Annotated in this window: 38 protein-coding genes and 1 pseudogene (1 of these 39 cut by a window edge); 26 read left to right on the top strand and 13 right to left on the bottom strand. The window is 44.4% G+C overall.

Annotated elements, in window-relative coordinates; genetic code table 11:
- The 7 genes from BACCELL_RS10075 to BACCELL_RS10045 form a co-directional block, all read right to left on the bottom strand.
- Positions 1 to 562 carry the beginning of a hypothetical protein gene (locus BACCELL_RS10075; protein ID WP_007211649.1) on the bottom strand. It extends 923 nt beyond the left edge of the window, so 562 of the gene's 1,485 nt are visible here — the first part of the coding sequence; its start codon is at positions 560 to 562; the stop codon falls past the left edge of the window.
- Between the two features lie 24 nt (positions 563 to 586).
- Positions 587 to 2,044: a hypothetical protein gene (locus BACCELL_RS10070; RefSeq protein ID WP_007211648.1), complete on the bottom strand. Its 1,458-nt coding sequence runs from the start codon at positions 2,042 to 2,044 to the stop codon at positions 587 to 589.
- Positions 2,045 to 2,052: 8 nt separating this feature from the next.
- The gene (locus tag BACCELL_RS10065; RefSeq protein WP_007211647.1) at positions 2,053 to 3,015 is read right to left on the bottom strand and encodes a hypothetical protein; all 963 of its coding nucleotides are present in this window, start codon (positions 3,013 to 3,015) and stop codon (positions 2,053 to 2,055) included.
- A 14-nt stretch (positions 3,016 to 3,029) separates the two neighbouring features.
- Positions 3,030 to 4,538 (bottom strand): RagB/SusD family nutrient uptake outer membrane protein, encoded by a 1,509-nt coding sequence (locus BACCELL_RS10060; protein ID WP_007211646.1) that lies wholly within the window; start codon positions 4,536 to 4,538, stop codon positions 3,030 to 3,032.
- A 14-nt stretch (positions 4,539 to 4,552) separates the two neighbouring features.
- Positions 4,553 to 7,660, bottom strand: a complete 3,108-nt coding sequence (locus tag BACCELL_RS10055) for a SusC/RagA family TonB-linked outer membrane protein (RefSeq protein ID WP_007211645.1) — start codon at positions 7,658 to 7,660, stop codon at positions 4,553 to 4,555.
- A 247-nt stretch (positions 7,661 to 7,907) separates the two neighbouring features.
- The gene (locus tag BACCELL_RS10050) at positions 7,908 to 8,939 is read right to left on the bottom strand and encodes a glycoside hydrolase family 130 protein (protein ID WP_007211644.1); all 1,032 of its coding nucleotides are present in this window, start codon (positions 8,937 to 8,939) and stop codon (positions 7,908 to 7,910) included.
- A gap of 29 nt (positions 8,940 to 8,968) precedes the next feature.
- Entirely contained in the window at positions 8,969 to 10,546 is a 1,578-nt protein-coding gene (locus BACCELL_RS10045) for a sodium:solute symporter (protein ID WP_044153766.1), read from the bottom strand.
- 156 nt (positions 10,547 to 10,702) lie between these two features.
- Here BACCELL_RS10045 and BACCELL_RS10040 point away from each other — a divergent pair, with 156 nt between their 5' ends.
- Positions 10,703 to 11,569: an AraC family transcriptional regulator gene (locus BACCELL_RS10040; protein WP_007211642.1), complete on the top strand. Its 867-nt coding sequence runs from the start codon at positions 10,703 to 10,705 to the stop codon at positions 11,567 to 11,569.
- Positions 11,570 to 11,736: 167 nt separating this feature from the next.
- Here BACCELL_RS10040 and BACCELL_RS10035 read toward each other — a convergent pair whose 3' ends face one another.
- The gene (locus tag BACCELL_RS10035) at positions 11,737 to 13,203 is read right to left on the bottom strand and encodes a catalase (protein WP_007219164.1); all 1,467 of its coding nucleotides are present in this window, start codon (positions 13,201 to 13,203) and stop codon (positions 11,737 to 11,739) included.
- Positions 13,204 to 13,364: 161 nt separating this feature from the next.
- On the opposite strand from BACCELL_RS10035, the gene BACCELL_RS10030 reads away from it, so the two are divergent.
- From BACCELL_RS10030 to BACCELL_RS09960, 14 genes are all read left to right on the top strand, one after another.
- A complete protein-coding gene (locus BACCELL_RS10030) occupies positions 13,365 to 14,030 on the top strand; it encodes a M15 family metallopeptidase (RefSeq protein WP_007211640.1) in 666 nt (221 codons plus the stop codon).
- Between the two features lie 63 nt (positions 14,031 to 14,093).
- Positions 14,094 to 15,251: a zinc metalloprotease gene (locus tag BACCELL_RS10025; protein ID WP_007211639.1), complete on the top strand. Its 1,158-nt coding sequence runs from the start codon at positions 14,094 to 14,096 to the stop codon at positions 15,249 to 15,251.
- A gap of 78 nt (positions 15,252 to 15,329) precedes the next feature.
- On the top strand, positions 15,330 to 16,460 hold the full coding sequence (locus BACCELL_RS10020; protein WP_007211638.1) for an AAA family ATPase: 1,131 nt from the start codon (positions 15,330 to 15,332) through the stop codon (positions 16,458 to 16,460).
- A gap of 12 nt (positions 16,461 to 16,472) precedes the next feature.
- Positions 16,473 to 17,699 (top strand): THUMP-like domain-containing protein, encoded by a 1,227-nt coding sequence (locus BACCELL_RS10015; RefSeq protein ID WP_007211637.1) that lies wholly within the window; start codon positions 16,473 to 16,475, stop codon positions 17,697 to 17,699.
- Between the two features lie 293 nt (positions 17,700 to 17,992).
- Positions 17,993 to 20,584 carry a xylan 1,4-beta-xylosidase gene (xyl3A, locus tag BACCELL_RS10010; protein ID WP_007211635.1) on the top strand — a complete coding sequence of 864 codons (2,592 nt, stop codon included), beginning with the start codon at positions 17,993 to 17,995 and terminating at the stop codon, positions 20,582 to 20,584.
- 39 nt (positions 20,585 to 20,623) lie between these two features.
- The gene (locus BACCELL_RS10005) at positions 20,624 to 21,883 is read left to right on the top strand and encodes a family 8 glycosyl hydrolase (RefSeq protein WP_007211634.1); all 1,260 of its coding nucleotides are present in this window, start codon (positions 20,624 to 20,626) and stop codon (positions 21,881 to 21,883) included.
- A 271-nt stretch (positions 21,884 to 22,154) separates the two neighbouring features.
- Positions 22,155 to 23,285, top strand: coding sequence for an aldose epimerase family protein (locus tag BACCELL_RS10000; protein WP_007211633.1), 1,131 nt, complete (start codon positions 22,155 to 22,157; stop codon positions 23,283 to 23,285).
- A gap of 338 nt (positions 23,286 to 23,623) precedes the next feature.
- On the top strand, positions 23,624 to 25,264 hold the full coding sequence (locus tag BACCELL_RS09995; protein WP_007211632.1) for an alpha-L-fucosidase: 1,641 nt from the start codon (positions 23,624 to 23,626) through the stop codon (positions 25,262 to 25,264).
- An 81-nt stretch (positions 25,265 to 25,345) separates the two neighbouring features.
- Positions 25,346 to 27,706 carry a PDZ domain-containing protein gene (locus BACCELL_RS09990; protein ID WP_007211631.1) on the top strand — a complete coding sequence of 787 codons (2,361 nt, stop codon included), beginning with the start codon at positions 25,346 to 25,348 and terminating at the stop codon, positions 27,704 to 27,706.
- Between the two features lie 274 nt (positions 27,707 to 27,980).
- On the top strand, positions 27,981 to 28,364 hold the full coding sequence (locus tag BACCELL_RS09985) for an L-rhamnose mutarotase (RefSeq protein WP_007211630.1): 384 nt from the start codon (positions 27,981 to 27,983) through the stop codon (positions 28,362 to 28,364).
- An 86-nt stretch (positions 28,365 to 28,450) separates the two neighbouring features.
- Positions 28,451 to 29,995 (top strand): alpha-L-fucosidase, encoded by a 1,545-nt coding sequence (locus tag BACCELL_RS09980; protein ID WP_007211629.1) that lies wholly within the window; start codon positions 28,451 to 28,453, stop codon positions 29,993 to 29,995.
- A 360-nt stretch (positions 29,996 to 30,355) separates the two neighbouring features.
- Positions 30,356 to 33,172, top strand: coding sequence for a TonB-dependent receptor (locus BACCELL_RS09970; protein ID WP_007211627.1), 2,817 nt, complete (start codon positions 30,356 to 30,358; stop codon positions 33,170 to 33,172).
- Between the two features lie 30 nt (positions 33,173 to 33,202).
- Positions 33,203 to 34,132 carry a metallophosphoesterase gene (locus BACCELL_RS09965; RefSeq protein ID WP_007211626.1) on the top strand — a complete coding sequence of 310 codons (930 nt, stop codon included), beginning with the start codon at positions 33,203 to 33,205 and terminating at the stop codon, positions 34,130 to 34,132.
- A 139-nt stretch (positions 34,133 to 34,271) separates the two neighbouring features.
- Entirely contained in the window at positions 34,272 to 35,564 is a 1,293-nt protein-coding gene (locus tag BACCELL_RS09960) for a WD40-like domain containing protein (RefSeq protein WP_044153765.1), read from the top strand.
- Positions 35,565 to 35,800: 236 nt separating this feature from the next.
- Here BACCELL_RS09960 and BACCELL_RS09955 read toward each other — a convergent pair whose 3' ends face one another.
- Positions 35,801 to 37,603, bottom strand: coding sequence for a mechanosensitive ion channel family protein (locus BACCELL_RS09955; protein WP_029426456.1), 1,803 nt, complete (start codon positions 37,601 to 37,603; stop codon positions 35,801 to 35,803).
- A 120-nt stretch (positions 37,604 to 37,723) separates the two neighbouring features.
- Here BACCELL_RS09955 and BACCELL_RS09950 point away from each other — a divergent pair, with 120 nt between their 5' ends.
- The 6 genes from BACCELL_RS09950 to BACCELL_RS09925 all read left to right on the top strand — a co-directional run bounded on the left by BACCELL_RS09950 (position 37,724) and on the right by BACCELL_RS09925 (position 45,082).
- A complete protein-coding gene (locus tag BACCELL_RS09950) occupies positions 37,724 to 38,683 on the top strand; it encodes a calcium/sodium antiporter (RefSeq protein ID WP_026367036.1) in 960 nt (319 codons plus the stop codon).
- A gap of 26 nt (positions 38,684 to 38,709) precedes the next feature.
- Complete coding sequence (locus BACCELL_RS09945; RefSeq protein WP_229104627.1) at positions 38,710 to 39,759, top strand: helix-turn-helix domain-containing protein; 1,050 nt, start codon at positions 38,710 to 38,712, stop codon at positions 39,757 to 39,759.
- A gap of 74 nt (positions 39,760 to 39,833) precedes the next feature.
- Positions 39,834 to 40,970, top strand: coding sequence for a hypothetical protein (locus tag BACCELL_RS09940; protein WP_007211621.1), 1,137 nt, complete (start codon positions 39,834 to 39,836; stop codon positions 40,968 to 40,970).
- A 124-nt stretch (positions 40,971 to 41,094) separates the two neighbouring features.
- Entirely contained in the window at positions 41,095 to 42,966 is a 1,872-nt protein-coding gene (locus BACCELL_RS09935; RefSeq protein WP_007211620.1) for a DNA topoisomerase IV subunit B, read from the top strand.
- Entirely contained in the window at positions 42,963 to 43,415 is a 453-nt protein-coding gene (gene coaD / locus BACCELL_RS09930; RefSeq protein WP_007211619.1) for a pantetheine-phosphate adenylyltransferase, read from the top strand. Before BACCELL_RS09935 ends, coaD begins: the two co-directional genes overlap by 4 nt.
- A gap of 41 nt (positions 43,416 to 43,456) precedes the next feature.
- Positions 43,457 to 45,082: a S41 family peptidase gene (locus BACCELL_RS09925; protein WP_007219148.1), complete on the top strand. Its 1,626-nt coding sequence runs from the start codon at positions 43,457 to 43,459 to the stop codon at positions 45,080 to 45,082.
- Positions 45,083 to 45,212: 130 nt separating this feature from the next.
- Here BACCELL_RS09925 and BACCELL_RS09920 read toward each other — a convergent pair whose 3' ends face one another.
- Positions 45,213 to 45,815: a phosphatase PAP2 family protein gene (locus tag BACCELL_RS09920; protein WP_026367034.1), complete on the bottom strand. Its 603-nt coding sequence runs from the start codon at positions 45,813 to 45,815 to the stop codon at positions 45,213 to 45,215.
- A gap of 105 nt (positions 45,816 to 45,920) precedes the next feature.
- Here BACCELL_RS09920 and BACCELL_RS09915 point away from each other — a divergent pair, with 105 nt between their 5' ends.
- The 4 genes from BACCELL_RS09915 to BACCELL_RS09900 all read left to right on the top strand — a co-directional run bounded on the left by BACCELL_RS09915 (position 45,921) and on the right by BACCELL_RS09900 (position 50,619).
- Positions 45,921 to 46,832 (top strand): helix-turn-helix domain-containing protein, encoded by a 912-nt coding sequence (locus BACCELL_RS09915; RefSeq protein WP_026367033.1) that lies wholly within the window; start codon positions 45,921 to 45,923, stop codon positions 46,830 to 46,832.
- A 189-nt stretch (positions 46,833 to 47,021) separates the two neighbouring features.
- The gene (locus BACCELL_RS09910) at positions 47,022 to 47,720 is read left to right on the top strand and encodes a succinate dehydrogenase/fumarate reductase cytochrome b subunit (protein WP_007211615.1); all 699 of its coding nucleotides are present in this window, start codon (positions 47,022 to 47,024) and stop codon (positions 47,718 to 47,720) included.
- Between the two features lie 37 nt (positions 47,721 to 47,757).
- Positions 47,758 to 49,737 carry a fumarate reductase/succinate dehydrogenase flavoprotein subunit gene (locus tag BACCELL_RS09905; RefSeq protein ID WP_007211614.1) on the top strand — a complete coding sequence of 660 codons (1,980 nt, stop codon included), beginning with the start codon at positions 47,758 to 47,760 and terminating at the stop codon, positions 49,735 to 49,737.
- Between the two features lie 126 nt (positions 49,738 to 49,863).
- The gene (locus BACCELL_RS09900) at positions 49,864 to 50,619 is read left to right on the top strand and encodes a succinate dehydrogenase/fumarate reductase iron-sulfur subunit (protein WP_007211613.1); all 756 of its coding nucleotides are present in this window, start codon (positions 49,864 to 49,866) and stop codon (positions 50,617 to 50,619) included.
- Positions 50,620 to 50,729: 110 nt separating this feature from the next.
- Here the strand turns inward: BACCELL_RS09900 and BACCELL_RS09895 are convergent, their stop codons facing one another.
- Positions 50,730 to 53,081: a sensor histidine kinase gene (locus BACCELL_RS09895; protein ID WP_044153567.1), complete on the bottom strand. Its 2,352-nt coding sequence runs from the start codon at positions 53,079 to 53,081 to the stop codon at positions 50,730 to 50,732.
- A gap of 100 nt (positions 53,082 to 53,181) precedes the next feature.
- Here BACCELL_RS09895 and BACCELL_RS09890 point away from each other — a divergent pair.
- Positions 53,182 to 55,948, top strand: a pseudogene (locus BACCELL_RS09890) (outer membrane beta-barrel protein).
- Here BACCELL_RS09890 and BACCELL_RS09885 read toward each other — a convergent pair.
- Entirely contained in the window at positions 55,926 to 56,810 is an 885-nt protein-coding gene (locus tag BACCELL_RS09885; protein ID WP_007211610.1) for a helix-turn-helix domain-containing protein, read from the bottom strand. The pseudogene BACCELL_RS09890 and the gene BACCELL_RS09885 overlap by 23 nt on opposite strands.
- A 131-nt stretch (positions 56,811 to 56,941) precedes the next feature.
- Positions 56,942 to 57,671: fimbrillin family protein (locus BACCELL_RS09880; protein ID WP_007211608.1), on the bottom strand; the 730-nt coding region annotated here is incomplete at its 5' end.

The raw sequence follows: 57,671 nt of genomic DNA, 5'->3' as shown, positions 1-57,671 counted from the left end.
GAAAACGGAAAAGCATTTGTTTCCACATTTCATAATCACCATTGGTAGATGCCCAGTTTCCATCAGGCTCGTTGAAGATTACAAAATACTTGATACAGGAGAAACCAAGGTCATTCACCAGATAATTAAGATAGTCGACGGACATATCCACCCATTTCTGATCCTGCTTCATATCCCAGGTAGGCGGATTGTATTCACCGTACATGACGGTTATCCCCCGCTCGGTACAATACCTCAAGAGTCGGGAAATGGAAGCTATATTCCGCGTTTTATCATACGTGCCTGTTGCGGAATCATAATAGCGATAGGGGCTGTTTATCATGCAACGTATATACTGCGGCTTCATAAAGTCGAGTCGTTTGCAGAGTGTTTCCCAGTCTTTATCAGAGATAGAAGCACCCCAAGCTTCAGCCTCATCATAGGGATCCCACTCGGCACCATTGCCGATATATCCGGCATTCGTCACTTCCGGTGAGACCGTAATTTCCACCACTTCTTGCGAGGTGCAAGCTGATACGAGCCATAACAGCATGCAACTTAAAATCATATTTATCTTCATCATAATCTTATTATGAACGGTTATCAATTAATAATCGAAATTCGTATATACCACCAGAGACTCTCCGGGCATTTGGAATGCCTCGCCTTTGGCCGGGCACAATGTCACCCCCTGGCGATGGGGTAATAATCGGCAATCACCTTCTTTCTGTAACTGGCCCTCGGCATACAAGTACTGTTTCACACCTTTCAATACGGGGAGAGAAGTACTTTTAAGCAATACAGATTTCTCTTCCCTGGAAACATTGACCACGGCAATCATATATTTACCGTCTTTTTCCACAGCAATCGCCTTAAGAGACTTGTCTCCTTCCACCTCAACCTTATAAGCACGCGAACCGGCAGGCATATAGCGCGTCAGCAACGACCAGGCATAAAACCAGGGACGCACTTCCTCTTCTTCCGTACCGAAATACTCTTCGCCAAAGATATTCCAAAATCCCCATACCTTCAGTTTATCAGGTGCTTCTTTCGCATGCATGGCATCATCGAGCATCCACACCACCGAACCGGAATATCCGGCGTTTACTGTCTGGAAAAGAGCATCTGCCATGTCGGTACCATACATGAAATCATAAACAAACATTTGAGAATCATCCATCGAAGCATAAAGCTTTGCCGCTGCCCTACGAAGGTTTTCACGCTGATAAACAGAATCGGCAGGTTCCACAAACTTAAATCCGATCTCACCCATCACGATTTTCCGACCTGCCGGAACAGCTTGTTTGTAGGCACGGATAATGTCAGTATACTCCCCGCTGTTCACCGTTATTTTGGAAGGATAGGTATGGATATCATAAAGGCCAATCTCATCTTTCAGATGCGTAGCACAACTATCCACCCACCAGGCCTCATCAGCCGTCCAGATTGCAGCATCAGGCCCCACAACCGAAAGTTTACCTGCAAGTTTGTTCTTCTGCAATTCTCCATAGAAGAAGCGGATGGCACGTGCCCAAAGGGAGTATTTTCCGTCCGTTGAAGACCAGTAGCCATTCGGCTCATTCACCAGATTGTAATATTTAATACAGGAATACCCTTTTTCCTCTATCAGAAAACGAACATATTCGGCAGCAGCGGAAAGATTCTTTTCATGGATCACCTCTTTCCGGGCATCTACCATTCCCCCACCCCAGTCACCGAACATTACTGTCACATCACGCGATTGGCAGTAATCCAATATATGAGACAAATGCTCCAAGCCACGTTCGGGATAAAGAACTCCATCCTGCATTACCGATGTAGTGTTGGTCATGACACGTATAAACTGAGGGCGCATAAAGTCCAGACGGTCATACATCTTCTTCCAGTCGGCTTCGGAAATGTCCAAACGTCCTTTTCCGTAATCCAATTGATAAGGGTCCCACTGAGCACCGTTACCGATGTAACCTTCATTGATAATCTGTTTCGCATCTACAGAAACAACAGTCTGTGAAGCGGCATAGCCGCCCCACAGAAAGAAAACAGAGAGTATAGCAAACCGTTTCATAGGATATATCAACGTTTGGAGACAGAGATCCAGTAACGGCGCACTTTCTTGACAAACTTGTCATAGTCACTGTAAATATTCGTCCAGTCATCCGTACCACTCAGGTTGAAGGCAAAGGCATTCCGCTCGATAGTCATGCTTAGTCCGTTACCCAGGTCTTCTGTTCCGGCAGCCACTAAAGAACCCGTAGTCTTCCGGCCCTCTTTATCTGTAAAAGTAATCGTATTCGCTGCATAATCGCGTACCCATGTACTTTCACCTTCAGGAATCTGGCGATAGAACTTCTTCAAGTCAATATCTACACCGGGATTCTCTTTGTTACCATCACCCAGGAAAATGAAATCAGCATATTTTCCATCAGCTCCCGCATCATTGATACAGATACCGCTTGTATTGCCCTCATCCGTCACTCCGGTCATTGTAAAAGTAAGCACATTGTCGCACTCAGCCTGCGGACCATACGTTTCCGACCAGCACCAGGGCTTGTCCGTCAATTGCATCACGGCACCTCCACCATATTCCGGCCCGGTACCACCATAAATAGTCAATTTCTTTACATCCCAGGTACCTACAAGAGTTTCCGTAAATTCGGATACGGTAATCGTATAATTACGTGTTTCTCCGGTAGCGGAAGTAACAGTGATTGACGCACTCCTCGAACCATTCTCAAAATTCAAGGCATCTCCTACCTCTAAGGAAGCTTCCGCCTGATAGGAGAGTTGTAGCTTTTTCAGCCTGATGTTCGACAAATCGGGTACGGCATCAACATTGATAGCCAGGTTTATATCTCCCGTAGCAGCATCCACAGTCTCAATAAGGGCAGTTCCCATCTGATTTTCAAATTGTATATCCAGTATGGTACGTTCATGATTCCAGCCACCATCATTGATGTCATCCTGCAAATCTTTCACACATGCCTGCTGGGTCAACACAATGCAGGCAAGCAAAATGTATTTCGTTAGTTTTACCATAATCTTACTTCTTTTTAAGGTCTGAGACTTCCATTCAAATTTATTTCAGCCTGCGGTATCGGATAGAAAGTCACCTGATCTTCCGAAAGCCCGGCTGCCTCGGGAACATCTGTCGTAATCCGGTTCCATCGGCGCAAATCATAGACATGATCGCCTTCAAAGGCAAGTTCAAAAGTTCTCTCTTTCAGTATTTCCCTGCGGAATTCATCTTTCCCCAGATTCGGCTTCATATCTCCCAAACCGGCACGGCTACGAATGAAGTTTACCAGTTCATAGGCCTTAGCCGTAGGACCTGCCGCCTCTGCATAAATAAGCGCCACATCAGAGAAACGGAGCAAGAAAGGCCGGGTACTGGTCTTGTCACCTTCAAACTTCGGGTCTATATATTTGCGACAGAACGGATAAGGAATCTTTCCGGGATATTCTCCCAGCAGCGTACCATCTGCCTTGTAGACTTTATCAACAATAAGTTCTGTTTTGCGCTTATCACTTGCATCAAAAGTATTGTAAAAAGCAACCGTGGTCTGATATTCGCCCCAACCGTCATGAGTGGGGATATACTCATCCTTGTCCCCCTGTTTCAGATACAGAGTGGCTCCGTCTATATAAGGAATAAACATCTTGGATATTTTAGAGTATTGCCCTTCGGAAGAACCGCTCCGGTCCATCGCCATGATAAAGATATGCTCTTTGCCGCGTGCTTTCTCAACGTCATAAATATCAAGCAGCGAGCTCTCGAAGCCATATACTGACTGCTTTTCAATCACTTCACCTGCAAAATATGCAGCACTGTCGTACATGACTGTTGCATCGCGGTGCATATCACGATAGAGTTTCACCCCATGTTCTTTAGCCGACGCCACATACAAGTATGCCTTTGCAGCCAGGGCCTGCGCAGCCACCCGGTCGGCACGCCCTATCTTAGGAGTTTCATAAACAGGCAGTAACTCTGCAGCCCGGCGACAATCCGAAAGAATCAGGTCGTACATGGCATCCATATCAGGCGCAAGCGCGGTTGAAGTTTGATCCACCGTTTCCACTACTGATTTGTGCAAAGGAACAAGGCCGAAGTTACGCACCAGGTTAAAGTAATTCCAGGCGCGGAGGAAATAAGCCTCACCCAGAAAAAGGTCTTTTTGCTCTTGGCTGAAGCCTGCATCCGGCACTTTTTTAATGACGGCATTGGCACGGTTCACACCGATGAAGGCATACTTGAAGAAATTCTCCAACGAACCGTTTGTTTTAAAGTTACCCACTTTCCAGTTATTCAGGTCCTGATTGTCGGCACTTGCATCCGACTTGGTCGTCATGGTTTCACTTGCCATATCACCCAAAAAGAAAATGGTTCTGGAATATTCCAGGTAGTTCAGCGTGCCGTACGCATACATAACTGCGGCCTCTGCATCGGCTGCCGTCTTGAAGAAATTATCTTCAGAATAGAACCCGTAAGGAGTCTCATCCAGATTGCATGCTCCCAATGCCAGGGTTCCGGCAAGCAGTGATATTACAATTCTATTTTTCATATTGTATCAGTTATTTAGAAGGTTAAGTCAAGTCCGAAAGTCCATTTACGCAAACGGGGATATCCGCCGCTATAAACTCCATCCAACCCTACTTCGGGGTCGTATCCCTTGAACTTGGTGAAAGTGTATAAATTAGAAGCATTCATATAGATACGCGCTTTAGAAAGGAATGACTTTTTCGGTAAGTCAAACGTATAGCCTATATTCAGATTCTGAACACGCAGGAACGATCCGTCCTCTATCCACCAATCAGAAATCTTCACCTGACGACCGTCGCGTAAGCTCGGATATTTATTTGTCGGATTATCGGGTGTCCAGCGTAATGGAGAGTTACTGGGCTCACCGAATGCCTTCGTATTCAACACGTCCTGACCAAATACCCCGTTAAAGAATACGCTCACATCAAACTTCTTCCAAGACAGGTTCAACGCCAAACTGGCTGTAAAGTCCGGATTAGGATCACCTATAATGGTCTTATCCGCTTCCGATATTTCGCTGTCTCCATTCAGATTCATGTATTTGAACTCTCCGGGGTTAGCATAATCGCCGGACAAACCGGCATCGATTCCTTCATTCAGGGTCTGGACAATACCATCCACTTTATATCCATAGAACACATTTACCGGTTGACCGATAGCCAGTATATTGGTATAGTCGCGATATTGCTCAAGACTATTGCCCGAATACTCAAAGAGCATCCCCGTCATCGGGTCGGTAACCAAACCGGATTCCAAAGTGTTACCCAAGTCTTTCACTTTATTGCGGTTGCGCGAGTAAATCAGGGTTCCGCTCAACTGCCAGTCTTTCGTTTGCAGGATATCGGCATCTACCGTTACTTCAAAACCACGGTTCTGGATTTTACCATCATTCACCCACATCTTGTCATATCCCGAAGACAGAGCCAGATTACGTTCACGAAGTAAGTCGCTGGTCTGTTTATCATAATAGTCAAAAGAAACTCTCAGACGACGGTTGAGAAATGCCATGTCGATACCAAAATCTGCTTGTGCAGTTGTTTCCCACTTCAAATCAGGGTTCGGAATACCACTCCATACCCGGTAAATCCATCCCGGACCTGTCCAGCCGGAAACATATCCCGGACCGATGGTAGTAGCCCAACTGCCATCATTATAATACTTATCCGTACCGTAACGGCTTAAAGTCTGATAAGGACTGATTCCCTGATTACCGGAAATACCATAGCTGAAACGGAATTTCAACTCATCAAATACATTCAGATTCTTAATGAACGATTCTTCATGCGCTTTCCAGCTAACAGCTCCTGAAGGGAACATAGCCCACTTGTTATTCTTACCGAATTTAGAGGAACCATCGGCACGAGCCGTCAAGGTCAGCAGATACTTATTATCGTATACATAGTTCAGACGAAACATTCCTGAAACGAGTTTATTATCCGAATATCCATTCCATATTTCATTCTTCTCCGGATTTCCGGCACCCATATTCTCATTGCCCAATGCTTCGTTCACAAAATCCTTACCTGTCAGACCGGAACTTCTGGACATATAGTATTCATAAGAATAACCCACCATGGCACCAATGTCATGCTTGTCGAATTTCTTCTGGAAGTTGGCGAAAGTTTCAGAAACCAGATTGTGTCCCTCCCAGTTCTCTATCTCTGCCTGACCGTTGCTGAATTCTCCGGCTTCGGTATATTTCTTCGGATAGTATCTGTCGGATACGGACTTGCCAAACTTATAGTTCAATTGGGAAGTCAGTTTCAGGAAAGGGAAGAGTTGCCATTCCAACGCTACGGAAGAAATGACATCCAAAGACTTGGTTTCATTCTTCTGCAAGTCTGTAATCGCCATCGGATGGCTGAAGTCACTTGCATTGGTCAGATAATAGTCCCCGTTTTCGTCATAAACCGGATAAATAGGGTTTCTCCAGTACGACAAGCCACCATTGGCATTGCGCACACCGCGGGAAAGGATATTGGAAAAGCGTACTTTGAAGTTATCATATATATTATGATCTACACTCAAATTGTATCCACCTTTTGTGTAGTCATCTTTTATATACATACCATTATCTGTATAGAAATTAGCGCTAAGATTGAAAACAGTCCGGTCATTGGAACTGGAAATCGTAGCAGTGGTATTATTGGAAACCGGAGTGTCACGGAATACCAGATCATCCCAACGGGTATTGGTAGTCCAGGTAGTTTGCAGTTCTTCTACCGATGGATAGTAAACACCGGTGGAACTTACTTTTCCCACATAAAGCGGATCAAGCCCTCCATTGATGCGCGACTCGTTGTTTAAGGAAGCCATCAATACGGGGTCGCGCCACAAATCAAGTTTCGTATCAAACTGCGAAAGGGTAATCTGCTGGCGAACCGTTATGTTGGTAGTTCCTGTCTTTGCACGCTTTGTTGTAATCATAATAACACCGTTCGCACCGCGGGAGCCATAAATAGCAGAGGCTGAAGCATCTTTCAGGATTTCCATATTCACGATATCCGACGGATTGATCTGCTTCAGATCTCCGGCATCTCCCAACGGAAAGCCATCTACTACCACCAGTGGAGCATTGGAACCACGCAACGAACTACCACCACGGATACGCACCGTAGCGCCGGCTCCCGGGTCCTGTGAAGAATTGATGACCTGCAGACCGGCTGCACGTCCCTGTAACAATCCTTCCACCGAATTGGCGGGGATTTCTTTCAAGGCTTCCGTCTTGACGGACGTAACCGAACCTGTAACGTCGCTCTTCTTCACACTACCGTAGCCTATCACCACTACCTGCTCCAGTTGAAGTGCATCGTCAAGCAGAGTTACATTGATCGTACTCTTTCCATTGACGGGCACTTCCTTATTTTGCATACCTACATAAGAAAACACCAATGTTGCCGTACGCGGCACATCTTTCAATATATAATTACCATCGATATCGGTAATCGTTCCGCCGGATATTCCTTTGACTTGCACAGTAGCGCCAATCAGGAAGTCTCCTGCTGCATCCTTTACACAACCGGCAACTGTCATTTTATCCGGTGACTGTGCATAAGAAACGGGAATGTTACTAAAGAACATGCATAATGCCATTATCTGCCAAGACAAAAATACATGCCACCAACTTTTTGATTCATTTTTCATACTTATCAAGAATTAAAGAACACACACATTTTACATTCATAGAATTCTATTTTTCATTAGCTATATCATGATAGGACAAAAGTAGGAGGATTATGAATGACAGCATTTATATTACTTGTTCAATGATTGTACTTTTTTGAACGTTTTTCCGGCTATAATCCACACCCTGCTACCGTTTTATTTGCAAGAGGTATCAATTATCGCATTTACATGGGATAACTATAAGAGATCAATAACAAAAGGGGATTTAGTGCAATCTACAGCTATCAGAAAGTAGATAATCAAGTAATTCATCAACGGCGCAAGTAGCTACACAGACATATTTATCGGCACTGCCATAGTATACGAAGAGTTCGCCGTCCACAATTACATTTCCTGTAGGAAATACACAACCATTATACAGACCGGACGTTTCAAAATCCAGTTCCGGTTCAAGTATAGGTTGAGGAGTTTTAGCCAGGATGCGCAGCGGATTTTCCAGGTCAAGCAGCAGAGCGCCAACACGATAGTATCCCCGTCCGCCATGCTCCACACCATGATACAGCACCAGCCAACCCTTTTCCGTTTTAAGCGGAGGAGTACTTCCGCCCAACTTTTCCTCCCATGAGTTCTCGGTTCCGGTAATCAGCAAATGGCTTTCCTTGTCCTCCCAATTCAACAGATCATCCGAGAACTTCATCCAGATGGATGGATAATCCACGCCATACTCACCGCCTATGTATTCTTTAGGACGATGCAGCATCACATACTTTCCCTGAACTTTTTCCGGGAAAAGAATAACATCCCTGTCGTCCAATACCGGAGAGGTCAGACGTCCCAGTCTCTTAAACTCACGGAAATCAGTAGTAACAGCCAACCCCGTATTACCCAGATTTTTACGGAGAGCCATAGGAGCATCACTACCGCAATCCGGCAACAACACTTCATCATGGCTGAAGTTCCAATATTGCCCCGGTGCATACGGACGATAGGCATAAGTGATGTAATACTCCGTATCATACTTCACAATGCGGGGATCTTCCACACAACCCGAATCAGGACCATCCTCACTGGGACCGAACACCGGAACATCGGATACACGCTCAAAGTGGAATCCGTCTTTACTGGTGGCCAATCCTAAACGGATCACATGTTCGGCATCATTTCCCGCAGCTCTGTACAGCATATAGAACGTACCATTGTCATAAACCACTCCGGGATTGCAGGTTACCAACGATTCCCAATCATTCGAATCCAACGGGGAAAGTATCGGATTTCCCTCAAACTTCTTTAATTTCATCTTCTTATTTCTTTATAATTATATAACAATCAACTGAATATAATCCATATCAATACACTCAACACCAACAGGACAATCGCCCATGAATGATAATTCTTGTACCACACCAGAGCACGGTTCGCCCGGAACTCCGCCTTCAGTTCACGCATGGAGAAGGTGGTATCCACAAGCTTCTCGGCAACCGGTTTCGAATAGCACATACTGACCAGATAAATAACGATCCCGCTCACCGCCAACAAGAAAGGAACAATCAACAGGAAGTGCATATCGCCAAATATTTCATTCTTATAGAAAAGCATCACAACCGCTATAGCCAAACCACTGAGCAGTCCGGCAAAAGCACCATTTCCATTCACACGCTTATTAAACACACCTAGCAGAAATGCCGCAACAACAGGCGGAGCAATGTAAGAAAGCATCTCCTGATAATACTTCAGCAACGAACCGAACTTCCCGATCTGAGGTGCCCATAAGGCGGCCGCAACAATAATGACGCAAGAGGTTATCTTTCCGATAATCACGAGTTTCTGGGAACTGGCATTCTTATTATATTGCGCATAGAAGTCCATTGTGAACAGTGTAGACGTAGAGTTAAGAATAGCGCTCAAAGTAGAAGTCAAAGCAGACAAAAGCGCTGCCAGCATGATACCCAACAATCCCACCGGTATCAGTTGAAGCACCATATTGGGATATACCATATCCGGCTTTTCAAGCCCCGGAAACAAATGACGGGCAATCACACCCGGTATGGCAATGATAAAAAGAGTCAGCATAGTAAGGAAACCCGTAAACAATACACCCTTACGTCCCTCATCCACTGACTTTGAGCTCAATACACGCTGCACCAACGTCTGGTTATTTGCCCAGAAATAGATGCCCAGAACCGGCATACCCACTATCAGCCCCAGCCAGGGAGTGGCCGTATCCGTCAACGGACGAATCAGCTTCACCGATATATCGCCACTGGCAAACAACTGATAGAAATAATCCCCGCCTTGCTGGAAACAGTAGAAAGTCAGCAAGATAGATCCTAATATAAGAATGACAGCCTGTATCAATTCCGCATTAATGGCAGAAGACAAACCACCCGGGATAGTATAAGATGCAGCAATAATCGCAAACACAATAATGATCAGTTGCAAATCAGCATCGGGAAGTATCAGCTTAATAATCAGCGCAGCAGCATACAAAGCCCCGGCTGCGTCCAGGAAAATGTTTCCTATGATGCAAATGGCAGAGAAGTAATAGCGCGAACGGCGGTCAAAACGCTTCTCCAGAAATTCCGGTATCGTGAATATACCCGACTTAATATAAAGAGGTAGCAGGAAAACTGCAAAGAACACCATTACCACAATACCCGTCAGGTTATAATTAAACACAGCGATACCCGTGTGATAAGCATCACCGGACTGACCTATCAAAGTGGTACTTGAAATACTGGCAGCAAACAGCGACAACCCCACTACCCACCAAGGCATTGAGCGTCCCGCCAAAAAATAGGATTGGGAGTCTGAGCTCTTACCATTCTTCAGCCCCCACCAGATGATAAAGGCCAAATAAACAAGGACTATTACAAGATCTAAATTGCTTATTGAAAATGTCTCCATAGCATAGAAATTAATTGTTTTGAATTCATGCTGCAAAAATAGAGGGGATTCTGATAATTCGCTTATAATATTCTGTCTATTGATTATACTTTTTTGAATACCTGACTGTATTTTCATTAGAATTCGTAGCTTTGCAAGAGAGAAACAACTACGACCATGAAAGACATACAAAAAGAAATCACTCCCATTGCCGCGGATGACCTGTTCATTGTACTCAATCATCCGAACGCCAAGTTCGACTATCCGGTACACTATCATCCGGACTATGAAATCAATTTGGTTATGGACACCTACGGAAGCCGCATCGTTGGAGATTCGGTAGAGGCTTTCGAAGCCCTGGACCTCATCATGATAGGTCCCAACCTTCCACACGCCTGGAAAGGAGAAGTAGTAGAAGGAAACCATGTGATTACCATCCAGTTCTCGGACAAGCTACTGAACTTTCCGATATTGGAAAAACGCTTATTCAACCCCATCAAGCAACTGCTGCTTGAATCACAACGGGGCATTGGCTTTTCCAGACAAACCCAACTGGTGATAAAAGATAAGATTATCAAGCTGACCCGGATGCAGGGATTTCATACGGTATTGGAATTTTTCTCTATCCTGCATGAGCTTTCTATTGCCGACCGCCATATCTTAGTCAGCAACCAATATGATACCAAAGACACCGTACGCACTTCCAAAAGCCGACGGATAGCCAAAGTCTGCGACTATATCGAGAAAAACTTTGAAGAGCCGATTAAGCTGGGCGACGTGGCGCAACTGGTAAACATGTCCGAATCTGCATTCAGCCATTTCTTCAAAAAAAAGACGAATTGCACATTCATTGATTATATCACGAACCTGCGGATAGCCCGCGCTTGCCAGCTATTGGCAGAAACAACCCACACGGTAGCCGAGATCTGCTACACTTGCGGCTTCAATAACTTATCTAATTTTATAAGGATATTCAAGAAGAAGAAAGGGAGTACACCGCAAGAATACCGTATGTTCTTGCAACAGATGCTTATTAAGTATTAACCTCAAGGTTATACCATACCATATCCATCTCTTATCCCGGATATGCAAAAGATGCCATCTTTCGTTGCAAAAGGTGGCATCTTTCACTGTAAAAGATGGCATCTTTTGATGTAATAGATGCCATCTTTTGCATATAAGGTCTTAGTGTTGTTCAGGACATCCCTTAACTATCGGGTTGCTTTCAATGCTTCATCCAGATCAATACCTAAAGCTTTGGCTACGCCTGTACCGTAGGCCGGATCAGCTTTGTAGCAGTTGCGCACATGGCGTTGCTTAATGAAGAGTTCGGCATCACCCATGGCACGGGCTGTATTTTCGCACGTCAGTTGCTGATCTTCAGCAGACATCAGTCGGAAAAGATCACCCGGCTGGCTGTAGTAATCATCATCGTACTCACGCTCATTGTAGTTATAAACGTCGCCATGAACTTTCAAAGGCGGTTCTTTCTTCTCGGGAGAGTCCTGCCATTCACCGTAGCTGTTGGGCTCGTAGCTCTTGGCACTGCCGTAATTACCGTCTACACGCATGGCGCCGTCACGATGGTAAGCATGGAACGGGCAACGGGGCTTGTTTACCGGAATCTGTTCCGCATTCACTCCCAAGCGGTAACGTTGTGCATCACCATAAGAGAAAAGGCGTCCCTGCAACATTTTGTCGGGAGAGAAACCGATACCTTCCACTATATTCTGCGGATTGAAAGCAGCTTGCTCTACTTCGGCAAAGTAGTTTTCCGGGTTACGGTTCAGTTCCAGGATACCTACATCCTGAAGCGGGAAATCTTTGTGCGGCCATACCTTTGTAAGGTCGAACGGATTGATGCGGTATTCGTCCGCCTGCTCTTCCGTCATCAGCTGTATCTGGAATTGCCACTTCGGGAAGTCACCCTTTTCGATGCTCTCGTACAAGTCGCGTTGGTGCGATTCACGATCCTTGGCAATGATAGCCTCGGCCTCCTGGTCGGTCAGATTCTTGATGCCTTGCAGGGTGCGCAGATGGAACTTCACCCAAATACGTTCGTTGGCGGCATTGAAAAAGCTATAAGTATGACTACCGAAACCATGCATATGGCGATAGGAATAAGGAATACCACGGGGACTCATCGTGATGGTCACCTGATGCAAAGCTTCGGGCAGCAGGGTCCAGAAATCCCAGTTATTGTTCGGACTGCGCATATTGGTGCGCGGGTCACGTTTTACGGCATGGTTCAAATCGGGAAATTTCAACGGATCGCGCAGGAAGAATACAGGAGTATTATTTCCCACTAAATCCCAGTTGCCTTCTTCTGTATAGAACTTCATGGCAAAACCACGGATATCACGTTCAGCATCAGCAGCTCCCCGTTCACCGGCTACGGTGGAGAAACGCACGAAGCACTCCGTCTTCTTACCAACTTCGCTGAAGATGGCAGCACGGGTGTACTTTGTGATGTCATGTGTTACGGTAAACGTACCGTATGCGCCGGAACCTTTGGCATGCATACGTCTTTCGGGAATCACTTCACGGTCGAAGTGTGCAAGTTTTTCCAAAAACCAGGGGTCTTGCATCATGATAGGACCACGTTGTCCTGCGGTCTGAGTGTTTTGATTGTCGGCGATCAGGCGCCCGTTGGCAGAAGTGAGTTTTTTCTTTTCCATGGTATTTTTGTTTAGATAATTAATATATGGAACAAATGTAAGGATTCGTAAGTTCATTACAAACTGATAAATTCTATGAGGAAATAGACAAAATCTATGTATTCGCACGGAATGGCTAATCCGGTGGGAATTCGTACCTTTGCAGGCAAAGAAAAAAAGGCATGAAGTATATATATTATTTTCTACTTGTTCTCTGGTTTATCCCCGCATCCGCACAAAAAAGTGAAACGGCAAGATATCTGGAAAGCATCGGACTGGTGAATATTGCCGAAGCAGACAGTAGCATCATCGTAGACCTGATGTATACCCGGGCGGATAATTTCACGGGAAAGGTGCTATACGAAGACCTGCATGAGGCGTACCTGCATCCCGATGCCATGAAAGGACTGCTACTGGCGCAACAGGAACTGAAAAAGCGATACCCCGGCCGTCGCCTCATCGTGTATGATGCCGCCCGCCCGATGAGTGTGCAGCAGAAAATGTGGAATGTAGTGAAAGGCACCTCCAAGTATATCTATGTTTCCAATCCTGCACGTGGTGGCGGACTGCACAACTACGGTCTGGCAGTAGACATCAGCATACTGGATGAAGCGGGAAATCCCCTGCCGATGGGTACGGAAGTAGACCACCTCGGTCCCGAAGCTCACATCACGAATGAAGCCGCACTGGTGCAAAGCGGAAAAATGACAAAGCAGGAACAGGCGAACCGGCAACTGCTGCGGAGCGTCATGCGTACCGCAGGTTTTCGCGCATTGCCCAGCGAGTGGTGGCATTTTAACTGGTGCAGCCGACAGGAAGCTAAACAAAAATACAAGGTTATACCATAAAGTTCCTTATATTCCTTTATATTTGTGCAGACAAACCGGGTAAGAACTTCATACCATGCAACTATGAAACAAGCTCTCAAACTTATACTTTCCACCCTGTTCGGTGCATGCATCGGCTTCGGTGCAGTGGTGCTTTGCATTACATTCTTTACGGAAACCACATTAAGTGAATTCTTCGGGAATATGGGAAACATACAGTTGAGCAGACTCTTGCTTTCCTGTATCTTATCATTGACTTGTCTCATCCTTGCCGTTTTTGTACAAATCATTCTCCACGAAGGCGGGCATCTGATCTTCGGACTTGCCACCGGTTACCGGTTCGTTTCTTTTCGGGTAGGTAGCCTTACACTGATAAAAGAAAAAGGAAAGTTCCGTTTCAAACGCTTCTCCATCTCCGGCACGGGCGGACAATGCCTGCTCTCTCCACCGGATAAGCCTTACGAACAGTTGCCTTATTTCTGGTATAATGCAGGCGGAGTATTGATGAATCTGCTGACGGCAATCCTTGCACTTGTTCTTTGGGTTGCCTATCCCGAGATACCGCTACCTTTACATTTATTCCTTCTATTCTCCTTTATCTGCGGCTTCTTCCTGGCACTGATGAACGGTATTCCATTGAAGATGTCGGGCATCACGAATGATGCCTACAACCTGATATTGATGCACCGGGACCTGAATACCCGGAAGTATCTGGCATTACAGTTAGCCGTCAACGCTGAAGTTCAGAAAGGCGTAAGACTGAAAGACATGCCGGACGAATGGTTTCCGAACGATGAAGTGACAGATTACAGGAATATCATGCAGGTTGCCGTTAAACTGCTCTATATTTCGCGTTATGTAGACCGGAAAGAATTTGAAACCGCACACGTCCTGTTTAGCGAAATTGAGCGGCATAAAGAGGAAATTGTCGGACTATACGTAAAAGAAATCGAGTGTGAACTCCTGTTCCTCGAACTGATAGGTGAACGGAGAAAAGAAGAAATAGAGCGGCTTTATACAGATAAGATAAAGAGATACATCCAACGGTATAAGATTATGATGTCTTCCAAACAACGCTTGCTGTGTGCTCTTGCCTTGTATTGGGAGAATCAGCCGGAACGGGCGAAAGAGATTTATGAAAAAGTAGCGCGCAAGCGGGATAAGTATTTGCTGCAAGGCGAGGTTAACTCTGATCTGGATATTATGGAGACGATGCTCCGGGAGGCACAAGTACAGGTCTAAGTGAAGCCACCATTATTTTCTTTGCATTATTACTTTATAATAATTATCTTTGCATAATCATCATAAAGTAAAGAAGCCATGCTAATCATCCGAAACCCTTTCATTATAAACGGATACATATCCCCTGCCTATTTCTGTGACAGGAAAGCGGAGAGTGAGATGCTTATCCGGCAAATTACCAATGGTAATAATACCGCGTTAATCTCAACGCGAAGAATGGGTAAGACAGGATTGATACGTCATTGCTTCCAGAGTAAAGAAATTCAAAAGACATATTACACATTCTTTATTGATATATATGCGACCAAATCTCTGCGTGAATTTGTGTTTGCTCTCAGCAAAGAAATTATCGAGTCATTGAAGTCCTCGGGCAAGAAAACGATACAGACTTTCTGGGAAACGATGAAGTCACTGCAAACCAGTCTAACATTCGACTTCAATGGTACCCCTTCATTCAATTTAGGCTTGGGAGACATCCAATCTCCGGACGCTACGCTGGATGAAATATTCCATTATCTGGAACAGGCGAACAAGCCCTGCATCGTAGCCATCGACGAATTCCAGCAAATCACAAATTATGCGGAAGACAATGTGGAAGCTATCCTGCGCACTTACGTGCAACATTGCAACAATGCCCATTTCATCTTTGCCGGAAGCCAGAGGCACATTATGGGCAATATATTTCTGACAGCCTCACGCCCTTTCTATCAGAGTGTATCGATGATGCATCTGGAAAGTATTCCTTTAGAGGAATACATCAAATTTGCTCAGAAACACTTCAAAGAAGCAGAGAAGAACATATCCAAAGAAGCTATCGAACAGATATATCAATATTTCGAAGGCATCACCTGGTATATGCAGAAAGTATTGCATACCCTGTATGACATGACGCCTGTTCATGAGGTCGCAGATGTTTCGATGGTTGAGGAAGCCATCTGTCAAATCATAGGCTCATTCCAATATACCTACTCCGAAACCCTTTTCCGGATGCCCGAGAAACAAAAAGAACTGCTCATTGCCATTACCAAAGAAGGGAAAGCAAGTGCCATCACTTCCGGTGCATTTATCAAGAAATATAGATTGCCATCTTCCAGCTCTGTACAATCGGCATTAAAAGGACTGTTGGAGAAGGATTTTGTCACACAAGAGGCGGGAGCTTATCAGATTTACGACCGTTTCTTCGGATTATGGCTTCAAAGAAACTACTAAACGACAAGGTTTATGGAATTGAATGGCGAAACCCTTCGTTTTATACGTGAACATCGCAAGGATGATGTACGCAGCCTGGCACTGCAAGCACCGAAATATCCCGATGTGGATATGCCTGTTGCACTGACGCAGATAGCGGGCAGACAGGCGGCAGCTGAGAAAATACCGTCCTGGCATGAGGAAGAAAGCGTTCTATATCCCCGTCACCTATCGTTAGAGCAATGTTCTTCGGAAGCTACGGCACGATACAAAGCATCTATCATTCCGGAGTCCTCCTCCGGCACACTGACCGACTTAACCGGAGGCTTCGGCATAGACTGTGCTTTTCTTTCTCCGAAATTCCATCATGTCACCTATGTGGAACGGCAGGAAGTTCTTTGCGAGATTGCATCGCACAACTTCCCATTACTGGGTCTGAATCATATCCGGATAGAAAACAAAGACGGCATCCGGCATCTGCAAGAGATGTCTTCCGTCGACTGGATATTCATTGATCCTGCCCGTCGTGACGGGCATGGCGGTAAGACTGTTGCCATTGCCGACTGTGAACCGAATGTAGCAGAACTGGAATCCCTGCTACTCGAAAAGGCGCAGCACGTAATGGTGAAGCTCTCCCCTATGCTCGACCTGTCTTTGGCTATTCAGGATTTAAAGTACGTACAGGAAGCACATATTGTTTCTGTAAACAATGAATGCAAGGAACTCTTGCTTATCCTGGGACACAACACTGTTGCCGCAGAGAATATTCCTATCCATTGCATCAATCTGCAAACGAAGGATGGGAGAAATACAAAGACAACCGGACAGTTCTTCACCTTCACCCGCGAACAGGAACAATCAAGCCCGAGTGAATATACCGGTACTTTAGATAAATATCTGTACGAACCCAACGCGTCCATCCTCAAAGCAGGGGCTTTCCGCAATGTAGCCTGTATATATAAGGTAAAGAAGCTGCATCCTAACAGCCACCTCTATACTTCCGGTGAACCGATAAAGAACTTTCCCGGAAGAAGTTTCCGGATAACGGGGGTATGTACATTAAATAAGAAAGAGCTAAAAGGCGTATTAGGAGATCTGAAGAAAGCCAATATCACGGTTCGTAACTTTCCAAGTTCAGTAGCGGAACTCCGTAAACGTATCAAACTGAGCGAAGGCGGAGAAGTTTATCTGTTCGCTACGACCTTAAATAATGAACAGAAGGTTCTGATCCGATGTGAGAAAGCAGAAGGAAGGAACTAATATGATTTGTTGGCGCAATTGATTCCTTCTTGTAGGGTTATGAATTAATTCACCACAGAGTAACACAACAAATTACAATATCCCCCTCCGGAATATAGCCTGTAACAGGCATTTTTCTCTTTAATGTAACCTCAGCAAAACAAGATGTAACATCCGGAGGAAATCTGTAACATAGACTCAACTTTCTGAAATACGATTCTTCTTCCAAATCCTCTTTTCTGCCTATTTTTGTAATCGTCATCCACAATGACAAAACAGAAGTCTATTAATAACAATAAAAACGCACTAATACCATGAAAAGAAAACTTCAGTTGCTCACCGGAATCGGATGCCTGTGTCTGTGCTTCCTTTCCTGTTCACAACCTCCCTACAAGAACCCGGCTCTAAGCCCGGAAGAACGCGCCAATGATCTGGTAGGCCGACTTACATTGGAAGAGAAAGCCGCATTGATGCAAAACACATCTCCTGCCATCCCCCGACTGGGCATAAAAGCCTATGACTGGTGGAACGAAGCGCTGCACGGCGTAGGACGTGCCGGACTGGCCACTGTATTCCCGCAAGCCATCGGTATGGGAGCTTCTTTCAACAACGAACTGCTTTACGATGTATTCACCGCAGTTTCGGATGAAGCACGTGCCAAGAATACCGAATTCAGCAAAGAAGGCGGATTAAAACGTTATCAGGGGCTCACCATGTGGACACCCAATATCAACATCTTCCGTGATCCGCGCTGGGGACGGGGACAGGAAACTTACGGAGAAGATCCTTACCTCACAGGGCAGATGGGTATGGCAGTGGTACGCGGCCTGCAAGGACCTGAAGGAGAGAAGTATGATAAGCTACATGCCTGTGCCAAGCACTATGCCGTACATTCCGGTCCGGAGTGGAACCGCCATAGTTTCAATGCCGAGAACATCGACCCGCGTGATTTATGGGAAACTTATCTGCCCGCTTTTAAAAACCTGGTTCAGAAAGCGCATGTAAAAGAAGTGATGTGTGCCTACAACCGCTTTGAAGGTGAACCCTGCTGCGGAAGTAACCGCCTGCTTATGCAAATTCTGCGTGATGAATGGGGATATAAAGAAATCGTAGTATCGGATTGCTGGGCAATCAGCGACTTCTACAACAAAGGTGCCCATGAAACTGATCCCGACAAACAACACGCTTCCGCCAAAGCCGTACTCTCCGGAACAGATGTGGAATGTGGCGACAGCTATGCTTCACTGCCCGAAGCCGTAAAGGAAGGATTGATTGACGAGAAACAGATAGACATCTCTCTGAAGCGCCTGATGAAAGCCCGCTTTGAGTTGGGTGAGATGGACGAACCTTCACAAGTGTCCTGGGCACAAATTCCTTACAGCGTAGTAGATAGTAAAGAACATCGTGAACTGGCACTCCGTATGGCACGTGAGAGCCTTGTGTTGCTGCAAAACAATCAAAGTTTACTGCCTTTAAACAAGAACCTGAAAGTGGCCGTGGTAGGACCTAATGCCAATGACTCCGTAATGCAATGGGGCAACTACAATGGTTTTCCCTCACATACCATCACTCTATTGGAGGGTATCCGCGAATATCTGCCCGAATCACAGATCATCTACGAACCCGGATGCGACCTGACCTCCGACGTCACTTTGCAAAGTGTATTCCAGCAATGCAGCATGGATGGCAAGCAAGGTTTCAGTGCCAAATACTGGAATAATACGAAACAGGAAGGAACACCGGATGTAACCAATCACATCAGCACACCCTTCCACTTCATCACCACCGGTGCCACGACCTTTGCTGCCGGCATCAACCTGCAAGATTTCTCCGCCAGTTACGAATCCGTATTCCGTCCCGCCAAGAGTGAAGATATCGCCTTTCGTTTCCAGACCCAAGGGATAACCAAACTCTCAATTGACGGCAAGGAAGTTGCCGCAGGCATGAATTTCAAAAACAAGTCCAAAGTCTACACCCTCCAGGCAGAAGCCGGAAAAGAATATCGTATCAAGATTGATTTTGCTTTCCGCAACCGTGATGCCGCACTCGATTTTGACATGGGACGCGAAGTTCCCGTTGACCTGAAACAAACCGTAGACAAAGTAAAAGAGGCAGATGTTATCATCTTTGCCGGAGGTATATCCCCGGCAGTGGAAGGTGAGGAAATGCATGTCAACATTCCCGGCTTCAAGGGAGGTGACCGCGAAACCATCGAACTTCCGTCTATCCAAAGCCGTCTGCTTGCCGAATTGAAGAAAGCCGGAAAGAAGATCGTATTCGTCAACTTCTCCGGTTCCGCTATCGCCCTGACTCCCGAATCGAAAACATGCGATGCTATCCTGCAAGCATGGTATCCCGGTCAGGCAGGTGGTACAGCCATTGCAAACGTTCTATTCGGAGATTATAATCCGGCAGGACGTCTTCCGGTGACTTTCTATAAGAGCACCAAGCAATTGCCGGACTTCGAGGACTACTCCATGAAAGGACGTACTTACCGCTATATGACGGAAAACCCGCTCTTCCCCTTTGGTCATGGGTTGAGTTACACGACTTTCCAATATGGAAACGCTTCTTTGAATACATCTGAAATCAAAGATGGGGAACAAGTTACTTTGACTATTCCTGTTAGCAACACGGGTAAATACGATGGTGAAGAAGTGGTACAGGTATATCTGCGCCATCCGGGCGATAAAGAGGGACCTTCACATGCACTCCGTGCCTTTAAACGTGTAGCGATAGCTAAAGGGGCAACAAATAATGTCACCATACCTTTGAGCAAAGAAAATTTTGAATGGTTTGATACAAGTACCAACACTATGCGTCCGATAGAAGGTGATTATGAAATTCTGTATGGCGGTACATCAGAACTGAAACAACTGAAATCAATTCCTGTCACTATTAAATAGCTCGCTTAACTCCTTTAAATTCACTAAAAACATTCCTTTATGAAGAATTTATTCTATCTCCTCCTCTGTCTCATCGCCGGAGCATCGTGCAGTCAGGCAGACCCGACAAAGCCCTGGGATAAAGGTGCCTTTGAGACACAGAAATACCGGAATCTCTTTGCCGAGATGGGTTATAAACAGGCAGACATTGACGCCAAACTCAAATCCGTCTTCGACGGTGTGTTCTACGGCCCTGACAAAGTATATTTCGAAGTAGGCGATTCTATGGCATATATCAGCGACGTCAAAAATCATGACGTCCGCACCGAAGGTATGTCCTACGGATTAATGATTGCCGTCCAGTTCGACCGTCAGGATATCTTCGACCGTCTCTGGCGATGGGGCACAAAGTACATGCAGCACCAGGATGGTCCACTGAAAGGTTACTTTGCCTGGAGTTGTGCAACGGACGGTACCCGTAACTCCCAAGGCCCCGCCTCCGACGGAGAGCTTTACTATGTAACCGCCCTCATCTTCGCTTCCAACCGTTGGGGAAATGACACCGGCATCAACTACCTTGCCGAAGCCCAGAATATCCTGAACTGTTCCATGGAGAAAGACGGCACAAACCGTGTAATGCCTTTCATCAATGTGGAGCATAAGCTCATCACTTTCGTTCCGGACATACATGGCGGACGTTTTACCGACCCGTCTTACCATGTACCCGCTTTTTACGAAGTATGGGCACGCTGGGCCAATGACGGCAGAGCTGACTTTTGGCGTGAATGCGCCGAACGCAGCCGCGAATATCTGCATAAAAGTATCCACCCCGTAACCGGACTAAACCCCGATTATAACAACTATGACGGCAGTTTGCTGGGCAACAACCGCATCATCGGCGATGCTTTCCGCTTTGACTCCTGGCGCGTACCTATGAACATCGCCTTAGATTACTCCTGGGCATGTGCCGACAAAGAGTGGCAACAGGAATACGGCAATAAAATCCAGAACTTCCTTTACAGCCAGGGTATTGATACTTTCGTAGATCAGTATAACGTAGACGGCACGCAAGTAAAAGACACCCTCCGGGCCGGAGAGCATAAGGCATTAAGACATTCTTTAGGTCTGGTTGCTACTTCCGCCGCCGCCTCACTGATGTGTACCCACGAGAAAAGCCGCGAGTTTGTAGATAAGTTATGGAACGCAAAACATGAGCCGTATGAAGACGGATATTTCGATGCTTACTATGACGGATTGCTCCGCCTCTTCGCTTTCATGCATCTGAGCGGAAATTATAGAATCATATTCCCGGAAAAGTAAAGAATAAGTAACAAACAATTGCAATATACTTGTAGGGGTAACATTGCCCCTACAAGTATAATATAAACACACCATTACTACAGAAAGCGTTAAAAACTACCGAAAACACCCCTTACCACTACCATAGATATCAAGAATGAACAAATAGTTTTATTTTTTGGTGCTATACTACTACGATTTCAAAACAATCTTCACTACGTTTGTAATAAGTAAAAGTTACGCATAATGCAACTACTTATCACAATGCCACAGTCACTTTAATTAAAACTATATGAATAAACTGATTCTTTTGGTATGCACAGTTCTGATGGCTGGATGTACCGCAACTACAAAAGAAGAACTGACCGAATCCGGATTGAAGCGAAGCGATTTCCAGACAGAAGTCAATGGTGAGAAAACGGACCTGTTCGTTCTGAAGAACAAGAACAAGATGGAAGTGTGTGTCACTAATTTCGGAGGCCGCATCGTATCGGTCATGGTTCCCGACAAGGATGGAAACATGAAGGATGTGGTATTGGGCTTTGATTCCATACAGGACTACATCAAATATCCGTCTGATTTCGGAGCAAGTATCGGACGATATGCCAATCGTATTAACCAGGGACGCTTCACACTGGATGGTGTGGAATATCAATTGCCGCAAAATAACTACGGCCATTGCTTGCACGGCGGTCCGAAAGGTTTCCAGTATCGTGTGTACAAAGGGGTACAGAAGAGCGACCAGGAATTGCAACTGACTTATCTGGCAAAGGACGGAGAAGAAGGATTCCCCGGCAATCTGCAATGCACCGTTATCATGAAACTGACAGATGACAATGCCATCGATATACAATATGAAGCAGAAACAGATAAACCTACCATCGTCAACATGACCAACCATTCTTACTTCAACCTGGATGGTGATCCGTCTACGGATAACTCCGCTTACCTGCTGACACTGAATGCCGATAGTTATACTCCGGTAGACAGTACTTTCATGACAACCGGCGAAATAGTAACAGTAGAAGGGACTCCCATGGATTTCAGAAAGCCCACCGCTATCGGTGCCAATATCAACCAGGACTTTGAACAGTTGAAGAATGGCAACGGAATCGATCATAACTGGGTTTTGAATACTCAAGGAGATGTAAACAAGGTGTGTGCCACCCTTGAATCACCGACTACCGGCATCGTTCTGGATGTTTATACCAATGAACCCGGTATACAGGTATATTGCGGCAACTTCCTGGATGGAACTTTGACGGGCAAGAAGGGAATCGTTTATAACTTCCGTGCATCTGTCTGCTTGGAAACACAGAAGTATCCTGATACACCAAATAAGCCGGAATGGGCATCGGCGGTATTAAGACCGGGAGAAAAGTATCATAGCGAGTGTATTTATAAGTTCTCGGTACGTAAATAAAATCTGCCCTTTTTGACAAAAAAGAAAACAATATATTGCAAGAAATAATATATAGATTATTCTAACAATATCCCATGATATAAACAAGCCGCAGGCCAATGACACAAAGTCTCGCCTGCGGCTTTACTATCTACCTCAACTTAATAAAGGTAAACGATTTTATTGATCCTTCAAGGTTTTATCGATTTTATCCACATAAAAATCTATTCCATCCTATCACAGCCCGCATTTTAACAGAAAAGCATCGATATATTCCACAATAAACGCTTTTAAGTCCTACCCAATCCATCCATTAATCCGTATCTTTGCAATGTACAATAGAAACAAAATTAATACCTATGAGAACCAAAATATTACTAGCTTCTTTAGCGCTTTCGATAGGAACACTATCTGCGCAGAACTATCAGGTACCGATATCGGAAAAAAATGAATCCATGATGCAAGGCAAATTCCAACCCACATGGAACTCACTGGAAAACTATCAAGTTCCCGAATGGTTCAGAAATGCGAAATTCGGTATCTGGGCGCATTGGGGGCCGCAATGTGTGGAAGGTTCGGGTGATTGGATGGCACGCTCCATGTATCTGGAAGGGTCATCGGAATATAAACATCACGTCGAGCACTATGGTCACCCCTCTGAAGTAGGCTTCAAAGATATTATCCCTTTATTCAAAGCTGAAAAATGGGATCCAGACAAATTAGTTGAATTCTATAAAAAAATAGGTGCACAGTATTTTTTCGCCTTAGGCAATCACCATGACAACTTCGACCTTTGGGATAGCAAATACCAGCCATGGAATTCAAAGAATATGGGACCGAAACGTGATATCCTGGCAGAATGGGAGAAAGCCGCACGCAAGTACGAACTTCCATTCGGCATCAGTTTCCATGCTGACCATGCCTGGACTTGGTATGAACCCGCTCAACGTTATGACAGGAAGGGACCCAAAGCCGGTATTCCTTATGATGGTACATTGACAAAAGCTGATGGCAAAGGCAAATGGTGGGAAGGGTACGACCCGCAGGATTTGTATGCACAAAACCATCCGATGAGTGAAAAAAGTTGGGCTGACGGTATGATTCACAGCCAATGGGCTTGGGGAAACGGAGCATGTTTACCTACACAAGAATATTGCACAAACTTCTATGACCGTACAGTAGACGCTATCAACCGCTACAACCCTGATCTTATTTATTTTGACGTAACAGTAGCTCCATTTTATCCGGTCAGCGATGCCGGACTGAAAATCGCAGCTCACTTCTATAACCATAACATAGCATCTCACAAAGGGAAACTCGAGGCCGTTATGTTAAGTAAGATATTAGATGAAAACCAACGTAAGGCCATAGTTTGGGATGTAGAACGCGGTGCCCCCAATCAAATTATGGAGCAACCATGGCAATCTTGCTCATGCATCGGAGGATGGCATTATAATACAGCTATCTACGAGAACAATTGGTATAAATCCGCAGCAGATGTTGTAAAACTGTTAGTTGATATCGTTAGCAAAAACGGTAATCTACTGCTCAGTGTCCCATTACGGGCTGATGGTACTTTTGATGAAAAGGAAGAGAAGATATTGAATGAGTTTGGAGAGTGGATGAATATTAATAAAGAAGCAATTTTCGATACACGCCCCTGGGAAGTATTCGGCGAAGGACCGATAGCCGAAGCTGATATCAAGATTAATGCACAGGGATTCAACGAAGGAGCATATAGTAAGGCTACAGCACAGGAAATCCGTTTCACTCAGACAAAGAAGGCCTTGTACGCAACAGTACTGGCTTGGCCGGAGGATGGAAAAGTTGTTATAAAATCATTATCAGCCAACCAAAAGTTATATTCCGGAAGAATTAAGAAAGTAGAATTGCTGGGATATGGGAATTTGGATTTCATCAGAACTTCGGAAGGCCTCCAGATAAACCTCCCTGAGAAAAAGCTCAATAATATCGCTCCGGTTCTTAAAATAAGGAAATAAGAAAGAACGTTGATGGAGTAGATTCAAAATCGGTATGAAAGATCTTAATTTCGCTAGCTGGTATAAAACAACTATCGCACCATGAAAACACCCCAAATAGTATTCGCTTTATTTTTATTGATAATTTTAGTATCGACAGGCAGTCATGCACAATCGGTATACTATGTATCCCATTCTACTTCATTGAAAGAGGATGGAAGCCAGGCATATCCTTACCACTCGATTCATAGAGCAATCGAAAAGGCCAAGGAGGATAAGAATAGTGTGACAATTTACTTAAGAGAAGGAAAATACATTCTGGATAAGCCAATAGTATTAACTCCGGAAAACAGCTGTGATTCGAAAACTCTAACCATAAAAGCATACCCCGAAGAAAACGTTGTTTTGTCAAGTGGCATTTCATTGAACCTGAAGTGGGAGAAGTACAAAAAAGGCATCATGCGGGCAAGCGTTTCGGGAAATCCAATTATGGATATGCTCATTGTAAATGGAAATATAAGACATATGGCCCGTTTCCCCAACTATGATAAGGAGGCGGTTCGATTTAATGGCACATCCGCTTTAGCTACAGACCCGGCGAGAGTAAAAAAATGGAAAGATCCGGAAGGGGGTTATCTACATGCCATGCACAAGCATGACTGGGGGGATTTTCATTATCGCATTATAGGCAAAACCCCAAAAGGTGAACTACAGTTGGAAGGTGGTTGGCAAAACAATCGTCCAATGGGAATCCATAAAGAGAATAGGATGGTGGAAAACATCTTTGAAGAACTGGATGCTCCCGGAGAATGGTATTATAGCCAAGATGAAGGTTGGTTGTATTATTATCCTTTACCAGAGGAGAACATTAATGAGGCGACCTTTGAAACTCCGCAACTTAAACATTTGATTGAAATCGTAGGAAAAGAATCCGCACCGGTGAAAAATGTAACCATTGAAGGGATAGAACTCACGCAAACCGTTAGAACGTTTATGGAAGATTATGAACCGCTTCTTCGTTCGGACTGGACAATATATCGAGGTGGTGCCGTTATATTCAGAAGAACAGAAAATTGCATTTTACATGATTGTTATATCCATAACGTAGGAGGCAATGGTATATTCTTTGATAAATATAATCGTCATTCGGCAATAACCGGTTCTTTCCTGACTTCCATCGGAGCTAGTGCCATCTGTTTTGTCGGAGATCCGGCAGGACTACGGTCTCCGAGTTTTAGGTACGAAGAGTTTGTCACCCTGGATAAAATGGATCGTGCTAAAGGTCCTCTAAATGAGAATCACCCAGCCTACTGTGAGGTATATAACAATTTGATATGCAATATCGGTTTGTTTGAAAAACAAATAACCGGAGTAGAACTGTCCATGTGTCGCAATATTACGATTAGCCATAACAGCATTTACGACACACCACGTGCCGGAATAAATATTAGCGAAGGCACATGGGGAGGACATATCATTGAACACAATGACATCTTTAACACCGTAAAAGAGACAGGAGATCATGGTTCTATTAATTCTTGGGGACGTGATCGTTTCTGGCATCCGGATTATAATATCATGGCACAAATCGTTTGTGAACACCCGGCATTAATTCTGGCAGATATAGTTAACCCCATCATAATTCGCCACAATCGTTTACGTTGTGACAGAGGATGGGATATAGATTTGGATGATGGTTCCAGCAATTACCAGATTTATGATAACCTGTGCTTGAATGGAGGAATTAAATTGAGAGAAGGATTTTATCGAACTGTTGCAAACAATATTTTAATCAATAATACACTCCATCCGCATTTATGGTTTAAAAATAATGGAGATGTTTTTTCACATAATATTGTAATGACTGAATATAAGCCTATTAATCTTAATGGGTGGGGAAAAATGGTAGATTATAACATTTTTACCGACAGTGCGGCATATATTGCAGCTCGCAGATGGGATAATGACATTCATTCCATAGTAACAACAGTGCAATTTGTGGATGCCGCAAAAGGTAACTTTAATGTAGCTGATGATTCTGAAGCCATAACCAAAGGAGGATTCCATAATTTTTCAATGAATGACTTCGGGGTATTATCACCTCATCTAAAACAAAAGGCGAAAACACCTTTGATGCCGGTACCACTTATGGCAAATAATGCCATGGATAGCTCCATCATGACTTGGAAGGGGATTACACTCAAAAGCTTGAATACATTAGGAGAACGTTCAGCTACAGGTATGGATGTGGAACGCGGGGTTTATGTGATTTCTGTCGACGCTTTAGGAAGTCCTGTTAGAGATTTTATCGCTCCCAATGATGTTATACTAGGCATAAAAGGAATTCCTGTGAACAATTTGGAAGACTTGAAGGAAGCATTGAAACATATTGTTGCGAAAGAAAAAGCTGAAATCACTATTTTTAGATCACAGAAGGAGCAAAAAGTTATTATAACCTTTTAATACTGTACAGAACTTCTAATGGAGCAATTACCAACCTTAATGGGCATTTTCCAATTGTTGCCCCCCAAACGTACGACTCCGATAACTTTCATCGGGTATCAACCTATGAAAATAGGTTCTCAGAGTATTCATATTAGGATTACCCACGCACTGAGCTGAATAAATCTTTCAGCATGTGATCGATTTCACAGAGAGTCATTGGCACTAATAAAGATATAAAATTGAAACAGGATAAGGATTGATGATTATTAGGAAATAACTTAAAACATATAAAATGAAAGAAAAGGGATATCGGATAAACGAATATGGCTGCCCTGTAAAAAGGTATTGTCAGACATTAAGCCTTAAAAAAGATCCGGAACTTATTGCAGAATATCGCAATATTCATAGTCGGGAAAAAGCTTGGCCTGAAATTAGACAAGGAATTCGCTCCATAGGGATACTAGAGATGGAAATATACATATTGGGCACATATTTATTCATGATTATAGAAACACCTCTTGATTTTGATTGGGAAACAGCCATGGATAGGTTGTCACGCTTACCCAAGCAAGCGGAATGGGAGAACTATGTAGCTAAGTTTCAGGAATGTTCTCCTAACAGCAGTTCTTCAGAAAAATGGAAGTTAATGGAACGAATATTCCATCTATATGAATAGTAGCTTAAAAAATATAAGCGTTTTTACCTTGGCAAGCTAGAATATTAAATGTTATTGTTAGTCGGCTTTATTAAATACATTGAAATATGGGAAAGTACATTTATCTTATGTTGACTTTGGCTTTATGCGCCTCCTGTCAATCTACAAGCAAGAAGTCTTATAACATAGACTCAGTTGCTTCGCCTAAAGGCACAGAAATTTTCCAGCCCAATTGGGAAAACATAGCAAAGAACTATCAGTTCCCCGAGTGGTTTGTCGATGCTAAATTTGGCATATTCATTCATTGGGGAGTTTATGCTGTCCCGGCCTACAACAGCGAATGGTATTCACGAGATATGTATCAGAAAGGACACCATTCTTATAAACATCACATTGAAACATGGGGGCCGCAGGATAAGTTTGGTTACAAAGACTTCATACCTTTATTCAAAGCCGAAAAATTCAATGCCGAAGAATGGGTAGAGTTATTTAAGAAAGCTGGAGCTAAATATGTTGTTCCTGTTGCAGAACATCATGATGGTTTTTCCATGTATGACAGCGACTTGAATGAATGGAATGCCGTAAAGATGGGACCGAAAAAGGACATCATAGGATTATTGAAGAAAGCCATAGAGAAAGAGGGACTTGTTTTCGGACTATCCACTCACAGAGCCGAAAATGCCTGGTTCTTCAATGGTGGAATGAATTTCCCCTCTGATGTGCAGGATACAACCATCACCTTGTATGGCAGAAGATATGACAACGAAAAATATACTGAAGATGTGGCCCGTGAATGGCTTACCCATACCTATGAACTAGTGGATAAATACCAGCCCAAGCTCATCTGGTTCGACTGGTCAGTTAACAATCCGGTATTGATGCCATACTTTAATAAATTCATGGCTTACTATTACAACAGTGCATTAGATTGGGGTGAGAATGTAGTGGTAAATACCAAACAAGGGTATCCGACTGATGTTCAAGTATGGGACGTAGAACGGGGCAAGTCCGGAAAGATGATGCAATTCCCTTGGCAAACGGACACTTCCGTAGGTAAAAGATCATGGTCGTACATCAATGGAGAAGAAAATAAGACTCCGGAACAAATTGTACACGACTTAATTGATATCGTCAGTAAAAACGGAAATCTACTGCTGAATATAGGTCCACGTGCAGATGGAACCATCACTGATGAGCAAAAAGAAGTACTGCTTTCTATTGGCAAGTGGCTGGAAGTAAATGGAGAAGCTATTTACGGCACACGATGTTGGAAAAAGTTTGGAGAAGGTGACACTGAACCAGCAAAAGGTTCTTTCTCTGATAATGCAGCAACGGCTTACACAGCCCAAGATATTCGCTTTACAACAAAAGGTAATGACTTCTATGCTATTGTTTTGAATTGGGGCAACGATGGTGTTTTAGTGAAATCCTTGAATAAAGAAGCCATAAATGATGCCAAAATACTAGGCATAAATCTTTTAGGTTCTGATGAAAAAATCAATTGGGAACAAACTGATGAAGGCTTAAAAATAGCTTTCCCCGAAAAGAAACCCTGCGATTATGCTTACTCATTTAAAATATCTTTCGATAAGAAAGTTGGAGAACATCTTAAATCGGAAGCAATCAATGAGGTGATGAAGCATGGCTCTTAATCTGGCTTATGCAAAGTATTTGGTCCTATGGTCAATCCAATTGGACCTTACTCCCGGCACAAAGGTTCCCCAGTCAAAGTCCCACACCGGACCAGCCTTCAGCTTATCCCCCCTGTCCTTATTACCTTCCCATCCTTGTAAGCCGCCTGCAATGTGGCAGCGGCTTCCTGCAGTCCTTTCACGGATTCCTGCAAACATAAGAAAAGCCTCGACATGATGATAAAAGGGAAGATACTTTTATTCTCGACCGCCGTAACAGAATCGTAATCAATTTGTCACTCTCTCTTCAGCGATTCGTAAGGCAAGCGTAATCATAATCCTCTACTTTTGCGGCAAATTCATTAACGTATCATAACAAGTATGAAACACATTTTTAGAGTATTTACGCTCTTATTCTTATTTACAGCGGTCAGCAATCTGACAAAAGCTGATGAGAAAACAAACGTAGTAAAACAAGGCACTGTACGCGGTCGTATCATCGACACTTCAAAGCAAACCCTTCCGGGTGCCTCCGTTTACATTGAAAAGCTACATGCCGGGGTGACGAGTGACGTCAACGGCTTCTACACTTTCCCTAATCTGGAACCGGGAACTTACACCATAAAAGTAAGTTATGTAGGCTACTCACCTGTGGAATTAAAAATAACGATTCCCGAAGGACGTACCCTGGAGAAAGATGTCATACTGAACGAAGGACTCGAACTTCAGGAAGTGGTAGTAGGTGGAGCTTTCCAGGGACAACGCCGCGCTATTAATTCACAGAAAAACAGCCTCGGTATCAAGAATGTGGTTTCTGCCGACCAAGTAGGCAAGTTTCCGGATTCTAACATTGGAGATGCTTTGAAACGTATTTCAGGTATCAACGTACAGTATGACCAGGGCGAAGCCCGTTTCGGACAAGTACGTGGAACAAGTGCGGATATGAGTTCCGTCACCATCAACGGCAACCGAGTTCCTTCTGCTGAAGGCGATACACGTAATGTACAGCTCGACCTGATCCCTGCGGATATGATACAGACGATCGAAGTGAATAAAGTCGTTACTCCGGATATGGATGCCGACGCCATCGGTGGCTCCATTAATTTAGTGACCAAGAACTCTCCTTATAAGCGTTTCATCAGTGCCACTGCCGGAACCGGTTACAACTGGATTAGCGACAAAGCACAATTAAATTTAGGATTTACTTATGGTGACCGTTTCTTCAACGACAAATTGGGGGTCATGCTTTCCGCTTCTTACCAGAACTCGCCTTCCGGTTCGGACGATGTTGAATTTGTATGGGACAAAGATGTAGAAACCGGAGAACTCTGCATCACCGACTACCAGGTTCGTCAATACTACGTCACCCGAGAGCGTCAAAGTTATTCCGCCGCCCTCGACTGGGATATTAACGAAAACCACAAACTCACCTTCAAAGGTATCTTCAATAATCGCAATGATTGGGAAAACCGTTACCGCCTCACCGTGAAAGGCATCAACCTGGAAGAGGATGACAATGGCAACGAATACTGTTCTATTAACAACAAAGGTACCATGCGTGTACAGACCAAAGGCGGCACGCCCGATAACCGCAACGCCCGTCTGGAACGCCAGCGCACCATGGACTTTACCCTCGGCGGTGAGCATCTCTTCGGCAAACTGGATACAAGATGGAGTGTTAACTACGCCAAAGCCAGCGAAGAACGTCCCAACGAACGTTACATCGACTATCAGCTGAAAAAACAGAAATTCAATATGGATCTGAGTGACGAACGTAAACCACTGCTTACTCCGCAAGAAGGTTCAACCATGTATCTGAACGATGATTTCAGCCTGAAAGAAGTGACCGAACAACAAGAAGACATTCAGGAAAAAGACTTTAAGTTCAAACTCGACTTCAGCCTGCCGCTTACGAAAGGAGAATTCGGAAACCACCTACGCTTCGGTACCAAAGTAGTACATAAGACTAAGGACAAGGAAATTGACTTCTACGAATATACCCCGCTGGATGAAGAAGGTTTCGACAAAGCCAGTCTGGCTGCTGCCGTCGACCAGAATCGTGACGGATACATTCCGGGAGATCAATACAAAGTAGGCAGTTTCGTAAGCAAAGAATATTTGGGATCTCTCGACCTGAATAATGCAAGCCTGTTCGAAAAAGAGCAAGTGCAAGAAGAACTCGCCACCAATTTCAAGGCAAAAGAAACTGTCGCAGCCGGTTATCTGCGTTTCGACCAGAAACTCGGCAAGAAGTGGGATCTGATGCTCGGATTACGTCTGGAAAATACACATGTGAAATATTCCGGTAGCCAATTCGATGCAGATGAAGAGAAAACAACCCGCACGCCCTACGAATCGGATAGTTACCTAAATGTACTTCCCTCCGTCCTGGTGAAATATGATGTAAACGATGACTTCAAGGTACGCGCTTCGTTCACCAACACCATTGCACGCCCCAAGTACTCCGCCTTGGCGCCCAACATTACAATTAAGCGCAGCGACAACGAGATTTCCCTCGGTAATCCGGGATTGAAGCCGACACTCTCCTATAACTTCGATCTGAGTGGTGAATATTATTTCAAAAGTATCGGTCTCGTCAGTGCCGGCATCTTCTACAAGAAGATTAACGACTTCATTGTAGACCAGACATTGCGCAACTATAGCTACAACGGAACCACCTATACTAAATTCAGCCAGCCGCGCAACTCCGGCAATGCTGATCTGCTGGGTGTGGAAGTAGCCTATCAACGCGACTTCAGTTTCATTGCCCCGTCCTTGAAGTGCATCGGTTTCTACGGAACTTACACCTATTCTTACTCCCGGGTAGATAACTTCAACTTCGAAGGACGCGAGAATGAAAGCAGCCTGCGCCTCCCGGGATCTCCGGAGCACACAGCCAATGCTTCACTCTTCTTCGAGAAGTCAGGATTAAGTATCCGCCTCTCTTATAACTATGCATCTGCATTCATCGATGAAATGGGTTCGGAAAAGTTCTATGACCGTTACTACGATGCTGTGAATTATATGGATGCCAATGCCAGCTATACTTTCGGCAAGAAGTTAAAAACGACCTTCTATGCTGAAGCTAACAACCTGCTGAACCAGCCTTTACGCTACTATCAAGGTACAAAGGATCGCACGATGCAAAGCGAACACTACGGTATAAAGGTAAATGCAGGTGTGAAAATCAATTTCTAACCACTTAAGTAACAATCAAAAAATATCATAATGAAAAAAGTATTCTCTCTCCTTTTAGTTATTCTCCTCAGTAATTGGGCTGTCGCACAGATAACGGACTATTCCATATTCGACAAGAAATTCAATTTTTATGTAGCCAACGATCTCGGCCGCAACGGCTACTACGACCAGAAGCCCATAGCCGAGCTGATGGGAACCATGGCCGAAGAAATAGGCCCCGAATTTGTAGTTGCCACCGGAGATATACATCATTTCGAAGGCGTACGCAGCGTGAATGATCCGTTGTGGATGACAAACTATGAGCTCATCTACTCTCATCCGGAACTGATGATCGACTGGTTCCCCGTGCTCGGCAATCATGAGTACCGTGGCAACACACAGGCGGTATTGGACTACACCAGCATCAGTCGCCGCTGGACCATGCCCGCCCGCTACTATACAAAGGCATTTGAAGACAAAGGTACCACTATCCGCATCGTCTGGATAGACACCGCCCCTATGATGGACAAATACCGCAATGACTCCGCCACCTATCCCGACGCGTGCAAACAGGATTTACAAAAACAACTCTCTTGGATCGACTCTGTACTGACCAGTGCCAAAGAAGACTGGATCATCGTAGCCGGACACCATCCCATCTATGCAGAAACTTCGAAAGATGACAGCGAACGTCTGGATATGCAGAAACGTCTCGATCCGATACTCCGCAAGCACAAGGTAGACATGTACATCTGCGGACATATCCACAACTTCCAGCATATTCGCAGGCCGGGAAGTGATATCGACTACATTGTCAACTCAGCCGGTTCCCTTGCCCGCAAAGTGAAACCCACAGAAGGAACCGTCTTTTGTAATCCGGAACCGGGCTTCTCTGTAGTATCTGCGGACAAAAAAGAACTGACATTGCGGATGATTGATAAAAAAGGCAACATACTGCATACCATAAGCCGGAAAAAATGAGAAAGACCTGTTGGCGAAATTAATTCCATTGACGATAGTCATGAAAACGAATTCATTCGCCAACAGGTTAAAAAAAGAGATACAGCTTTATATGTCAAAGGAAAGCAATATATTTGTGCCTATCAAATATACAAACGCTATGAAGAAGTTATCTCTCTATCTACTACTCTGTCTACTAATTGCCGCATGCGTTAAAAACGACGACAAAGACGAACCCATCCTAGTAACCGACATTGTAATGCCTGCTCAGACCAGTTTTAACCCTGGTGATAAAATCACGATTAAAGCACAAGGTATCCAACCCGGTGACGATATTATGTTCGAAATCTATTGGCCGCTCCCCGACCAACCCGCCCTAAACTATCAGGGATATGCTCTTGGAGTATCGCCTGTCATGATTGAACAGACCACTACAAGTATCACCTTCCTGGCACCGGGACATTATCCTGCCTCAACCACCAAGGTACGTCTGCGTCGCTCCGGTGAGATCATGACGCTTGGTGAGATTTCGGTAACCAACGGCGAAGCACCCAAAGAGTTTCAACTCTACGGCATTGTAAATTCTCATTCCGACACGAGTTATGATAACTGCATTGAGCACGTAAACCTCACAGATGGCAGCCCTAAGAACATAGTAAAATTGGCAGAAGACCAGAAAGATTTCTCCTGTGTAGTCAATGTCCCGGAAAGTCAGAACCTCTGCGGAATACAGACGATAGATGGAGTGCGCAAAGTATTCAGCTACGATCTTTCCATGCATTTCTGGCAAGATATGGGACTTGAAAACATATTGACCCTTTGCAACGGCCAAAGCTCTATAATAGCCGTAAGGCAAATATCCACCGATGAAGTGATATTGGCAACCACCGGCTCCTGGCCCTACACCCGAAACATGGATCAAACCTCGAACCGCCGCTACAAACTACCCGTAGGTATAAAGCCCGAATCCCTGACACGCTATCCCGGTGTACAAGGCGGCAGCAGCCAACTGCTACTCTCGGCCAATAACGGAAACAACAGCTTCACTCCCGTTGTACTGGATCTGCAACAAAATAGCGGGAAAATATACATCGGCGATCCGATACAGGCTACCGCACTCATTCCCTTCTGGACAATAATCAGCGGAAAAGATACCGGAACTACTAAATATGTGCGTACCGGTGGATATGCCGTAGTAAGAGCCGATAATGGCCAGACAGAACTGTGTCTTTGGAATCAGACAACAATGAGCTTGGATGAGCCTTTTGCCACATTCCCCAATTCGGCACGTTCAGTAACCATGCTCGCCCAAGATACAGAGACGATGAAAATCTATGTATTGTTCGAAGGTTATCGGAACGGCAGACTGATTTATGCCTACGACTTAGTGAAAAAGGACTGGCAGCAGGTTACAGACAACTATCCTTATTCGGAAATTGTAGCCGCACGATAAAGACACTTCATTTTCTTTATCATCCGCAGCCCTGTCGGACGACTTTAGCAACATTACAAACGGATAACTATCTGTGCGATAAAGCACTTAGTGTTCCACTACATTCACTCGTAGTGGAACACCCGTTCACCCCTATTGGGAAGTACCTTCACTCGTAGTGGGAGATGCCTTCTCTCGTAGTGGGAATCAGTTTCAATCCTACCGGGAGGATCGCTCATTCCCGCACCGGAAAAGGCTTACTTTTTCGGTCGCAGATCATCCTTAGGTATCGTCGTCGCACTCCCGTCGCGTGTAGCAATATAATGTGGAGACATAATTTCTATACCCTCTTCATTAAATCTATCCTGGATATTCTGGTGCAAATCGGAATAAACCTGTGCCAACTGGTTAGCATCTTTAATATATGCATTCACCTGATAGACCGGGTAATAATCCTGAAGAGACGTTTCCAATATAAACGGACGCGGATCATCTACCACTCCGGGAGTATTCAGAGCAGCCTCAACCAGAAGTTGATGTGTCTTCCGCCAGGGAATATCATACCCCACACTCACTTCCGAATGGATAATCAGCCCGTAGTCACGTGCCGACTGACTAAAGTTTACCGTATGCGAAGACATGATGAAAGAGTTCGGAATCGTCACCACCTCATTCTTCGGTGTACGGATGCGCGTCACCAACGGAGTCTTCTCTATTACATTTCCCGTAGTATCATTCAGCTTGATGCGGTCGCCCAACTTAAAGGGACGCATATAGGTGATTACCAATCCCGCAATAATATTCCCGATCACCGTACTCGAACCCAACGAAACAATCAAGCCGACAAAGACCGATATCCCCTGAAAAACGCCCGACTTGGAACCCGGCAGATAGGGATAAATCATAGCAATCATAAATGCATAAAGCAGGAAACGCACAATGTGGAACGTTGGCATAGCCCAATCGGCATAGAAACCACTTATCTTCAGCCGCTCCGATTGAATTTCACTGGCAAGATAATGCACCAACCTCACCAGATACTTCACGGCAAGCCATATCACAAAGATGGTAAACAGGTTGGGAACATATTCTACTATACCCAGGAAGATGCTCTTTATAGGGTCCCATATATACGAGAATAACTTATAAGCAAGGTCTTTCGTTTGGGGAAATATGGAGAAAAGCAACGGCACCGTCAATATCAACTGGAGCAGCATTACGGCATATCGCAACAGATTTGCCAGAAAGACAAGCAGATTCACCTGCTTCTGCGTATCCAGCAATTCATATTCCTGAATGGAGATAGGTTTCAGTTTGGTATCCTTCAATCGTTGAATACGTACTTTCAGCTTATTGAACAACCAGGTGGTGAGTTTAAACAGCAGATACTGACCTATGATTACAAGAATGAAATAGAGAATACGTTTGCCAAGCTGCCACAGACTATGTTCGTCCTTCATTACCTTCAGCTTGTCTACGATCACTTTACGTTTGGCAGCCGCCAACTGGTCGCGCGAGCAACCTTCCCACAGACCATCCTGATCCGTAAAAGAAGAAAGAACCTTATTACCGTACATCAGATCGGTAACAATATCACTGCTCTCTAAGTAAACCGAATCCGGTTGCAGATTAAATCGCTTGCCCAGTTCCGTTATTGCCGCTGCATTCATTTCGGCACGTTGCTGCGGAGTATGACCACCACGCTTGGCAAACAGGTAATATAGCGTATCGCCTTCCACCACCACCGGCACGCCTGTTGTCATCCGCCTGAGCGAATCAATACGCAATCGCTGCTTTGCCAGCTTCAGGGAGTCCGCCGCATCATACTTCAGCCTCATTTGCTCTATCTCCATCCTGAGATTAGCCTCATTCAGCCTTGCAACCTCCAAATCCTCTTTCATCTTCAGCAGATGAACCGAGTCTGTATCTGCCCTTTGAGCAACAACAGTCCCCAAAGTATCGTCATTAAAGACATCTAATACCTTCTCTACCAACTGGGCAGATGCAACGCCCGCAGGCAACAGCAAGAACCAAAGACACAACGCACGTATTCCCTTCATATAAAAGCCCTTAATCAGGTTATTTAGAAACAACAAATTAATTAACGTGCCAAACATACGGAATGTTTTTCGCTTTTCATGAAAGGAATTAATTATATTTGCACAAAAAACAGAATTCTCATGGATATTCTTTCTCTTCTCGGAGGTCTTCTCCTCATCCTTTTAGGTGCCAACGGACTCACAGACGGAGCCGCATCCATCGCCAAGCGCTTCCGCATCCCTTCCATTGTTATCGGCCTCACCATCGTAGCTTTCGGAACTTCCGCTCCCGAACTGACGGTCAGCGTCTCTTCGGCTCTGAAAGGCAGTGCGGACATCGCCATCGGAAACGTTGTAGGCAGCAATATCTTCAATACACTGATGATTGTAGGCTGTACGGCACTCTTCGCTCCAATTGTTATTTCCAGAAATACACTGCGCAAGGAAATCCCGCTCTGTATCCTATCCTCCATAGTATTGCTGATTTGCGCGAATGATGTCTTTCTGGATCATAGTTCTGAAAATATAATCAGCACTACAGACGGACTGTTGCTGCTCTGTTTTTTCATCATTTTCCTCGGATATACCTTTGCCATCGCTTTTCAAGGGAAGAAAGAGGGAGAGACAGAAGAGGAAATCAAACAACTTCCCATGTGGCGATCCATACTATATATAATAGGTGGGCTGGTGGCACTGATTGCCGGCGGTAATTTCTTCGTAGATGGCGCCAGCGGCATTGCACGCAATCTGGGAGTAAGTGAATCCGTCATCGGACTGACTCTGGTAGCAGGCGGCACATCTCTGCCCGAACTTGCAACCTCCATTGTCGCCGCCTTAAAGAAGAATCCGGAAATTGCTATCGGAAACGTGATTGGCAGTAACCTGTTCAACATCTTCTTCGTACTGGGATGCAGCGCTTCCATCACACCGTTGCACCTGACGGGTATCACGAATATGGATCTATTGGTACTTGTAGGCTCCAGCATACTGCTATGGATATTCGGATTGTTCTTCGCCAAACGCACCATTACCCGCATAGAGGGCAGCATACTGATACTTTGTTATATAGCATACACCACCGTACTCATTTACAACGTTTAATGGAAGGCATCAATATATCATACTTCATGAACGGAGCTGCATTCATGTTTTTCGGATATGTCAGTTTCCGTTTGCTCACACATAGGCCACGCTCACGCATTCAGAGAATACTGGGGCTGACCCTTGCTTTCTGGGCATTACTGGAGTTCAAAGATATATTACTCTATTTCCCTTCACTGAAAACCGAGCGATTGGTCAACTCCCTGCTATTCATTGACGGATGGGCAGTTGCCGCCTGCTCCTTCTATCTTCTGGAATTAACAGCGCCCGGATGGCTCAACTGGAAGAAAGTATTTTCACTTCTCAGTCCCTATCTTGCATTTACAATTGCCTATTTGTGCACCTTTTATGCCCCTATATTTCCTTTTTATTTCGGATTTATACTGATCTATAGTGCAATTATTGTACTTATAGTAACTTTTGCCGCTCGCCGATATCAACGCTATATACGCAATAATTACTCTTATTCGGAACATATCGATGTGGCATGGTTGAAGAAAGCCACATTTATTCTCGCCATCTGCTTGGTGACATGGGTATATACCAGCATAAATATTACAGGTTGGGGAGATACTATTTATTACATATCCTCAGTTCTCTTATGGTCTGTCATTGTCCACTATTCAGCTTATCAGATCAGCATCTCCATGCCAAACAACCTGAAAGGCAACCTGCTGTCTAAAAAAAACATAGAAGAGAAAGAAGAGGTTGAAGAAGAACAAGAAAACGGTTCTTATTACGCCTTTCAGGAAATACTGCACAAAGTAATGGAAGAGCAACAACTCTACCTTAACCCCAAGCTTACTATCAGTGACGTAGCCAATGCCATCGGAACAAACCGCACCTACTTATCCTCCTATTTCAACAATAAGCTGAATATCACTTTCTACGACTATATAAACAATCTCCGTATTGAGAAAACCGGCAAGCAATTACTGGCTACCTATCCTTACACCATGAATATAGACGAAATAGCCGAACGTTCCGGATTTAACTCCACTTCCACGTTCCGACGTGCTTTCTTCAAAAATACGGGTATGACACCTTTACAGTATCGGAAAAGCATACAGAAATAGATTAGTTTTTATCTCTGCCACGTGGTATTTTAAAGATTATCATGTATCTTTGCCACTTCATTAGACATAAAATTATGGCAATAACAATCAAAAAAGTTTCCACAATGAAAGAATTGAAACGGTTCATCCGCTTCAATTACCGGCTATACAAAGGCAACCCCTACTCCGTTCCCGATCTCTACGACGACATGCTCAACACTTTCAATAAAAAGAAGAATGCGGCGTTTGAATTCTGTGAAGCAGAGTATTTCCTGGCTTACCAAGACAATAAAATAGTGGGCCGCGTAGCTGCCATAATCAACCACAAGGCTAATAAAACCTGGGATAAAAAGAATGTCCGTTTCGGCTGGATTGATTTCATTGATAACCCGGAAGTATCCGATGCCTTGATCCACACGGTAGAAGAATGGGGAAAAGAACGTGGAATGACTCACATACAAGGCCCGTTGGGCTTCACAGACTTCGATGCGGAAGGCATGCTGATCGAAGGCTTCGATCAACTCAGCACCATGGCAACCATTTACAACTATCCTTACTATCCGCAACACATGGAGCGTATGGGATTTGAGAAGGAAGCTGACTGGGTGGAATATCAGATCTACATTCCGGATGCCATACCGGACAAGCACAAACGCATCTCCGATCTTATCCAGCGTAAATATAATCTCAAGATTAAAAAATATACATCTGCAAAGAAGATTGCCCGCGACTATGGACAGGCCATCTTTGAGTTGATGAACGAAGCTTATAAGCCCCTGTTCGGTTATTCCGCTCTGTCCCAACGGCAGATTGACCAGTACGTGAAAATGTATCTCCCCATCGTAGACCTCCGCATGGTGACGCTTATCACAGATGCCGACGACCAGCTTATTTGCGTAGGCATATCCATGCCATCCCTGTCCGAAGCTCTACAGAAAGCTCATGGACGGTTATTACCCTTCGGATGGTACTATCTGCTGAAAGCACTGTTCATGAAACGGCGTGCCAAAATGTTGGATTTATTGCTTGTTGCCGTGAAGCCGGAGTACCAGAACAAAGGTGTTAACGCATTGTTATTTTCCGATTTAATTCCGGTTTATCAGAAATTAGGTTTTATATTTGCAGAAAGCAACCCTGAACTTGAAATGAATGGCAAAGTACAAGCCCAATGGGAATACTTTGAAACCAAACAACATAAACGGCGCAGGGCGTTTATTAAAGAAATTAAATAAAAAGGGGACAAGGAGACAAGTTAACAAGGAAACAAGGGGTTGCACTATATTTGCACCATTATAAAGCAGACTCTTTCCCTCGTCAACTTGTCAACTGCAGACCTCGTCAACTAAATAAGAGTTTATGGAAGAAATCAACGGACTGATGCCCGAAGGCAATGTAGAATATACGGAAGACAACATTCGTCATTTGGACGACATGGAGCACATTCGTGTCCGTTCGGGTATGTATATCGGTCGTTTGGGCGACGGTACGCAGAACGACGACGGTATCTATGTATTGCTAAAAGAGGTAATGGACAACAGCATCGATGAGTTCAAAATGGGTGCTGGTAGACGGATCGAGATTAACATTGAGGATAATCTCCGTGTCAGTGTGCGCGACTATGGTCGTGGTATTCCGCAAGGAAAGCTGATTGAAGCGGTGAGTAAACTCAATACCGGCGGTAAGTACGACAGTAAAGCTTTCAAGAAAAGTGTCGGACTGAACGGCGTAGGTATCAAAGCTGTGAATGCACTTAGCAGCCGCTTTGAAGTACGCAGCTATCGCGAAGGTAAAGTCCGTATCGCCATCTTTGAAAAGGGTAATCTCCAGAGTGATGTAACGGAAAGCTGTAACGAGGAAAGCGGAACTTATATCTTCTTTGAACCGGACAGCACGTTATTCCTGAACTATTCCTTCCAGGCTAATTTCGTGGAAACGCTGTTGCGTAACTACACGTACCTAAATACAGGACTTTCCATTATATACAACGGCCAGCGCATTATTTCACGCCATGGACTGGAAGATTTGCTGAACGACAATATGACCGCACAGGGCCTTTACAATATTATCCATCTGAAAGGAGAAGATATTGAAATAGCCTTTACGCATACGAATCAATACGGCGAGGAATACTATTCCTTTGTCAACGGCCAGCATACCACACAGGGTGGAACACACCAAAGTGCGCTTAAAGAACATATTGCCCGCACCATCAAGGAGTTCTACAACAAAAACCAGGAATATGCCGACATCCGCAACGGTATTGTTGCCGCCATTGCCATCAATGTGGAAGAACCCCAGTTTGAAGGACAGACCAAGACCAAACTCGGTTCCCCCTCCATGTCTCCCGGCGGTGTAAGCGTGAATAAGTATGTAGGCGACTTCATCAAAACAGAGGTGGATAACTATCTCCACAAGAATCCGTTGGTTGCGGAAGTCATGCTGCAAAAGATACAAGACTCCGAAAAGGAACGTAAAGCCATTGCCGGTGTTACCAAACTGGCACGTGAGCGCGCAAAGAAAGCCAACCTGCACAACCGCAAGTTGCGCGATTGCCGTTACCACCTCAATGACGGCAAAGGAAAGGAACAAGAATCCGAGTCTTGCATCTTTATCACTGAGGGTGATTCTGCCAGCGGCTCCATCACAAAGAGCCGTGACGTAAATACGCAGGCTGTATTCAGTCTTCGTGGTAAACCGTTGAACTCATTCGGGCTGACAAAGAAAGTGGTATACGAAAACGAAGAATTCAATCTGCTACAAGCTGCCCTGAATATAGAAGACGGCATTGAAGGATTGCGTTACAACAAGGTGATTGCCGCTACCGATGCTGATGTGGACGGTATGCACATCCGGTTGTTGCTCATCACATTCTTCCTGCAATTCTTCCCCGATCTGATAAAGAAAGGGCACGTCTATATCCTGCAAACTCCGTTGTTCCGCGTGCGCAACAAGAAAAAGACAATTTACTGCTACACGGAAGAGGAACGGCAAAAAGCCATTGCCGAACTGAGTCCCAATCCTGAGATTACGCGTTTTAAAGGTCTGGGAGAGATCTCCCCTGATGAATTCCGGCATTTCATCGGCAAAGATATGCGTCTGGAACAAGTTACTTTACGCAAAACGGACCTCGTAAAAGAATTATTGGAATTCTACATGGGTAAAAATACCATGGAACGGCAAAACTTTATTATTAACAATCTGGTTATAGAAGAAGATCTGGCATCATGAGAAGAGCAATCTTTCCGGGAACATTCGATCCTTTCACTATCGGACATTCATCGGTAGTGACCCGCGCACTGACTTTTATGGATGAAGTCATTATTGGAATTGGTATCAACGAGAATAAAAACACCTACTTCCCTATTGAGAAGCGCGTGGAGATAATACAGAAATTCTACCGGAACGAGCCACGAATCAAGGTCTACTCCTATGATTGCCTGACGATTGATTTTGCCCGGCAGGTAGACGCGCAGTTTATTGTTCGCGGTATCCGTACCGTGAAAGATTTCGAGTATGAAGAGACCATTGCCGATATCAACCGCAAACTGGCAGGTATTGAAACCATCTTGCTCTTTACCGAACCCGAACTGACATGTATCAGTTCGACTACTGTCCGCGAACTTCTACAGTTCGGCAAAGATATCAGCCAGTTTATCCCCGAAGGGATGGATATTTAATGATTAGTGAATTAGTGAAAAGTGATAAGCAAAAAAGAATGATGAAGAAACTTCTTATCTTTATAATATGTATATGCGGTGCCATGGCTTCCATGCAGGCGCAGAATATGGGCAACTTGGCTGCCCGCAAGTTACAAATGGCAGAATTTGCCATCGCCAATCTGTATGTAGACTCGGTAGACGAAAATAAACTGGTGGAAGAAGCTATTATCCGTATGCTCGCCCAGCTCGATCCGCACTCCACGTACAATGATGCTGAGGAAGTGAAGAAAATGAACGAGCCGTTGCAAGGTAACTTCGAAGGTATCGGTGTGCAGTTCCAGATGATAGAAGATACATTACTTATTATACAGCCCGTCAGCAACGGACCATCTGAAAAGGTTGGTATTCTGGCAGGTGACCGTATCGTGGCAGTGAACGACAGCGCTATTGCCGGCGTAAAAATGTCCACAGAAGATATAATGACACGCCTGCGCGGCCCGAAAGACTCAGAAGTAAAACTAACCATTGTCCGTCGCGGAGTGAACGATCCCTTATACTTCACTGTAAAACGGGATAAAATACCCATTCTAAGTTTGGACGCTTCGTATATGATACAGCCCAAGACCGGTTATATTCGTATCAACCGCTTTGGTGCCACTACCGCCGAAGAATTTACCGCCGCCCTCAAAGAACTACAGAAGCAAGGAATGAAAGACCTGATACTTGACCTGCAAGGCAACGGTGGCGGCTATTTGAATGCAGCAATTGATCTTGCCAACGAGTTCCTGCAACAAAAAGAGCTGATTGTATATACCGAAGGAAGAACCTCTCAGCGTAGTAATTTCTATGCCAAAGGCACAGGCAACTTCAAAAACGGACGCCTCATTGTGTTGGTAGACGAATACTCCGCTTCAGCAAGTGAAATCGTAACCGGTGCCATACAGGACTGGGACAGAGGCGTAGTTGTAGGTCGCCGTACTTTTGGTAAAGGCCTGGTACAACGTCCCATCGAATTGCCCGATGGCTCTATGATCCGCTTGACTATCGCCCGTTATTACACCCCATCCGGACGTTGCATCCAGAAACCGTACGACCATACAGCCAATCTGGACGGCAGAGGCCTTAGTAAAGATGACGGCCAGGAGAAATACAATATGGAACTGGTAGATCGCTTCAACCGTGGAGAAATGATGCATGCCGACAGTATCCATTTTCCTGATTCATTGAAGAACTCCACTAAGAAGTTGAAACGTACCGTATATGGTGGCGGTGGCATCATGCCCGACTATTTCGTGCCTATTGATACAACCCAATATACCGATTATCATCGTAATCTGGTTGCCAAAGGCGTTGTCATCAAAGCAACAACCAAGTATATCGAGAAAAATCGGAAAGAACTCCAAGAGAAATATAAGAAGTTCGATACCTTCAACAATAAATTTGAGATAGACGAACAGATGCTTGCAGACATACGCGCTGCCGCCGATAAAGAAAAGATTGAGTTCAACGAGGAGCAGTACAACAAATCATTGCCTCTGATAAAGACGCAGTTGAAAGCCTTGATAGCCCGTGACCTGTGGGATATGAACGAATACTTTCAGGTGATAAACACCACGAACAACAGCGTGCAACAAGCCCTTGAGTTATTGAACGAAAAGATTTACGAGAAGAAACTACCACTTTAATAAACCATTTGCAGCGTCTATATGTCCAACATCTTGGATATATAGATGCAACGCATTGGATATATAGATGCAACACGTCCGATATATAGATGCAATACGCAGAATATATAGATCCGATACAGTGCAATTCTTAATTGCCGAACAACCACTTATTCAGCCAACGGTTCACATAGATATTTACTACAGCACATCCGGCTCCGATAGCTGCGCCCGCCAGCACATCGGATGGATAGTGCACGCCCTCATTCATACGGGATACCCCGACAGAACATGCCCATAAGGCAGATGGAGCGATTACATACCATTTCGGATACTTCACACAAAGTGAAGTTGCCAATGCAAAAGCAGTTGCCGTATGTCCGGAAGGAAAAGAAGGACTGGTTTCATGACTATAAGCATGAACCCGGTCGGGATAGCGGTCGAACGGGCGTTCACGATCTATAAGATACTTCATGCCATAAGTCACAACAAAAGCACCGGCAACACTGGTACCTACATACACAGCATCCTTCAATAATTCGCGGTCTTTTTTCACCCAGGCAGCCAACGCCATCGCCACGGGAACCCCCACGGCAATATAAGGTTCAGTACGAGAAATTATTTTATTATAATTACGAATGAACTTACCATCCCAACTATTTATTTTATGCAAAGTATTAATGTCCCAGTTCTGGGCAGAAATATTGAATACAAGTAATGATGCAAAAAATACAAAAAAAATAGTCCGTTTCATGTAGTCTTTCTTATAGTTTGCTGCAAAGATAGGCGATTTTGTTAGAGTATTCACAAAAAAATTCTATCTTTGTTGCCATAATTTTAGTAATTCGTCTTATATTTCATGACAAAAGACACTCTTTGCACACGGCAAGTAGATTGTACTCTATGCCCAAAAATCTCAGACGGGACATTGGTATACCGCCAATATCCCCAGGGGCAGCATTTCTCAGCGGAGAAGTGTACCCAGAACTGCATGATCTTTATGTTAAAGGGAGAATTGTTGATAAATAGTAACGAATACCCGGGCACTACGCTCCAGAGCAGACAATGTGTACTGCAAGCCATCGGTTCAAAAATGGAGTTGTTAGCACTGACCGAGGTGGAATATATCGCCTATTGGTTTACGGAACTTCCACTTATATGTGAAGACCGTTACAAGGAAATCCTCGAACGTTCTGAGGCTCCGCTGACCTACACGCCGCTGATAGCCAATACCAAACTAGAGCGGTTGCTGCATGATATCGCCGACTATTTTAAAGAACAGCCTTCCGCATGCGGGAAATATCTCGACATCAAGCGTCAGGAACTGGTTTACATACTAACCTGCTATTATCCCCTGCGCCAGATAAGTACGTTCTTCTATCCTATCAGTACTTATACGGAAAGTTTCCATTATTTCATTATGCAGAACTACGACAAGGTGAAGAATGTGGAAGAATTCGCCCATTTAGGTGGATATACAACCACTACATTCCGCCGTTTGTTTAAAAATATGTATAATGTTCCGGTGTACGAATGGATACTGGACAAGAAGCGTGAAGGTATTCTGAACGATCTGCAATTCACCAAGCAACGTATCTCCGTGATCAGTTCACGTTATGGTTTCGACTCCCTGTCGCACTTCGCTCATTTCTGCAAGGACTCCTTTGGAGACACCCCTCGCTCCTTGCGAAAACGTGCTGCCAGCGGAGAGAAAATCACCATTATAAAAGAAAAAAATGACGACCCAGCCAGGGAACAGGGTGACGAGTAAGAGTAATCTTCCCTTGTCACCCTGTTCCCTGACTCACTTGTCAACTTCTATCTATTCCCTGAATTACGGAATTATTTCTTTAATTCCTTGTTTAATCAATGTATTTCTTCTATTTTTGCGGGAAATTAGTGTAAGACCCTAAGTAAAAGCAAATTTTCTAACTATTAAATAATTTAAATTCAATCATTTATGTGGTTAAGTAATTCATCTGTAGGAAGGAAAGTGGTGATGAGCATTACCGGTATCGCCCTTGTCCTGTTTCTGACGTTTCACATGGCGATGAACCTGGTTGCATTAATCTCGGCAGAGGGATACAACATGGTTTGTGAGTTCCTGGGGGCAAACTGGTATGCCTTGGTGGCTACGGTAGGTTTGGCCGCCCTTTTCATTATTCACATCATCTACGCTTTCTGGCTGACAATGCAGAACCGCAAAGCACGCGGTACTGAACGTTATGCCGTAGTTGATAAACCCAAAACTGTAGAATGGGCTTCTCAGAACATGCTCGTATTGGGTCTTATCGTAATCGTAGGTCTGGGTCTGCACCTGGTAAACTTCTGGGCAAAAATGCAGCTTCCTGAGTTGATGCACAACATGGGTATGCATGCTGACACGCTTACACTGGCTTATGCCGCTAACGGTGTTTATCACATTCAGAACACATTCAGCAATCCGGTATACGTAGTGCTTTATCTCATTTGGCTCGGCGCACTGTGGTTCCACCTGACTCACGGTTTCTGGAGTTCTATGCAATCCCTGGGTTGGAACAACAAGGTATGGATTAACCGTTGGAAATGCATCTCCAACATTTACTCTACTATCGTCGTTGTATGTTTCGCCTTGGTAGTTGTCGTATTCTTCGCAAAATCATTGTGCGGCGCTTGCTAAATTGTAAATTGTAAATAACTAAATTGTAAATTACATTATGACTAAGATAGATTCAAAAATTCCGGAAGGACCGGTGGCTGAGAAATGGACCAACTATAAAGCTCACCAGAAATTAGTTAACCCTGCTAACAAGCGTCGCTTGGATATCATCGTAGTAGGTACGGGCTTGGCAGGTGCTTCTGCTGCCGCTTCACTCGGTGAAATGGGTTTCAGAGTATTCAACTTCTGTATTCAAGACTCTCCGCGCCGTGCACACTCCATCGCAGCACAGGGCGGTATCAACGCTGCAAAGAATTACCAAAACGACGGTGACTCTGTTTACCGTTTGTTCTACGATACAGTAAAGGGCGGTGACTACCGTGCCCGCGAAGCTAACGTTTACCGTTTGGCTGAGGTTTCCAACAGCATTATCGACCAATGTGTGGCACAAGGTGTTCCCTTCGCCCGCGAATACGGCGGTTTGCTGGATAACCGTTCTTTCGGTGGTGCTCAGGTATCACGTACGTTCTATGCCCGCGGCCAAACCGGACAGCAGTTGTTGCTGGGTGCTTACTCTGCACTGAGCCGCCAGGTAAACGTAGGTACCGTAAAATTATACACTCGTTACGAAATGCAGGACGTTGTCCTCGTTGACGGACGTGCCCGCGGTATCATCGCTAAAAACCTCGTAACCGGTAAACTGGAACGTTTTGCTGCACACGCAGTAGTAATCGCTACCGGTGGCTACGGAAACGCATACTTCCTGTCTACCAATGCAATGACTTGTAACTGTACAGCCGCCGTTTCTTGCTATCGCAAGGGTGCCTGGATGGCCAATCCGGCTATGGTACAGATTCACCCCACTTGTATTCCCGTTCATGGTGACAAGCAGTCTAAGTTGACTTTGATGTCAGAGTCTCTGCGTAATGACGGTCGTATCTGGGTTCCGAAGAAGAAAGAAGACGCCGTGAAGCTCCAGAAGGGTGAAATCAAGGGAAGCGATATTCCTGAAGAAGACCGCGACTACTACTTGGAACGCCGCTATCCGGCATTCGGTAACCTGGTTCCGCGTGACGTTGCCAGCCGTGCAGCTAAAGAACGTTGCGATGCAGGTTTCGGTGTGAACAATACAGGCCTGGCAGTATTCCTCGACTTCTCTGAGGCTATCAGCCGCTTAGGTATCGATATCGTTCTTCAACGCTATGGTAACCTCTTCGATATGTACGAGGAAATCACTGACGTTAATCCAGGTGAACTGGCAAAAGAAATTGCCGGTGTGAAATATTATAATCCGATGATGATCTATCCGGCTATCCACTATACAATGGGCGGTATCTGGGTTGACTACGAACTGATGACTTCTATCAAGGGTCTGTTCGCTATCGGTGAATGTAACTTCTCTGACCACGGTGCAAACCGCCTCGGTGCTTCCGCATTGATGCAGGGTCTGGCTGACGGTTACTTTGTATTACCTTACACTATTCAGAACTATCTGGCCGACCAGATTACAGTTCCCCGCTTCTCTACCGACCTGCCTGAATTTGCAGCTGCCGAGAAAGCTATCCAGGACAAGATTGACTGGATGATGAATATCAAGGGTAAGAAGTCTGTAGATTCTATCCACAAGGAACTGGGTCACGTAATGTGGGAATATGTAGGTATGGGCCGTACAGCAGAAGGTCTGAAGACCGGTATTGCCAAACTGAAAGAAATCCGTAAGGAATTCGAAAAAGATCTGTTCATCCCGGGAGATAAGGAAGGCATGAACGTAGAGTTGGATAAAGCTATCCGTCTGTACGACTTCATTATCATGGGCGAATTGGTTGCTTACGATGCTCTGAACCGTAACGAAAGCTGCGGTGGTCACTTCCGTGAAGAATATCAGACTGAAGAAGGCGAAGCAAAACGTGACGATGAAAACTTCTTCTACGTTGCTTGCTGGGAATATCAAGGTTCCGATGAAAAAGCTCCTGAGTTGCTGAAAGAACCGCTGGTTTACGAAGCAATCAAGGTACAGACTCGTAACTATAAGAGCTAAATAGTGACAAGCTACGAGCTACGAGCTATAAGTTCAGAGCTACGGGCAAGTCAGTAAGTTATTAATTAATCTGCTATAGGCAGAGTTCTCGTAGCTCATAGCTTGTAGCTTATAACTTCAAAGACAATGGATAAAAATATAAGTTTCACACTGAAAGTATGGCGCCAGAAAGGCCCAAAGGCAAAAGGCGCTTTTGAAACATACCAAATGAAAGATATCCCCGGTGACACTTCATTCCTCGAAATGCTGGATATCTTGAATGAACAACTGATTTCTGAAGGTAAAGAACCGGTTGTATTCGATCATGACTGCCGCGAAGGTATCTGCGGTATGTGTTCGCTCTACATCAACGGACATCCTCACGGTCCTGCAACAGGTGCTACTACCTGTCAGATCTATATGCGTCGTTTCAACGATGGTGACACTATCACTGTTGAACCTTGGCGTTCTGCCGGTTTCCCGGTCATCAAAGACTTGATGGTAGACCGTACGGCTTACGACAAGATTATGCAAGCCGGTGGTTACGTTAGTGTACGCACAGGCTCTCCTCAGGATGCCAATGCTATCCTGATTCCGAAGCAAATCGCTGACGAAGCTATGGATGCAGCAGCTTGTATCGGTTGCGGTGCTTGTGTAGCTGCTTGTAAGAATGGTTCTGCCATGTTGTTCGTTTCCGCAAAAGTTAGCCAGTTGAACTTGCTGCCGCAGGGTAAACCGGAAGCATTGCGTCGCGCAAAAGCTATGTTGAGCAAGATGGATGAACTCGGATTTGGTAACTGTACCAATACTCGTGCTTGCGAAGCCGAATGTCCGAAGAACATCTCTATCAGCAACATCGCCCGTCTGAACCGCGATTTCATCATCGCAAAACTGAAAGACTAATCAGCCCTTTCTACATTTGATTAATATCACAAGAACTCCTCTACCGGGAAACCGGCAGGGGAGTTCTTCTATCATCTTACAACCAGAAGAAACTAAATCTTTCAGAAATTTCAAACAATATCCGCCAAAGATAGAACAACCGTAAAACGACTTCCTTTTCCTACTTCAGACCGTACCTCTATACGTCCGCAAAGCTTCTCAATAATGACTTTACAGATAGAAAGTCCAAGCCCGCTTCCTTGTTCAAACTCGTCAGTCTTATAAAAACGGTCAAAGATCATCATGAGTTCTTTCTCATCAATACCTTTCCCCGTGTCCTGTACATACACACTGACTTTCCGGTCTTTTTTATCCACTTTGCATCCTAATGTAATAGAACCACTCCGGGTAAACTTATCCGCATTGCCCAGGAAATTGGAAATGACCTGAATAAAACGCATACGATCTATATTGACAGGCAAAGAGAGATTCTCATCCAAAGCCAGATGAAACTGCAACGAGGGCTTGATTAATGCCTGATAAGCCATATAAATCTCTTTCACAACCGTTGCCATATCCCATTCTTTTATTTCAAGATCCATGTTGCCGGAATCCAGACGTGATATTTCCACCACATCATTGACCAATTTCAAGAGTAATTCGTTGTTACGGTTAATGATCTCAAGCATGGCCTTCTTCTCATCCGGTTCAATCTCATCGCCACCCTCGCCAACCAACAAATTGGTGAAACCGACAATGGCATTCAGCGGAGTACGGATTTCATGGCTCATATTATTCAGGAAAGATTGTTTCAACTCAGCATTTTCAGCCATCTGCTTAGCCTGAATAAGCTGTTCTTCATGCTCTACCTGTATCTGAATATCCTGCATAATGCCCGCCAGCATTATCCTTCCCTTTGCATCTTTCAGACTACGACACCGAAGTTCATACCAACGATAATCTTCTTCACTGAAAGAGAAACGTACACGCCGAACCTGCATATCCGTAGATTGATGCAGCGTTTCGTACAATGAATTCAGAAGAGGTACATCATCAGGATATGCATACTTCAAGAAATCGGTTCGTACAAATGTTCTCTGTTCCATTCCCACCAAACGCGTATAATTCTCATCAAACTCGATATTCTCTCCCTGTATATCCCAAAGTGAAATCCGCCCTCCATCTGTAGAAAGCATCAACCGCCTATGAGTTTCCTCAAGCATCTCCATATTCTTACGTTCCACACGCGAACGTCGGCGCATACGTAGCAGACTGATCAATACCAGAATAAAAGTAAGGATAAACAATCCGGTCAGGAAATAAAGCTCCTTCCGATACCGGTCATAGAAGGAGTAATTGATAATACGGACATCTTCAGGTACATTTTTCACATCAAAGTCCGTATAGGATGAAAAATAGGTCCAATCCAGTACATACTCCTTTTCCATATCCCTGATTTTCGGCATACCAATTTTCTCCTTATTCATCAGACGAACAGAAAAATCAGCCGCAGTACGCGCAGAAATCTCATCAGTAGCCATGTAGCCGCCCACAATCTTGGCATCCTCCCCAAATCCCTGGCGGATGCAACTAAAAGAGGGAATATTTAAAGCTTTAGTGATCGGAAGCGACATCTGATCAAACTTATCCAACAGAAAAAACTCTCTCCTCTGTCCGCTTTTTGATTTTTCCATGTCTACAAACAAAGAAGTCCCTTTGGTATAACGGAAAGGGCAAAGACTAATGGTTAACTCATCCTTTTCAATATGATTGTTTACCTTAGCAGGCATCAAATTATAATGCTCAACCATTTCCTGCAATTTTCTGTATTCAGATTCCACAGAAAAGGCAGACTCATAGCCTAAAAGCCTGATTTCCTTTCTATCAGCAAACCGGGTTAACAAATCAAACGATTTATATCCAAGAGGAGTCAGATCAATATTATAAATGACATCTATCCCTACATGTGGTTGTAAAGCCCTTATAAAATCAATGTTACGCTTAAAATCCGGTGCATCACGCAGCACATATACCTTTCTACGCTCATATTCTTTTATAAGTTTCTCATCGGGAAAATGTACGTTGCAAGCTACTACAGGAATGGAAGAAAGTAGCCGATGGCGGGTAGAAAACAAAGCAGACGCAGCTTGATCGCCCACAGTGAGCATCAGTGCTATCGGTTTATCTCTAATTACCTCAAGATATACCTCCATATTTTTTATCCCATCTTCCGGCGTAACCGTATTGAAATCCAGATAGAACTTTTCAAATATCGGTTCTATGCCTTGTTTTCTGAACTCCTTCACCAAGAGTTCTTCAAAGTTTCCGTAACAATCATACTGGGGAGAGGAAGAATAAACAAGAGAAATCATTTTTTCTATCCGGTGGTTAATAGTGTACCACCGTTTAAAATTGACTCCGCACCAAAAAGCACACAGCAAAAAGATAAAGGCTAAAACATATTTTAGTTTGTCGGTTTTCATTGTATCACTTATATTGAGCAAAAGTAGCATAATATCTATAAAAAAAGAAGATTTTATGACGAAAACTCTCTAATTTTGTGACTGCCATAAAAAGACAGACATGAACGTGCACAAAATCTGGTTACTATTGCTATTCTTACTGATTCCGACTATTCTATTCGCCCAAAAAACAAGGACAGTCAAAGGACTGGTGTGCACTACATCAGAGACAAAAAAAAGAGAAGAACCTCTGCCCTATGCAAGTCTTGTTATCCTGGAAGGCAAAGATTCCACCTTTGTAAAAGGAGTTGCAAGCGATGCGGACGGTCGTTTCAATCTCCAGTTCACTCCTCAAAAAAGGAACGCAATATTTACTGAAAGCCTCTTATACGGGAATGCAGTCTGTCTTCCGCAAACTGGACAGCAACGCTTCAACAATCAACCTGGGCAACATTTTACTGGAAGAAGGTATCGAATTGGGCGAAGTGACAGTAAACGCCCGGATGCGCGACGTAGACCAGGTGGGAGATACCACCGTCATCAATGCAGCAGCTTACAAAACACCGGAAGGTTCGTATCTGGAGACACTTGTCAAACGTATTCCCGGAATGGAATACGACAGCGAAACCAAAACACTGAAATACAACGGACTGCCTATTAACGAAATCAATGTAAACGGTGAAGCTTTCTTCTCAGGTGACAACAAGATGGCGCTGGAAAATCTTCCTGTGGAGTTAATCAGCAAAATAAAAGTGTACGATAAGAAAAGCAAGCTGGAAAAGCTGACGGGTGTCAGCACGGGGAAAGAGAACTATGTGCTCGACCTGCAAACCAAAGAAGAATTCAATGGTACCCTTCTTGCATCGGGAAAAGCCGGATACGGCAATAACAACAAAAAGGATTTCAACCTGCAAGGCAACTACTTCAAAAATAACGGAAACAATTTCTCAGTCATCGCCAATTCCGGTAACCTCCATATGCGGACCAGCTACAAGGACAACATACAGGAGAACGTTGCCGTAAATTTCACCCAAAAGTACAATAAGAAACTAACACTCAACGGAAATGTATCCTATCATCACAACGAGCAGGGCAATATTTCGACATCCTACAACGAGCAATATCTGACAAGTGGCAATAAGTACCAGTATTCTGCCGGCAACAATACGAACCGCAATCGCAATATGAATTCATCATTGGGCTTAAACTGGCAGGTCGATACCCTGACTTTTGTCAATTTCTTCGGTAATTTCAGCCTTGTCCGGAATAATAATGCCAATAATAACCGCCAAGCCACGTTCAATGAAAATCCTCATCTGGATATCCTCGATCCTTTCAGTCATATCAACGATGTACCCGATGAACTGAGAATCAATGACATCGCCATGGGATCACTAATGCAAGGAGAGCAACGCCGATATTCCTTCCATGCAAACATCATGCGCCGGATCAATAAAAAAGGAAGTTCTATCGGCCTGACTGCGCAATACAATGATAGCAAGAATGACAACAATAACTTCTCTATCTCATCAACCACATATTATCAACTGAAAAACAGTGCAGGAAACGACTCCGTACTCTACCGTAACCAATACTCGTCGAACCTGTCCCCCAACCGTCAACAGGGCATCGGGCTGATGTTCAGCCATCCTTTTTCCAAGAAGCTGCACGCACAGATTTCATATAACCTCAACTACAGTAAGCAGAAGAATGATCGTAATACCTACGACCTGTCCGGCTTTATGGAAGAAACCGCAGTACAACCCGGCTATCTGCCCGAAGGATATGAGGCGAGCTACATCGACAGTCTGAGCAACCGGAGCCATAGCAGTACCCTGCAACACGGAATCAACCTGCACTTTAATTATTCCGACACCATTTGGAACATCAATGCCGGAGTATCCGTACAACCCGAGCGGCGCAGCCTGAACCAGAAAACAGGTCTGCATAGAGCTGATACCACCCTCCACTCAGTCGGCTTTCAGCCCATGCTCTTCATCTCATGGCAGAAAAAGAAAAATAGGATAACCCTGAATTATTATGGAAATACCTGGCAACCATCATTATACGATCTGATCTCACCAACCAACAACAGTGATCCGCTCAACATCACGCGGAGCAATCCTAATCTGAAGCCTACTTACAATCAGTCTGTACGATTGGAAGCACAAAATACGAAGGAAGGACTTTTTGCCACACTGAACTGGAACAACAGAATCAATAGTCAGACCCGTGCAGTGATCTACAACCAGCAAACCGGTGGACGTGAAACTTATCCGGTAAATATTAACGGCAACTGGAACATAAGCGGTGTGTTCCGGTATCAGAAGCGCATCAAGGACTTTAATCTGAGTGCAAATGCCGGAGGCTCCTTTGCACAGGATATCAACCTCATCAACGAAAACCAGAGCGAGCAACCTGAACGCAGTGCCACGCATAACACCGGCCTCAACAGTGACCTGCGCCTATCCTACCAACCTAAATGGGGTAATCTGGACTTAAACGGCAGGTGGAACTTCCAACATTCTTCCAATTCACTTTTAGAGACGGATACATACACACGCAATTATACCTTCGGATTGAACGGTTTTGCCGATTTGCCGGGAGGTATACAACTAAGAACAGATGCAAATTATTCCTTCCGAAACGGTACGAACATAAAAAAGGGAGAAGATGACCAGATTGTCTGGAACGCAAGTATCACATGGCGATTCCTGAAAAAGAAACAAGCTGAGATATCAGCCAACTGGGTGGATATACTCAGCCAACAAAAGAATTATTTCCGAGGCACAATGGCCGACGGACTTTATGAAAACCATACGCAACAGATAGGCAGCTACTTCATTGTCTCAGTGAAGTATCGCTTCAACCAGCCTCTTCACAAATAGTTTGCGTTTCTTGTGGAGGAACAGACTGCACTGAACGTAGGCCACGGGGTGAAGTCCCGAAATTCTTCTTGCAGAAGTTAGAGAAGTGAGGTAAAGACTCGAAACCATATTTATAACAGATCTCAGAAATAGTGGCATCCGTATAGCGGAGTTCGTAAACAATGTTCTCTTTACGTTTCTCCATCATCCATTCATAAACAGGTTTATGGAATACAGAATTGAAGATACGCCGGAAGGTAACAACGGTGTATCCGCCTAATTGGGCTAATTCTTCTACCGTCTTCACTTTCAGATGATTTTGCAGGACAAAATACTCAAAGCTGGACGTATAACGGGAAAGAGTATGTACCAGTATCGAGAGATCATAATCGGAGTAATATTCTCCTAAAAGAAAGGCAAGTTCTTTTCGCTTGAACGAAAGCAGTTCCCGGCAAATCTTCTCTTTCGCCAGATAGGCTTTGGAAGCGTCCAGAAAGAAACGCAATTCTGGAATAATCTTTAATGGGGTGAATATCAGCGGTGGAGTTATTTCTTTCATAATGTATTTATAACGTTCCTCACAGAAAAACTCCGGCTGATTAAAACGATAACAAACACATTCCACATCCGTCAGAGCAAGGATCTCATATTTTGATCCAATGGCTTGAAGAATAAATTCCCCCGCACGCAGTATGGTTCCGGCATACTCCTGGCTATTGACAAGTGCTTCTCCTTCCAATAAAAAAATCATTATATTTTCTTCGCACTTTTGAGCTGGAAGGTGGAAGCCTCTTGAATGAGAGGCATAAATGATAGCATTACCCACAGCCTTAGGGCACTGCTGGCACGATATAGCCGCACCACATGCAGAGTAAGTTTGCATTGCAGATTGAATGTTTTTTTGTTTGTTTTGTGCAGCAAAAGTAAGAATATTCCGGGAAGAAACAAAAAAATCCCCGAAGACTTTGTGGGAAGAAAGGCTTCGGGGAGGGAGATTTTGGGATTAATGAAAGATTATTCAGCAGGAGGAGCAACGGGAGTATCATCACTAGTACTCCAATTACCAACCTCAGGAGCAAAGCTAATAGTAGCTCCTTCACTTGACAAAGTTAAGGTATAACGTACTTTCTTACCTACGCCCCAAGCTGCAGTGTTATTCAAAGATATTACAGCATCAGTAACCGCATCAATTTTAACATCAGTAGCATTATAAACATTATAACTAATTTTAATTTTAGAATCAGTAGTCATAGCTTGCGGCATCAACATTAAAGCACCTTTTGCTTGGTCTAAATCTGATATAGTAGTACCTGAAACTGGAGCATTGTCGGCAATTGGATAGGTATATATTCCTGCTTTTCCTGTAACACTCCATGTACTATCTGCAAATGAATAAGTACCTGTATTGGCAACCCCTTCAATAGAAATTGAAGATATTGTATATTTCAAATTATTATTAGAGCCCTTCGCTGAAAAATTCACTTGAGTGAGTGCATGGAGAAATGAAAGTTTTACATCATTCTCTGTCTTTTTTTGATTATATAATTGTGCTACTACAAAATCTTTCTGTTTTGAAGCATCATCATTTATAGTATAGGTAATAGTTGGGTAAATATCACTATCTTTCAATTCATATTTAGAACTTGCGTCAGTTGCATGTGCAAAAAACTGCACATTACCATTAAAAGGCCAATAATATGGTCCACCTGTTAAGTCCCATTTAGTAGTATATGTAGCAATCGCA

The organism is Bacteroides cellulosilyticus DSM 14838, from assembly GCF_000158035.1.
Taxonomy (GTDB): Bacteria; Bacteroidota; Bacteroidia; order Bacteroidales; family Bacteroidaceae; genus Bacteroides; species Bacteroides cellulosilyticus.
Note: the sequence above shows the minus strand (reverse complement) of the source record. Positions and strands in the feature narration are given on the sequence as shown.

Bases quoted from the DNA above. Each gene is read 5' to 3' on its own strand.
- BACCELL_RS10070 (WP_007211648.1), bottom strand. From the start codon at position 2,044: ATGAAACGGTTTGCTATACTCTCTGTTTTCTTTCTGTGGGGCGGCTAT.
- BACCELL_RS10065 (WP_007211647.1), bottom strand. From the start codon at position 3,015: ATGGTAAAACTAACGAAATACATTTTGCTTGCCTGCATTGTGTTGACC.
- BACCELL_RS10060 (WP_007211646.1), bottom strand. From the start codon at position 4,538: ATGAAAAATAGAATTGTAATATCACTGCTTGCCGGAACCCTGGCATTG.
- BACCELL_RS10055 (WP_007211645.1), bottom strand. From the start codon at position 7,660: ATGAAAAATGAATCAAAAAGTTGGTGGCATGTATTTTTGTCTTGGCAG.
- BACCELL_RS10050 (WP_007211644.1), bottom strand. From the start codon at position 8,939: ATGAAATTAAAGAAGTTTGAGGGAAATCCGATACTTTCCCCGTTGGAT.
- BACCELL_RS10045 (WP_044153766.1), bottom strand. From the start codon at position 10,546: ATGGAGACATTTTCAATAAGCAATTTAGATCTTGTAATAGTCCTTGTT.
- BACCELL_RS10040 (WP_007211642.1), top strand. From the start codon at position 10,703: ATGAAAGACATACAAAAAGAAATCACTCCCATTGCCGCGGATGACCTG.
- BACCELL_RS10035 (WP_007219164.1), bottom strand. From the start codon at position 13,203: ATGGAAAAGAAAAAACTCACTTCTGCCAACGGGCGCCTGATCGCCGAC.
- BACCELL_RS10030 (WP_007211640.1), top strand. From the start codon at position 13,365: ATGAAGTATATATATTATTTTCTACTTGTTCTCTGGTTTATCCCCGCA.
- BACCELL_RS10025 (WP_007211639.1), top strand. From the start codon at position 14,094: ATGAAACAAGCTCTCAAACTTATACTTTCCACCCTGTTCGGTGCATGC.
- BACCELL_RS10020 (WP_007211638.1), top strand. From the start codon at position 15,330: ATGCTAATCATCCGAAACCCTTTCATTATAAACGGATACATATCCCCT.
- BACCELL_RS10015 (WP_007211637.1), top strand. From the start codon at position 16,473: ATGGAATTGAATGGCGAAACCCTTCGTTTTATACGTGAACATCGCAAG.
- xyl3A (WP_007211635.1), top strand. From the start codon at position 17,993: ATGAAAAGAAAACTTCAGTTGCTCACCGGAATCGGATGCCTGTGTCTG.
- BACCELL_RS10005 (WP_007211634.1), top strand. From the start codon at position 20,624: ATGAAGAATTTATTCTATCTCCTCCTCTGTCTCATCGCCGGAGCATCG.
- BACCELL_RS10000 (WP_007211633.1), top strand. From the start codon at position 22,155: ATGAATAAACTGATTCTTTTGGTATGCACAGTTCTGATGGCTGGATGT.
- BACCELL_RS09995 (WP_007211632.1), top strand. From the start codon at position 23,624: ATGAGAACCAAAATATTACTAGCTTCTTTAGCGCTTTCGATAGGAACA.
- BACCELL_RS09990 (WP_007211631.1), top strand. From the start codon at position 25,346: ATGAAAACACCCCAAATAGTATTCGCTTTATTTTTATTGATAATTTTA.
- BACCELL_RS09985 (WP_007211630.1), top strand. From the start codon at position 27,981: ATGAAAGAAAAGGGATATCGGATAAACGAATATGGCTGCCCTGTAAAA.
- BACCELL_RS09980 (WP_007211629.1), top strand. From the start codon at position 28,451: ATGGGAAAGTACATTTATCTTATGTTGACTTTGGCTTTATGCGCCTCC.
- BACCELL_RS09970 (WP_007211627.1), top strand. From the start codon at position 30,356: ATGAAACACATTTTTAGAGTATTTACGCTCTTATTCTTATTTACAGCG.
- BACCELL_RS09965 (WP_007211626.1), top strand. From the start codon at position 33,203: ATGAAAAAAGTATTCTCTCTCCTTTTAGTTATTCTCCTCAGTAATTGG.
- BACCELL_RS09960 (WP_044153765.1), top strand. From the start codon at position 34,272: ATGAAGAAGTTATCTCTCTATCTACTACTCTGTCTACTAATTGCCGCA.
- BACCELL_RS09955 (WP_029426456.1), bottom strand. From the start codon at position 37,603: ATGAAGGGAATACGTGCGTTGTGTCTTTGGTTCTTGCTGTTGCCTGCG.
- BACCELL_RS09950 (WP_026367036.1), top strand. From the start codon at position 37,724: ATGGATATTCTTTCTCTTCTCGGAGGTCTTCTCCTCATCCTTTTAGGT.
- BACCELL_RS09945 (WP_229104627.1), top strand. From the start codon at position 38,710: ATGAACGGAGCTGCATTCATGTTTTTCGGATATGTCAGTTTCCGTTTG.
- BACCELL_RS09940 (WP_007211621.1), top strand. From the start codon at position 39,834: ATGGCAATAACAATCAAAAAAGTTTCCACAATGAAAGAATTGAAACGG.
- BACCELL_RS09935 (WP_007211620.1), top strand. From the start codon at position 41,095: ATGGAAGAAATCAACGGACTGATGCCCGAAGGCAATGTAGAATATACG.
- coaD (WP_007211619.1), top strand. From the start codon at position 42,963: ATGAGAAGAGCAATCTTTCCGGGAACATTCGATCCTTTCACTATCGGA.
- BACCELL_RS09925 (WP_007219148.1), top strand. From the start codon at position 43,457: ATGAAGAAACTTCTTATCTTTATAATATGTATATGCGGTGCCATGGCT.
- BACCELL_RS09920 (WP_026367034.1), bottom strand. From the start codon at position 45,815: ATGAAACGGACTATTTTTTTTGTATTTTTTGCATCATTACTTGTATTC.
- BACCELL_RS09915 (WP_026367033.1), top strand. From the start codon at position 45,921: ATGACAAAAGACACTCTTTGCACACGGCAAGTAGATTGTACTCTATGC.
- BACCELL_RS09910 (WP_007211615.1), top strand. From the start codon at position 47,022: ATGTGGTTAAGTAATTCATCTGTAGGAAGGAAAGTGGTGATGAGCATT.
- BACCELL_RS09905 (WP_007211614.1), top strand. From the start codon at position 47,758: ATGACTAAGATAGATTCAAAAATTCCGGAAGGACCGGTGGCTGAGAAA.
- BACCELL_RS09900 (WP_007211613.1), top strand. From the start codon at position 49,864: ATGGATAAAAATATAAGTTTCACACTGAAAGTATGGCGCCAGAAAGGC.
- BACCELL_RS09895 (WP_044153567.1), bottom strand. From the start codon at position 53,081: ATGAAAACCGACAAACTAAAATATGTTTTAGCCTTTATCTTTTTGCTG.
- BACCELL_RS09885 (WP_007211610.1), bottom strand. From the start codon at position 56,810: ATGCAAACTTACTCTGCATGTGGTGCGGCTATATCGTGCCAGCAGTGC.